Below are 45,010 nucleotides of genomic sequence, written 5' to 3'. Positions count from 1 at the left end.
GGAGATACGCCGTCGTGCGCGCAGTTCTTCGGATGAACACCACCCGTTCAGCCGATCCTCACATGCGAAAAGCAGAAAACCGCCGATCCGCCGCCCCGGAGGATCGCCTCCGGGGCCCGCCGCCGTCCCGTACGAGCCGGCGGCTAGCGCCAGTCGAGCGCGCGCCTCGGCAGCCCTGAGGCGCCGGTCTCGGGCGTCCTGACCGCGAGGATCTGGTTGACGCCGATCTTGTTGCGCTCGAAGGACAGCGCGGACGCCGCCATGTAGAGCCGCCACACCCGGGCGCGGCCCGGCGAGGTGGCGCGCACCGCGTCCGCCCAGCGGGCCTCCAGGTTCGCCACCCAGCGGCGCAGCGTGAGCGCGTAGTGCTCGCGGATGGACTGCACGTCCCGCGCCTCGAAGCCGGCCTCCTCCAGCGTGGCGAGGGTCCGGCCGACGGGCGCGAGCTCCCCGTCGGGGAAGACGTACGCGTCGATGAACGCGTCGATCTCGTACGCCTCGTCGTGCGCCAGCGGCCTGCGCGCGATCTGGTGGTTGAGCAGCCGCCCGCCGGGCCTCAGCAGCGCGTACAGGTCGTCCGCGTACTCCCTGAACCGCACGGACCCGACGTGCTCCGCCATGCCGATCGACGAGATCGCGTCGTAGGGGCCGTCCTTGACGTCCCGGTAGTCCTGGACGCGGATGTCGACGCGGTCCGTGAGGCCCGCGTCGGCGACGCGCTTGCGGGCGTAGAGCGCCTGCTCGCGCGAGAGGGTGACGCCGGTGACGCGGGCGCCGTACTCGCGGGCGGCGTGCAGCGCCATGGAGCCCCAGCCGCAGCCCACGTCGAGCAGCCGGTCGCCCTCGGCGAGGCCGAGCTTGCGGCAGACCAGGTCGAGCTTGTCGCGCTGCGCGTCCTCCAGCGTGAAGCCGGGCGCGTCGTCCCAGTAGGCGCACGAGTAGACCATCGAGGGGCCGAGGACCATCTCGTAGAAGTCGTTGCCGACGTCGTAGTGGTGGCTGATGGCCTGCTTGTCGCGGCGCTTGGTGTGCGTGGTGCCCGAGCGGCCCCGCACCTCCTCGGGCGGCGGCGGGGGCGGCGGGAGCGGCCCCGCGAGCCGCAGGAACGCCTTGGCGGCCGCGCGCAGCCTCGGGTCGAGCACAAAGAGCCCCCGCTGCTGCGCGTCGGTGCGCTCCCAGATGTACGCAGCGAGCCTGTCGAGCACCTCGTAGAGGTCGCCCTCGACGTCGATGTCGCCCGCGACCCAGGCGCGCGCGAGGCCCAACTCGCCCGGCTTCCACATCACACGGCGCAGGGCGCGGCGGTTGCGGATCACCACGGTCGGGCCCTGTGCGGGGCCCGCGGTGCTGCCGTCCCAGGCACGGATGCGCACCGGCGGCGGCGCCCCGATCAGCTCCTCGGTCAGAGCGGACAGCCGCGACGCGGCGTCGGCCATGGCGCACACCTCCGTGTTCAGGTCCGGTTCTTCAACACCACGTAAACACCGCGCGGGGCCCCCTGCGATCCCCGCGTAGGGCAATGGGACGGCAAAATAGCTGTCCCTACCACCCACCTTGCCGCCGCGCCGGGCCCGGTGCCCGCGCCCGCTCCCGTACGGACGTGACGCTACCCGGACGGGGCGGCGTGCGGACATGAGAAGGCCGCCCGCACCACGGATGGCGGGCGGCCTTCTCGGTCTTCGAACGGTTTCCGGCGCGTCCTTGAGCCGGTCTGAGGACCCTCGGCCCGGGTGCGCCCCCTGCGGGGGGCCACCAGGACAGGGGCGGGTCAGCCGGCCTTGGCGGCCTCGGGCTCGGCGGGGACGGCGGCAGCGGGCTTCGGCGCCGGCTTCGCGGCCTCGTAGAACTCCTCGCGCGGCGTCTCCATCGCGCCGAGGGAGACGACCTCGCGCTTGAGGAACATGCCGAGGGTCCAGTCGGCGACGACGCGGATCTTGCGGTTGAACGTCGGCATCGCCATGCCGTGGTAGCCGCGGTGCATGTACCAGGCGAGCCGGCCGCGCAGCTTGATCTTGGTCTTGCCGAGGACGATCATCGCGACGCCCTTGTGCAGGCCGAGGCCGGCGACCGCGCCCTTGTTGGCGTGGCTGTACTCCCGCTGCGGGAAGCCCCGCATGCCGGAGACGACGTTGTCGCCGAGGACCTTCGCCTGGCGCAGCGCGTGCTGGGCGTTGGGCGGGCACCAGGCGTTGGGGTTGCCCGCCTTGCGGCCGACCATGTCGGGCACCTGGGCGTTGTCGCCCGCGGCCCAGATGTAGTCGGTGCCCTGCACCTGGAGCGTGGCGGCGGTGTCGACGTGGCCGCGGGGGCCGAGCGGCAGGCCGTAGCGCGCAAGCGCCGGGTTGGGCTTGACGCCCGCGGTCCACACGATGGTGCTCGCGTCGACCTCAAGGCCGTTGTTGAGCACCACGTGGCCGTCGACACAGGAGTCCATGCCGGTCTTGAGGTAGACCTCGACGCCGCGGCTCTCCAGGTGCTCCTTGCCGTAGGCGCCCAGCTTGGGGCCGACCTCGGGGAGGATCTTGTCGGCGACGTCGACGAGGACGAAGCGCATGTCCTCGCGCTTGACGTTGGTGTAGTACTTGGCCGCGTCGCGCGCCATGTCCTCCACCTCGCCGACCGTCTCGGCACCGGCGAAGCCGCCGCCGACGAAGACGAAGGTGAGCGCCTTGCGGCGGATCTCCTCGTCGGTCGTGGAGTCGGCCTTGTCGAGCTGCTCGAGCACGTGGTTGCGCAGGCCGATGGCCTCCTCGATGCCCTTCATGCCGATGCCCTGCTCGGCGAGGCCGGGGATCGGGAAGGTGCGGGAGACGGCGCCGAGCGCGATCACCAGGTAGTCGAAGGGCAGCTCGTAGGCCTCGCCGACGAGCGGCGCGACCGTGGCGACCTTGCGGTCCTGGTCGATGGTGGTGACGCGGCCTGTCAGTACCTCAGCCTTGGGCAGCACGCGTCGCAGCGGGACGACGACGTGCCGAGGCGAGATGTTCCCGGCCGCAGCTTCGGGAAGAAAGGGCTGGTACGTCATGTACGAGCGCGGGTCGACGACCGTGACGGTCGCCTCCCCGTAGCGCATCTTCTTCAGAATGCGACGAGCCGCGTACAAGCCAACGTACCCACCGCCTACAACGAGGATCCTGGGACGCTCCGTGGTGCTCATGGCATCGAGTATCCACCTGCCCCCAGGGGGGCACTCGTGAGCCCCTTCACAAGAACGGGTGCAGGGTGTGTTACCCTGCCCGGCACCTCAACCGAGGGCCCCGAACCCCCACATCCCTACCGGACGGTACGCGACCCTCCCGCACCCGCTCTGAGCTGCCACTTGACCCCGCGCCCCGCCGCCGGGACCCCGCGCGGCCCGCGCCCCCGCCACCCGCGCGCAGCGCTCGTTCGTGAAGCCCCCCGCTCCGGGGTGAGCACCTCCACCCCGTTGGCGTACACACCGGCCCCGTCAGCGCAGATTTCCTTGTGAAGAACTTCACGAACCTTTGCCGCGCCCCGGTCGCCACCCCGACCCCAGCCCCCTCATTCCCCCCTCAACCAGCGACGCTCCAGGCGATGCCGTCGAGGATGTCGTGTTCGCTGACGGTGACCTCGGGGGCGGCCGTGCGCTCCATGATCGTCTGGAGGATGAGGGCGCCCACGCCGATCACGTCGACGCGGCCCGGGTGGATGACGGGGTCGGCGGCGCGCTGCGCGTGGGTCGCCGTGAGCAGGTCCGCGGTGATCTGCTCGACCCGCCCGTAGGGCACGCGGGAGCGGTGGATCAGCGCCGAGTCGTACTCCGTCAGGCCGAGCGCGATCGCGCCGACCGTGGTGACCGAGCCCGCGAGGCCGACCAGGGTGGCCGCCTCGCGCAGCGGGACGGTCTCGGCCACCAGGTCGAGGGCGCGCTCGATGTCGGCGCGCACCGCGGCGACCTGCTCGGGCGTGGGCGGGTCGGTCAGCTCGCCGTCGCGCAGCAGGTGGCGCTCGGTGAGGCGGACGCAGCCGATGTCGACGGAGCGCGCCGCACGCACCCGCGTGTCGCCGAGCACGAACTCCGTGGAGCCGCCGCCGATGTCGACGACGAGCGCCGTCTCGGCCGCTGCCAGCTCCCGGGTGGCGCCGGTGAAGGAGAGCGCCGCCTCCTCGTCCCCGGTGATCACCTCCGGCTCCACGCCCAGGATGTCCACCACGCCGCGGACGAAGTCGTCCCTGTTGGAGGCGTCGCGCGAGGCCGAGGTGGCGACGAAGCGGGTGCGCGCGACCCCGTGCGCCGCGATGACCTCCGCGTACGCGCGGCACGCCGCGAAGGTGCGCTCCAGCGCCTCGGGCGCGAGCCGGCCCGTGCGGTCCACGCCCTGCCCGAGCCTGACGATGGTCATCCGCCGGTCCAGGTCGGTCAGCGAACCGGTCGCCTGGTCGACGTCCGCCACCAGCAGCCTGATCGAGTTGGTCCCGCAGTCGATCGCCGCGACCTTGGTCATGCGCCCTTCTCCGTCTCCGTCGTCGCTTCGCGCCCGCACCCGGCCGGTGCGCCGGGCACCGCCGCGCACGGCCCCTTGAGCCACCACTCGGGCAGCAGCGCGATCGCCTCGTCGCCCAGCGGGTTGACGCCGGGGCCCGCGGCGAGCGAGTGCGCCACCAGCACGTGCAGGCACTTGACCCGGTCGGGCATGCCGCCCGCGCTGGGGAAGCCCGCAAGCACCTCGATCGCGTCGCGCCGCGCCAGGTAGTCCTCGTGCGCGGCCCGGTAGGCGGCCGCCAACTCCGGGTCGGTGCCGAGGCGTTCGGTCATCTCCTTCATGACGCCGCCCGCTTCGAGGGTGCCGATGGCGGACGCGGCGCGCGGGCACGTCAGGTAGTACGTGGTCGGGAACGGCGTCCCGTCGGGCAGCCGCGGCGCGGTCTCGACCACGTCGGGCAGCCCGCAGGGGCAGCGGTGCGCGATCGCGCGCAGACCGCGCGGCGGGCGTCCGAGCTGCGCCTCGAAGGCGGCGGTGTCGTCCGCGGTGGGCGGCTCGGTGCGTTCGGTCTGCGGAGGAGGGGTGTCCATGACTGCTGTGTGCTGCCTTGCTGCTCGTGGTGGGGACCGCGCGGCGCGGGCCGGTGCGGCCTCAGTGTCCCGCGCCGCCGCTCGCCGCGCCGGTGCGGGGCCGGGGTGCGCCCGCCGCGTCCGCGTGGTCGACGTCGTCCAGCATGTTCGCGTACCAGGGCCTGTTGGCGGGCCCGACCGCCTGCTGCTCCTGCTTGACCGCGGTGGGGGCGTTCATCGTGTACCCCTTCTCCCCCGGCATGACGAAGTGCAGCCGCTCGCGCGCGAGCCGCTCGATGTACGCGTCGTCCTGGAGCCGCGCCTTCTCGTCCCGCAACTTCTCGACCTGCGCCTTGGCGTCGCGCGCGGTGCGCTGCTGGTCCGCGATGTCGCCCTGCTGCGACACGTACTGCCGCATCGGGTAGGCGAGCGCGACGACGAGGGTGCACAGCACGAGGGCGAGGAAGGCGGCGCGCCCTGTCAGCCGGGAGCGGTGCGCCTGCCTGCGGCTCTGCGAGCGGTAGACGCGCGCCGCGGTCTGCTCGCCGAGCACCCGGAGCCGGGTGGCCGTGGAGAAGCGCTCCTCGCCGCGGCCGCCGCGCTGCGGGCGTCCGCCGCCCGCCTGCGGGGTGGTGCGGCCGGGCGCGGGGCGGGGCTGCGCGGACGGCGCACGGCCGCCCGCCGCCGGTCCGCGGCCGCGCGGGACGCCCGCCGCACCGGCCGGTGCGCGGCCCGGTGCGCGGTCACGGGGGCGGCGGCCGCCTGCGCCGTCACGCGCTCCGTCCCGGTCTCCGGTCCGTGCCATGGCCACACTCCCCTGTCACCCGTCGTACGCCCGGTACACGCCCTGCGCACGTGCGCGTCCCCGGACACGGTACGGGACCGCGGCCGGGGACGGTGTGACACGGGCGGGTCTCAGCTCTCCGTGCCGCGGAAACGCGGGAAGGCGCTGCGGCCGGCGTACACGGCGGCGTCGTCGAGGATCTCCTCGATGCGCAGCAGCTGGTTGTACTTGGCGACGCGGTCCGAGCGGGCCGGGGCGCCGGTCTTGATCTGGCCGCAGTTCACCGCGACGGCGAGGTCGGCGATGGTGACGTCCTCGGTCTCACCCGAGCGGTGGGACATCATGCACTTGAAGCCGTTGCGCTGGGCCAGCTCGACGGCGTCGAGCGTCTCCGTGAGCGAGCCGATCTGGTTGACCTTGACCAGCAGGGCGTTGGCCGCGCCCTCCTCGATGCCGCGCGCGAGGCGCTCGGGGTTGGTGACGAACAGGTCGTCGCCGACGATCTGCACCTTGGCGCCGAGCTGGTCGGTGATGGTCTTCCAGCCGGCCCAGTCCTCCTCGTGCAGCGGGTCCTCGATGGAGACCAGCGGGTACGCGTCGACGAGCTCCGCGTAGTACGCCGTCATCTCCTCGGCGGAGCGGGTCTTGCCCTCGAACTCGTAGCTGCCGTCCTTGTAGAACTCGGAGGCGGCGACGTCGAGCGCGAGCGCGATGTCGCGGCCCGGCACGTAGCCGGCCTCGGTGACGGCCTCCAGGATGAGGTCGAGCGCGGCGCGGTTCGACTCCAGGCTCGGCGCGAAGCCGCCCTCGTCACCGAGGCCCGTGGACAGGCCCTTGTTCTTCAGGACCTTCTTCAGGGTGTGGTAGACCTCCGCGCCCCAGCGCAGGGCCTCGGAGAAGGACTCGGCGCCGATCGGCGCGATCATGAACTCCTGGATGTCGACGTTCGAGTCGGCGTGCGCGCCGCCGTTCAGGATGTTCATCATCGGCACCGGCAGGAGGTGCGCGTTGGGACCGCCGAGGTAGCGGAACAGCGGCAGGTCGGACGCCTCGGAGGCGGCGTGCGCCACGGCGAGCGACACGCCGAGGATGGCGTTGGCGCCGAGCGACGACTTGTCGGGGGTGGCGTCCAGGTCGAACATCGCCTGGTCGATGAGGCGCTGCTCGGTGGCGTCGTAGCCGACCAGCTCGGGGCCGATCTGCTCGATCACCGCGAGCACGGCCTTCTCCACGCCCTTGCCCTGGTAGCGGTTCTGGTCACCGTCCCGCAGCTCAAGGGCCTCGAAGGCGCCGGTGGAGGCGCCGGAGGGGACGGCCGCACGGCCGGTGCTGCCGTCGTCGAGGCCGACCTCGACCTCGACGGTGGGGTTGCCTCGGGAGTCGAGGATTTCCCGGGCTACGACGACGTCGATCGACGGCACGAGCATCTCCTTCTGGGAAGTGACGTGGGGAGCGCAGGGTCTGCGTCTGTAGTCCTTGCGCCAAGAGCCTAACCGGCGCGGGCGCCGCCGGGTGCTCCGGGCAGTCCCCACGCCGGGCGGCGGCGCGCGGCACGGCCGGACGAGTGGCCGCGGCCGGGCCCCGAGGCCGTGGGGGTGGCCCCGGGGCCCGGCCCCGCACGGCCGAGCGGCCCGTCCCCGTGGGGCCGGGCCGCTCGGGCCTGCCGGTGTCGGCAGGTGCGCCATGGTGCGTGCCGCTCCGCGTGCGCCGATCCTGCCGCAGGGCCGCCGGGAGGCCGGCCGGGGCCCGCTGCCGCGGGCCCGGCCGAGCGGCCCGCGCGGGGTCCGCGTGCGGGGCGCGCGGGCCGTCAGTGCAGGTGCAGCTGCTGGCCCGGGAAGATCACGTTCGCGTCCTTCACGATGTCCTTGTTCAGGTCGAACAGCTTCTTCCAGCCGCCCTTGACGTGGTGCGCCGAGGCGATCTTCGAGAGGGTGTCGCCGGACGCGACCTTGTACTCGCCGTCACCCTTCTTGATCACGGTGGGGCGGGCGGTGCCGCGGCTCGCGGGCTGCGAGGCGCTGTGCTGCTGCACGGGGCGCTGCTGCGCCTTCTGCTGCGCCGGGGCCTGCTGGGTCGAGCTGGAGTGGCTCGTCTCGGCCTGCGCCGCTCCGGAGCCGCCGGGGCCCGACAGGTTGACGCCGCAGGACGGCCAGGCGCCCTTGCCCTGGCTCGCGAGCACCTTCTCGGCGACCGCGATCTGCTGCGACTTGCTGGCCTGGTTGGCCTGCGAGGCGTAGGCGGTGCCGCCGTACGCGGCCCAGGTGGAGTTCGTGAACTGGAGGCCGCCGTAGAAGCCGTTGCCGGTGTTGATCGACCAGTTGCCGCCGGACTCGCACTGGGCGACCTGGTCCCACTCGGAGACCGAGGCGGCGGACGCCGACGTGGCGGAGAGCAGCGGCACCGCGACTGCGGCGCCGGTGACACCGGCGAGCGTGGCGTAACGGACGGCCTTGGACGGGCGGCGGTGCTTGTGGGCCTTGCTGGAACGCAGCATGGAGCATCTCCTCACCGACGCCTGCGAGGTCAGCTGTCGGGTTCGGGCGCAGTGAGTTGCCCGGTCGCGATGGACCACGTGGTGCGTGGTCCGTGCGGTGCGCACAGGCTGTGCGCGCCGCTCGCGGCTTAACCCCAAGCCGGGCCGCTGGGCCGTCCATCCACGGACGGCCTTCCCGGTCCGGCGGCGGAACCTTGGGTCCCCCGCTCCTGCCTTCGGCGCGTGACGCGACGACTGTTCCCGTCGACCGACGGCAGGATTCGGCGTTTCGGTCGACAGGGCCCGCGGTGCGAGCGGTGAAGACCGTAAACATACGACTGTCAGATCTTCAAAGACGGACATAAGGGCGGTAAAGCCCAAATCCTTCACCCGCATGGACCCATTTCCCCAGGTGAACCCCGAAACAGGCGAATCTGGCGGCCCATTTCGACCAAACACCCCGAAGAGATGCTTGTCTCACTTTCACAGAGTTGGACATACGGTGCCGAACTGACAGCGCACGGGGGCCACTTCATGGCCTCCCGTGCGCTGTGCCGCGATCTGCCCTTCGATATCAGCCGGCCCCGAGCTCCAGGGTCTGGCCAGGGACGATGTGGTTCGGGTCGGACCCGAGCGCCGCCTTGTTCGCCTCATAGACGGCGCGCCAGCCGCCCTTCACGCCCTGGCTCGCCGCGATCCCCGACAGGCTGTCGCCCGCGTGGACCGTGTAGCGGCGGGCTCCGGGGCCGTGCGCGGCGGCGGAGTCCGCTGACGCGGGGTCACCCGATGCGGCGTGCCGCCCGGATGGGGGCTTCTGCGCCGAGGTGCCCGACGCGTGCGCGGCGGGCTGCGTGCCGCGGTGCCTGCCGCCGGCCGCCGCCGCGCCGCCGGCCGCGGTGGCCGCGGGGCTCGCGGCGTCCGCCTGGCCCCCGGTGGCCCGGGCCGGGCCCTGGGCCGGGAGCTGCCAGAGAGACTGGGCGTCGCCGCCGGTGTACTGCGGCGCGAACGGGATGCGGATGACGTCCCGTACGACACCGGGCCTGTCGGCGTTGCCCACGGAGCCCGCGCCGCCGGTGGGCGCGAGCACCCCGCCGTCGTTGTCGCGGCTGACGCCCGACGGGAAGCCGCTGTCGTCGCTTGGCGTCGCGGGGGGCGTGGCGCGGTGCTTGCCACCGGACGGGGTGGCGTCCGACGGGGTGCCGCCGTGCGCCGGCGCGTCGGGGCTCGCACCGTCCGAGGGCGTGGCGGAGGGGTCGGGCGCGTCGTCGGACGCGGCGGGCGCGTCGCCGGGGTCCGTGCTCGCCGAGGGGTCGGGGGTGGCCGAGGAGCCCGTGGCGGGGCTGGCGGAGGGGTCGGGCGTCGCGGAGTCGTCGGAGCCGCCGAGCAGGCCGCCGACCACGTCGCCCAGGGTGTCGCCGTCGTCGTCGCCCGAAGGCGTCGTCTGCGGCAGGCCCGCGCTGTCGGCGCAGTCGGCCCACGTCTGGGAGCCCTGCCCCGCGAGGATCTTCTCGGCGACGGAGATCTGCTGCGCCTTGCTCGCCAGGTCGGGGCGGCTCGCGTACTGGCTGCCGCCGTACTGGTCCCAGGTGTCCTGGCTGATCTGGAGGCCGCCGAAGTAGCCGTTGCTGAGGTTGGCGTCCCACTGTCCGCCGCTCTCGCACGCGGCCACCTTGTCCCAGGTGGAGGCGTCCGCGGCGCTCGCGCTCGCGGAGGCGAGCAGCGGGATGGCGAGTGCGGAGCCGGTCACCCCGGCGGCCACGACGATCGCGGGCGCCTGGCGGGGTCGACGATGTCGGCCGTTCCCGGACATGCGATTACCTTCCGTGTACGTGGTCGCGCATGGAATGCGCGACGCGCGAGGTGATCCGCCGCCCTGGGGCTCAACGCGCCCACTGGGGCCGATGGGTCGCTCGGCAACGTAGCGTCAGTCGAACGCCTGTCACAAGTCGGTCCAGTGGAGATCACGCGAATATCACAGACTTGACACGACCTCAGTCACGCAGGGGCGTGAACCGGACCGGGAGCGTACGCAGACCGCGCATGATGAGTCCCCCGCGCCACCGCAGTTCGGCCGGTTCGGCGGCGAGGCGCAGCCCGGGCAGCCGGGTCAGCAGCGCGGTGAGCGCGGTCCGCCCTTCGAGGCGGGCGAGCGGGGCGCCGAGGCAGTAGTGGATCCCGTGGCCGTAGCCGAGGTGTTGATTGTCACGCCGTGCGAGGTCGAGGGTGTCGGGCGCGGCGAACCGCTCCGGGTCGCGGTCGGCCGCCGCGAGCACCACGAGCACCGGGTCCCCCACCGCGACGCAGCGCCCGCCGATCGTCAGCGGCTCGGTGGCGTAGCGCCAGGTGGCGAGCTCGACGGGCCCGTCGTAGCGGAGCAGTTCCTCGATGCCCGTGACGAGGAGCGAGTCGTCGCCCGCGCGCAGCGCGTCCTGCAGCCGCGCCCGCTCGGCGGGGTGGGTGAGCAGCGCGTACGTGCCGTTGCCGATCAGGTTGACCGTCGTCTCGAACCCGGCGAACAGCAGTACGAAGCACATCGCGGCCACCTCGTTCTCGGTGAGCTGCTCCGCGTGGTCGCTGGCGCGGATGAGGCCGGAGATGAGGTCGTCGCCGAGGTCGAGCCGCTTGCGGTGGATCAGGTCGGCGAGATAGGCGCGGATCTTCTTCACCGCGCGGGCGACGCCGCCGCGCGGGCCGCCGCCGTGCCGGATCATCATGCCCGCCCAGTCCCTGAAGTCGTCCTGGTCCTCGGCGGGCACGCCCAGCAGGTCGCAGATGGCGTAGATCGGCAGCGGGAAGGCGAACTCGTGGATGAGGTCGGCCGAGCCCGTGGCCGCGAACCGGTCGATGAGCCGGTCGGCGAGCTCCTGCACGCGGGGCGCGAACTCCGCGACCCGGCGCGGCGTGAACGCCTTCGACACGAGCCGGCGCAGCCGGGTGTGGTCGGGCGGGTCGATGTTGAGCAGATGCGTCATCAGGTCGGCGCCGCGCTCCCCCGGGATGCCGGTCTTGCCGCGGGCGTGCGCGGGTTCCGCGTGGTGCACCGGGTTCTTCGAGAGCCGCGGGTCGGCGAGCGCGGCGCGCGCGTCCGCGTACCGGGTGACGAGCCACGCCTCGACCCCGCTCGGCAGCCGGGTCCAGTGCACCGGCGCGTGCTCCCGCAGCCAGGCGTACGCCGGGTAAGGATCGGTGGCGAACTCCCAGGAGAAGAGGTCGGGGGACGGCGCGGCGGGATCGGGCATGCGCCCACCGTACGGCGCACCGCGCGCGCCCCCTCCACGAGGCGTCCCCCGCCTCGGCGTCCCCTTATACAAGGACGCCTCGTGCAGAGACGCTTCTTATAGAGGGGACACCTCCTCCCTGCGGGGGGCGGGGGCGGGGGCGGGGGCGCCCCCTCGACAGCCATCCCCCCTATATAGGGGGCGCCGGCTCGGCCGAGGGCCGCGCCAACTGACGTCATGCGCGCGGTACCTGACGGAAACAAACCCGTTCATATGCTTTTCCGGTACGGGACATTCCGCTCCTCTCGGGAGTTCGCCAGCATGCCCTCACCAGCCAGTCACACCCCGTCCGTCCACCACGGCCCCAGCCGCCGCACCGTCCTCGGCGGTGCCGCGGCCGTGACGGGCGCGGCCGCCCTGTCCGCCACGGCCGCCGCGCCCGCCACCGCCGCCCCGGCGCCGGGAGCGGCCGCGCCGGCCTTCCCCGAGGTGTCCGCGATACGCAAGAGACCGCGGCTCGTCGACTACGAGGTGGTCGAGCTCGCCGCCCTGCTGCGGGCCGGGCGCACCACCGCTCTCGCCGTCACCACGGCGTACCTGGACCGCATCGACCGCCTCAACGGCCCCTTCGAGACGTACGGCGACAACGGCCTCTACAACGCCTTCGTCCGCCTCGACAGGGACGGCGCGCTCGCCGCCGCGCGGGCGGCGGACGCGCGCTTCGCGCGGGCGCGCACCAAGAAGGAGAAGGACGCCCTGCCGCCGCTCCTCGGCATCCCGATGGGCATCAAGGACTCCGTGGCCGTCAAGGGACTCGAGGCCAAGGACGGCAGCCACGCCTTCGACGGCAACAAGGCGCTGCGCGACGCGACCGTCGTGGCGCGGCTGCGGGACGCGGGCGCGGTGATCCTCGGGCACACCGTGTGCTCGGCGTTCTCCGGCTCCATCACCGGGACGTTCGCGGGCAACGCCTGGGGCCTGCCGTACGTGCCGGGCGGATCGAGCCAGGGCAGCGGGGTCGCCGCGGTCGCGCGGCTCGCCGCCGCCTGCATCGGCGAGGAGACCGGCGGCTCGATCGTGATGCCGTCGGCGGCGAACGGCGCGAGCGGCATCAAGCCGTCGCTCGGCACCTCGTCCGTGGCGGGCCTGATGCCGCTGTCGCCCGGCTACGACGTGCTCGGCCCGATCGCCCGCTCGATGCGCGACGCCTCGCTGATCCTCTCCGTCATCCACGGCCCCGACCCGGCGAACGACCCGCTGACGCTCTCCGCACCGGACCCGTTCCCCGCCCTGCCGCTGACGGCGCGCAAGGGGAAGCGGCCGCTCGCCGGGGCCACCATCGGCATCCCGCAGACCGACTGGATGCGCACCGCCCAGGGCGTCCAGGTGGGCACGCCGCCGCAGCAGACCTACGACGCGGACCACCGCGCCGCCTTCGAGCGGCTGCGGCGCCAGCTCACCGCGCTCGGCGCGAAGGTCGTGGAGTTCGAGGGCCTCGATGTCACGAAGCCCGCGAACGATCCGTACTTCAGCAGCGGCGACGTCCTCGCCACGGTCGACGGCTCGGCGGTCTCGCCGTCGTCCGCCGTGCTCAGCCCCAACCGCTACGAGATCGCCTACTGGCAGGCGGTCGGGGAGTTCGCCGCGACCAGGCCCGCCGACCAGGCGGCCGCGCTGCTCGCCCAGTACGGCCGCAAGGGCCCGAACGACGCGGCGGCGTCCTTCGAGTCCGCGGCCCGGCTCGGCGGCGGCGTGCCCGCTTCCGCCCGGGTGGAGGGCGAGCGCCGCAGGCGCACCCTCCAGGCCAACTACCAGGCCGCGCTGGACGCTGCGGGCGTCGACTTCATGCTGGTGATGAGCCTCGGCGCGCAGATCGGCCTGCGCCAGGGCGGCGGCTTCCCCGTCTACCGCGCCTACTACCAGCTGCCCAACGCGCTGGCCTGGCCGATGGTCTCCTTCCCCGTCGGCTACGACTCGACCGCCGCGGGCCTGCCCATCACCGCGCAGTTCTGGGGCCCGCGCTTCAGCGAGCCCGAGATCGTCCAGGCGGCCGTCGACTACCAGGAGCACTACCCCGAGTACCACAACGCCGCACCGCCCGACCCGAAGCCGCGCACCGCGACGACCAGGCCGCACACCCTGGTCGCAGGGAAAGACCCGACACCGCCCGAGCTGTCCAACGACCCGCTGGTGGCGCAGGAGGCCCTCCGGTGAGCGCACCGTCCGCGCCCGCAGGGGCCTTCCTCACCGTGCCCTGGACGCCGCTCGTCAACGCGGGCCTGCCGCCGCAGCACCCGGGCGACGGCACCCGGCCCGTCGCCACGGTGGGCTGGCTGCCCAAGCTGGGCACCGAGTACTACCCCTACGAACCGGTCGCGCGGCCCGGCGGCCACTGACCCGGTGCGCGGCGCCCGTCCCCCCGCCGGGGAGGGGGGGACGGGCGCCCGGCCGTGCGGGCCCCGGTTCGTATGCTGGCCGGGCGGGGGCGGACCGGCGAGGAGAGGCGGGCAGGGGCCATGGGGACCGCAGTGCTGCGGGAGCGCGCGTACCGCAGGGTGCCGTGGAAGAACGGCGGCGGCACCACGCAGGAGGTCGCGGCGTGCCCCTCGGCGGGAGGGGACGGCTTCGACTGGCGGGTGAGCGTCGCCGACGTCGCGGCGGAGGGGCCGTTCTCCGCGTTCCCCGGCGTGGACCGGGTGATCACGCTGGTCGACGGCGCGGCCATGGTGCTGACCGTGGACGGCGCCGAGCACCGGCTCGCGCCCCTCGCGCCGTACGCGTTCCCCGGCGAGGCGGCCACGGACTGCCGGCTGCCGGGCGGCGCGGCGCGCGACCTCAATCTGATGACCCGCAGGGGCCGCGCCGCGGGCTCGGTGCGCGTCACCGAGGTCGCGGGCGCCCTCGACCTGGAGTGCGCCGCGGGCGCGGTGCTGCTCCTGCTCCCCGTCACCGGGGGCCTGTCCCTCGCGGGCGCCGGGGGCGGCGCGGAGCCGCTCGCCCGCCTCGACTGCGTACGCCACGACGGAGCGGGCAGCGTACGGCTGCGGGGCCGCGGCGGCGTCGCGGAGATCCGCGTCGCGCCCGTCCCGTGACACCGGAGGGCACGGAAGAGACGAGCCGGGGAGCGGTCATGGACGCCGTGGTGGAGTGGGTCGACGCGCGGGAGCGGCTGCCGAGGAGCGGCACACCGGTCGCCGCGGCGGTCACGGGCCGCCATCCGCCCGCGGCCCCCGGCGCGCCGGGCGAGGGGTACTGGCTTGTCCTGCCGGTGTACTTCACCGACCGCCACACCGCGCCCGACGGCACCGAGCACCGCGACTGCTTCGTCGACTCCGACCGCGTCGTGCGCTTTTCGTACGGCGGGCCGGGCACGCAGCACGTCACCCACTGGGCAGCGCTGCCCGCCCTGCCGGGCCTCGGCGTGCGCCAGGTGCTGGGGGACGCGGCGCGGGCCGCGCTCGACGACGCCCTGCGGTGAGGCGGCGGCCCGCCGCGCGCGCTCACTGCCCGCGGGCCGCCCGCTCCGTCGCGCGGATCGCGTCGCGGTAGGTGCGGGACGCGGCGCGCAGCGCGGTCTCCGGGTCGACGCCCTGCGACTCGGCCTCGGCGGCGAGGGCGAGCAGCGCGTAGCCCAGCGGGTTGTCGTCGGTGGGGAGCCGCACGTCGAGCCGGGCGGCGCGCGCCCGGCCCGTCAGCTTGGCGGCGAGCGCGAGCGCGGGCTGCCCGAGGGGGACGCCGTCGGTGACGGAGGTGCGGTGCCGCTTCTCCACCGCCTTGGTCCGCTCCCACAGGGCGTGCACGTCCTCGGCGGTGCGGGCCGTCTCGTCGCCGAAGACGTGCGGGTGGCGGTGGATGAGCTTCTCCACGATCGTCGCGGCCACGTCGTCGATGGAGAACGCGGCCGCCTCGTCCTCGGCGTCCTCCGCGATGCGCGCGTGGAAGACGACCTGGAGGAGCACGTCGCCGAGCTCCTCGCGCAGCTCGGCGGCGTCGCCGTCCTCGATCGCCTCGACCAGCTCGTACGCCTCCTCGATGCCGTACTTGGCGAGGCCCTTGTGGGTCTGCGTGGAGGTCCACGGGCACACGCGCCTGATCCGGTCCATGACCTGCACCAGGTCGAGCAGGCGCGCGCCCGGCAGGTCGTAGGAGCCGGGCAGCAGTTCGAGGTCGGGCATCTGGACGCGGCCCGAGCCCGCGAGGCGGGCGAGCCCGTCGGTGAGCGCCGAGTCGGTGTCGTCGGCGGTGGCCGGGATCACCACGAGTGTCGTGCCCGGCGGGCAGGCGTCCACCAGCTGCTCGGCGGTGGGCGCCGCGGTCTCCACCTCGACGCCCGCCTCCCGTATGTACGGCAGCTGCGGATGGTGCGGGTCGGGACAGAACACGCGGTCGGCGCCGCGCAGGGTGTCCCACGCCTGCCAGGACAGCAGCCCTGGCGCGACCCGGTGGCTCACCGTGAGCAGGACGATCCGGCCGGCGGCGGACTGGGGGGTGGTCTTCTCCGTCACCCTTCCGAACTTACCCGGCGCGCGCCCGCGACCTCGCACGGACGGCGGATCACGCGTCCGAGGGCTCCTGCGGCTGCGCCTCTCCCGACACCTGCTTGATCCAGTCGACCTTGGTGCTGCCGAGCGCGACCTTCGTGTTGTCCCACGAGCCGTAGCGCGGGTTGACGTCGACGTGCATCGCCTTCGACGTCCTCGTCAGCACGGCGAGCACCTTCTGCTGCCCCGCGGGCGTCGCCGTGTCGCCGCCGACCGCCTTCGCCAGCTTCGACATGAGGACGTCGCGGCGCACGGCGTCGTCGATCTGCGCGGGCGTGAGGGCGCCCTGCTGGAGCAGCGTCGCCTCCAGCTGCTTCTCGCCGCCCGGCTGCGCCGCCGCGGCCTGCCGCCTCGCGGTCTGCACCTCGTGGCGGGAGGCGGAGACACCGGCGTCGTCGGCGGCGCGCTCCAGGATGCGGTCGAAGATCATGCCGTTCAGCTTGGCCTGGCTGAGCTGCGCGCTGCCGCCGATCAGCTGCGCGGACTGGGGGGACGCCTGCTGCGCCGTGCGGACGGCGTTCACCTGGTCCTGGAGCGACGACACCGGGATGCGCTGCCCGCCGACGACGGCGGCCGCCCCCGGGTGGGCCGCGCTGCCGCACGCGGCGAGCAGCGGAACACCCGCCAGCACGGCGGCGGTGAGCGAAAGCACGGAGCGGCGGCGGGTGTTGGGGCGCTTCAGGCGGTTCAAGGGGGCCTCCCGAGAGATTGTGCTTCGATGCACAAGCCATGCAGAGATCGATGGTAGGCAGTCGGCGTGGCGCAGGCCACTGCCAGGACCAACGATTCGGCGGTGCAGCGGGTGCGGCGGCGCGCCCGCGCGCACCCTTCGCGCTTCCCGCGCAGGTGGCGCCGGTGTTCCCGTACTCGTGGGCGACGCGACGTCTGCCCGCTGTCCGCGGGTCACGAAGCCTTCATCCGCCCACCATCCGCGCTTGGTTCGCACGGGCGAGCGCCTGACGTACGTTCCGCTCGTGTTCGCTCTGACGAAGAATCCACTGACCCGGCGGGTCCTGCGTCCCGCCGCCGCACTGGTCGACCGCCGCGTGGCACGGCACACGAAGGCGCTCAGGCCCGAGATCGACGCGCTGAGGAAGGAGGTGGCGGCGCTGCGCGGGGAGCACAGCTCCCTCTCGCTGCTCGTCGACGGCACGGCGCGCAGCGGGCCGCGCACGCCCACGCCCGCCCAGCTGGACACGCTGGTGCGCCAGGTGGCGCAGGTGACGGGCGCGTCCCCGGCCCAGGCCCGGCGCAATGTCGTCATCGCCTTCCGCAATGTGATCGCGCTGGAGATGCTGGCGGTCGGCCGGCTCGCGGGCTCCACGCAGAACATCTGCGGCAAGCTCGCGGCGACCCCGCTGCTCGCGCCGGCCGGCCGCAGCGACGTGCTGGAGATCGGCACGCTCTACGGGCTGTTCTCCGCGTCCCTGCTGCGCATGCTGCACCGCGCGGGCATCGAGCCGAGCCTGACCATCGTGGACCCGCTGGCCGGCAGCCAGTTGCAGCCGGGCACCCCGGAGGGCGCCGACCCGACCGGCACGCCGGTGCGCATGGACGTGGTGCGCGCCAACCTCGCCTTCGGCGGCGCCGCGGGCAGCGGGGCGCGGATCGTCCGCGGCTTCTCCGGCGACGAGGAGGTGCGCGCGCAGGTCTCCGACCGCGCGTACGGGGTGATCGTGGTGGACGGCGACCACTCGGCCGAGGGCGTGCGCGCCGACCTGGAGTGGGCCGAGAGGATCGCGGCGCCCGGCGGCGTCGTCGTGGTGGACGACTACGGGGACGCGCGCTGGCGGCACGTCAAGCGCGCGGCCGACGCGCATCTGGAGCGCCCCGGCAGCCGCTTCGAGCTGCTCGGCACGGTCTCCACGTCGGCGTTCCTGCGCGCGGGCGCCTGAGGCCGCGGGCCCGCACCCGGCGCGGACGGCGGGGCGGGCCCCGGCCCGCCCCGCGTCACCGGGCCGCGAGCGGCGCCGCGCCCCGCGTCACCCGCCGCACTGCCGGGCCATCGCGTCCTTGTCCGCGCCGGTGACCGGCAGGTGGTACTTGAGGGACACCTGCGCCACGCGCACCGCGTACGAGCAGCGGATCGCCTTGTTCGGCGGGAGCCAGGACGCCGGGCCCGAGTCGCTCTTGGAGCCGTTGACCGAGCCGTCGACCGGCAGCAGGTTGAGCGGGTCGTTGGCGATCTGCTCGCGCTTGTCCTTGGTCCAGTGGGCCGCGCCCATCTGCCAGTCGTAGGAGAGCGGCATGACGTGGTCGATCTGCACGGCGGTCGCCTTGGTCTTGCGCCAGTCGATGGTCTTGCCGGTGTACGGGTCGTGCAGGGTCATCGACGCGAGGACGCAGTCGGAGCCCGAGCGGTAGGCGACGTCCTCGCCGTCGCGCTTGAGGACGTCGTTGCGGGTGTCGCAGCCGTTGTGCGCGTACGGCACGCCGCCTGCGGAATCCATCCACGCGTAGCCGAACTCGTCGCGGTCGTACCCCGTCTTGGGGCCGCGGCCCTTGGTGGCGACCTTGTCGATGAGGGTCAGCGCGCTCTTGCGGTCGGCGGCCGAGGTGAGGGGCGCGAGGCCGCGCTTCGTGCCGTCCGGGTTGGTGAGCGGGCTGACCCCGAAGTCTCCGCCCGCCGAGGACCCCTGGGGCGCCGCGGCGCCCGAGGGGGCGGCGGAGGCGCCCGCCCCGTCCGTGACGTCGACCCGGCAGCCGCCGAGCAGCAGCCCGCCCGCCACCGCGACGGCCGCGATCCCGGCGCCGTGCGCGCGCCACCCTGCCTGTCGTGCCGTCATCCGGCCCTCCCCATACGCTCCTGGTGGGCGGTCCGCGGGCCGGCCGCCCTTCCGGGACAGCTACCCCGCGGTGCCGCGCGTCACCGCTTGGCACACCTGCGCGGCACCCCACCCCTGAGGAGGGCGGGTCGCCGCCTCCCCATGATCCCCCACCGGGTGCGGAGCTCAGGACCCCAGGATCGTCGCGAGGAACTCGCCTGTCCACGACAGCAGTTCGCGGCCGACCACCGGCTTCCCGCCGATCGTGCCGGTCGTCGGGCGCGGCACGAGGATCTGCTTCGCCGGGGCCTTGATCACCGTGCGCGGGTGCAGCCGCTTCAGCCTCAGCTCCTGCGACTCCCTCAACTCCACTGGCGCGAAGCGGATGTTGCCGCCCTGGAGGACGATCTCGCCGACCCCGCAGGCGCGGGCCAGCATCCGCAGGCCCGCGACCAGCAGCAGGTTCTCCACCGGCTCCGGCAACTTGCCGTACCGGTCGGCGAGTTCCTCGCGGACCGCCGTGATGTCCTCCTCCGAGGACGCGGAGGCGATCGCGCGGTACGCCTGGAGGCGCAGCCGCTCGCCGGGCGCGTAGTCGTGCGGGACGTGCGCGTCGACCGGCAGCTCGATCTTGACCTCCAGCGGCGGTTCCTCCTCCACGCCGCCGTCCACGGCCGCCCGGTAGTCGGCGACGGCCTCGCCGACCATCCGCACGTACAGGTCGAAGCCGACGCCCGCGATGTGCCCCGACTGCTCGCCGCCGAGGAGGTTGCCCGCGCCGCGGATCTCCAGGTCCTTCATGGCGACGTACATGCCCGCGCCCATCTCGGTGTGCTGGGCGATGGTGGCGAGGCGCTCGTGCGCGGTCTCCGTGAGCGGCTTCTCCGGCGGGTACAGGAAGTACGCGTAGCCGCGCTCCCTGCCCCGGCCGACGCGCCCGCGCAGCTGGTGCAGCTGGGAGAGGCCGAAGTTGTCGCCGCGCTCGACGATGAGGGTGTTGGCGTTGGAGATGTCGATGCCTGACTCCACGATCGTGGTGGAGACCAGCACGTCGAACTTCTTCTCCCAGAAGTCCACCACGACCTGTTCGAGCGCCTGTTCCGACATCTGGCCGTGCGCCGTCGCGATCCGCGCCTCGGGCACGATCTCGCGCAGCTTCGCGGCCGCCCTGTCGATCGACTCGACGCGGTTGTGGATGTAGAACACCTGGCCCTCGCGCAGCAGTTCGCGCCGGATGGCGGCGCCGATCTGCTTGTTCTCGTACGGGCCGACGAAGGTGAGGACCGGGTGGCGCTCCTCGGGCGGCGTGGTGATCGTGGACATCTCGCGGATGCCGGTGACGGCCATCTCCAGGGTGCGCGGGATCGGCGTCGCCGACATCGTCAGCACGTCGACGTTGGCGCGCAGCTTCTTCAGCTGCTCCTTGTGCTCGACGCCGAAGCGCTGCTCCTCGTCGACGATGACGAGGCCCAGGTCCTTGAACGTGGTCTGTGAGGAGAACAGCCGGTGGGTGCCGATGACGATGTCGACCGCGCCCTCGCGCAGCCCCTGGAGGGTGGCCCTGGCCTCGGTGTCGGACTGGAAGCGGGAGAGCGCCTTCACGGAGACGGGGAACTGCCCGTAGCGCTCGCCGAAGGTCGCGTAGTGCTGCTGCACCAGCAGCGTCGTCGGCACCAGGACCGCGACCTGCTTGCCGTCCTGCACGGCCTTGAAGGCGGCGCGCACCGCGATCTCCGTCTTGCCGTAGCCGACGTCGCCGCAGATCAGCCGGTCCATCGGGACCGTCTTCTCCATGTCGTCCTTGACCTCGGCGATGGTGGAGAGCTGGTCGGGCGTCTCCGCGTAGGGGAAGGCGTCCTCCAGCTCGCGCTGCCACGGGGTGTCGGGGCCGAAGGCGTGGCCAGGCGCGGCCATCCGCGCCGAGTACAGCTTGATCAGGTCGGCGGCGATCTCCTTGACGGCCTTCTTCGCGCGGGCCTTCGTCTTCGTCCAGTCGGCGCCGCCGAGCCGGTGCAGGGTGGGCGCCTCGCCGCCGACGTACTTGGTGACCTGCTCCAGCTGGTCGGTCGGGATGTAGAGCCGGTCGCCCGGCTGGCCGCGCTTGGCGGGGGCGTACTCGACGAGCAGGTACTCGCGGGTGGCGCCCTGCACGGTGCGCTGCACCATCTCGACGTACCGGCCGACGCCGTGCTGCTCGTGGACGATGTAGTCCCCGGCCTCAAGGGTCAGCGGGTCGATGGTCTTGCGGCGCCGCGTCGGCATCCGCACGCCGTCCTTGCCCGCGGTGCGCCGGCCCGAGAGGTCGGTCTCGGTCAGGACGGCGAGCCTGAGGTCGGCGTCGACGAAGCCGTGCTCGACCGAGCCGCACGCCACGTGCACGACGGACGGCGCGAGGTCGGCGAGGCCGCCGCCCTCGGGGCTGTCGAGCCGCGCGGCGATGCCCTCGCCGCCCAGCACCTCCACGGTGCGGGCCGCGGTGCCGTGGCCCTCCGTGACGTACACCGTGCGCCAGCCCTCGGCGAGCCACCCCTTGGTGTCGGCGAGGGCGCGCGCGGTGTCGCCGCGGTACGTCTCGGGGGCGCGCATCCCGAGGGTGAGCGTGTCGTCGCCGTCGTCGCCCGGCGCGTCCAGCGCGAACGGCGACACCGACCACCACATCATGCCCAGCTCGCGCGCCCGGTCGCGGACGTCGGCGATCGACCACAGCGAGGCCGCGCCCACGTCGATGGGGGCCTTGGCGCCCTCGGCCGGCAGGGCATCGCCCGTGCTCCCCGCCATCGCGGTCGCGGCCCAGGAGGCCTGGAGGAACTCCTGGCTGGTGGCGACGAGGTCGGCGGCCCTGGTCCGTACCCGCTCCGGGTCGCAGACCACGGCCATCGACCCGGCGGGCAGCACGTCGAGCAGCAGCTCCATCTCGTCCACGAGGACCGGGGCGAGCGACTCCATGCCCTCGACCGCGATGCCCTCCGCGATCTTGCCGAGGAGCTCGCCGAGCTCGGGGTGGTCCTCGGCGAGCGCGGCGGCCCGCGCCCGTACCTGCGCGGTCAGCAGCAGCTCGCGGCAGGGCGGCGCCCACAGGCCGTGCTCGGCGACCTCCAGGGAGCGCTGGTCGGCGATCTTGAAGTAGCGGATCTCCTCGATGTCGTCGCCCCAGAACTCCACCCGCAGGGGGTGCTCCTCGGTAGGCGGGAACACGTCGAGGATGCCGCCGCGCACCGCGAACTCGCCGCGCTTCTCCACCAGCTCGACCCGGGAGTACGCGGCGGCGGCCAGCGCCTCCGTGACCTCGCCGAGGTCGGCGGAGCGCCCGGTCCTCAGCTCCACGGGCTCCAGGTCGCCGAGCCCCTTGACCTGCGGCTGGAGCACGGAGCGTACGGGCGCGACCACGATGGAGACCGGCCCGGTCGCCGGGTCGTCCGCGGCCGGGTGCGCGAGGCGCCGCAGCACGGCGAGGCGGCGGCCCACGGTGTCGGAGCGCGGCGAGAGCCGCTCGTGCGGCAGGGTCTCCCAGGACGGGAACTCCACCACGCCGTCCTCGTCCACCAGCGAGCGCAGCGCCGCCGCCAGGTCCTCGGCCTCGCGCCCGGTCGCCGTCACGGCGAGCACCGGCCGCTTCGCCTCCCGCGCGAGCGCCGCCACGGCGAGCGGCCGGGCCGCGGGCGGCCCGACCAGGTCGACCTGCGGGCGGTTCCCGTCGGCAGCGGCCCTCACCGCCTCCGCGAGCGCGGGGTCGCGCACAACGGCATCGAGCAGACCGTGCAGGCTCATGAAGGTCTTCCGTCCGGGTCCGGGGGCAACGCGAAGGGCCCGACACGTCACACGGGCCGGGGTCTTCCAGAGTACGACGCCCTGCCGGGCCTGGCCGGGCGGCACCGGGAAGCGGGCGGCCAGGGGCGCGGCTCCGGGGCCCTGCCCCCCGGCAGGGCCCCGGAGGGCGCGGTGTGCGGGCGCGCCGCCTTCACTCCGTGGCGATCGCCTCCAGCACGTTCATCCGGCCCGCGCGGAAGGCGGGGAAGAGGGCGGCGAGGAGGCCGACGAAGGCCGAGGCCACGAAGACGCCCGCGATGGTGGGCCAGGGGATGCTGAGGATGTCCAGGCCCTCCAGGGCGAGGAGCTTCTGCGCCGCGGTGCCCCAGCCCATGCCGAGCCCGAGGCCGATCAGGGCGCCGAAGAGGGCGATGACCACGGACTCCAGGCGGATCATGCGGCGCAGCTGGCGGCGGGAGAGGCCGATGGCGCGCATCAGGCCGATCTCGCGGGTGCGTTCCACGACGGAGAGCGCCAGGGTGTTGACGACGCCGAGGACGGCCACCACGATCGCCAGGGCCAGCAGGCCGTAGACCAGGTCGAGGAGCCGGCCGATCTGGTCCTTGAGCGACTGCTTGTAGTCGGACCTGTCCTGGACGGTGTACTGGGGGTACGGCTCAAGGGACTTCTTGAGCGCGGTGTACGCCTGCCCCGCCTGGCCGTCCCTGGCAGCGGCGAACATCATCAGGCTCTCCGGCAGGCGGTCGGCGGGCAGGTAGCGCCGTGCGGTCGCGGTGCTGGTGTACATCACGCCCGAGTCGATGGCGCCCTCGTCCGAGGTGACAGCGGCGACCCGCAGGTGCGCGGTGCGGCCGCCGGCGAAGGCGACGGTGAGCGTGTCGCCCGCCCGTACGTGGTGGGCCTTCGCGTACTTCTCGCCGACCGACATGGCGTTCGTGCCGTACGCGTCGGTCAGCGTGCCCTGGGTGGTGTCGCGGCGCAGGTCGGCCGCGTACGAGGGGTCGGCCGCGACCAGCGGCGCGTGCCGGGACACGGAGCCGTCGGGCGCGGTGACCGCCGCCTCGACGTCCCGGTAGCGGGTGACGTGGTCGAGCCCTGGCGTCCCGGCGATCGCGGCCTGGGCCTGCGGCACGATCGGCTGGCCCGTGCCGGACTGGACGATGAAGTCCGCGCCGACTGACCGGTCGAGCTGGTCGGTGGCCGAGGCCACCATGGAGGAGCCCACGACGGACAGGCAGGCGACGAGCGCGAGGCCGATCATCAGGGCGGCGCCGGTCGCGCCGGTGCGCCGCGGGTTGCGCAGGGCGTTGCGCTCGGCGAGCCGGCCGACCGGGCCGAAGACGCGCAGGACCACGGCGCTGATCAGCCGTACGAGGGCGCCGGCGAGCAGCGGCCCGACGACGACGAACCCGACGAGGGTGCACACGATGCCGAGGCCGAGGAGGGGGCTCGCCTCCCCGGCGCGCGCGGCCTGCGTCGAGGCGTACAGCGCGAGGCCGCCCGCGAGTGTCAGCAGGGTGCCGACGGTGCCGCGCACCCGGCCCGCGCGGCCGTCCGCCGGAGTGCCCGCGTCCCGCAGCGCCGCCATCGGCGAGATCTTCCCGCCGCGCCGTGCGGGCACGTACGCGGCGACGACGGTGACGACGATGCCGAGCAGCAGCCCGACGGCCGGGGTGCGCCAGGTCACCGTCAGGTCCTGCGTGGACAGGTCCATCCCGGCCGCGCCCATGACCTTCATCAGGACGACGGCGAGCCCGACGCCCGCCGCGACCCCGGCCACCGAGCCGACGACGCCGAGCAGGACGGCCTCCGTCAGCACGGACCTGTTGACCTGCCTGCGGCTCGATCCGAGGGCCCGCATCAGCCCGATCTCGCGGGTGCGCTGCGCCACCAGCATCGAGAAGGTGTTGACGATGAGGAAGATGCCGACGAGGAAGGCGATCCCGGCGAAGCCGAGCATGGCGTACTTGACGACGTCGAGGAAGGAGCCGATGTCCTTCTTGTTCGCGTCGGCGGACTCCTTCTTGGTCTGGAGCTTGTACGCGGCCGCGGTGTGGCCGGCGCCGTCGAGGGCGCGCGCCACGTCGCGCTTGAGGGCGGTGTCGCTCACGCCGGCCGCCGCGGTCACGTTGATGCTGGTGAACCGGTCGGTGGCGCCGAGGAGTTCACGCTGCGCGGAGCGTGTGTCGAGGTAGACGACGGAGGCGCCGGGGTTGGTGACGCGGAAGGTGGCGATGCCGGTGACGCGCCCGGCGAAGTCGCCGTTGGCCGTGATGGCGCGCAGTGTGTCGCCGAGGCGCAGGTGGTGCTTCTTCGCGGTGTCCGCGTCGATCATCAACTCGCCCGCGCGGGCGGGCCTGCGGCCGGAGGTGATGTCCATGGACCGGGTGTCGGTGCTGGTCCAGTTGCCCGCGATGGTGGGGGCGCCGCTGGTCGCGCCGACGTTCTTGTCCCGCGCGTCGACGAGGGTGACGCTCTGGCTGCTGACGCCGCCCTCGACCGAGCGCACGCCCCGCGCCCTGCCGACCTGCGCCAGGGTGGCGGCGGGCAGCGAGACGGGCTTGCCGGTCGCGGGGTTGTCTGCGCCGTCCGCCGCACCCTTCGCGCTGACGGTGACGTCGGAGGCGGTCACCGCGAAGATCTTGTCGAAGGTGGTGTTCATGGTGTCGGTGAAGACGAGTGTCCCGGAGACGAACGCCACGGAGAGCAGCACGGCGACGGCGGACAGCGCCATCCGCCCCTTGTGCGCGAGGAAGTTGCGCAGCGCGGTTCTGAAGAGGGTCATGACGTGCGCCCCCTGGCCTCGAAGTGCTTCATCCGGTCGAGCACCGAGTCGGCCGTGGGCCGGTACATCTCGTCGACGATCCTGCCGTCGGCGAGGTACAGCACCCGGTCCGCGTACGAGGCGGCGACCGGGTCGTGGGTCACCATCACGATGGTCTGGCCCAGTTCGTCCACGGAGGTCCGCAGGAAGCCCAGCACCTCGGCGCCCGCGCGGGAGTCGAGGTTGCCGGTGGGCTCGTCGCCGAAGATGATCTCCGGTCGGGCGGCGAGGGCCCGCGCCACGGCGACGCGCTGCTGCTGACCGCCGGAGAGCTGCGTCGGCCGGTGCTTCAGCCGCTCGCCGAGGCCGACGGTCTCCACGACGCGCCGCAGCCACTGCGGTTCTGGCCTGCGGCCCGCGATGTCCATGGGCAGGGTGATGTTCTCGATCGCGTTGAGCGTCGGCAGCAGGTTGAACGCCTGGAAGATGAAGCCGATCCGGTCCCTGCGCAGCTGCGTCAGCCGCTTGTCCTTGAGCCGGGTGATCTCGGTGTCGTCGAGGAAGATCTCCCCCGACGTCACGGTGTCGAGGCCCGCGAGGCAGTGCATCAGCGTCGACTTGCCGGACCCCGAGGGGCCCATGATCGCGGTGAACTGCCCCTTCGCGATGTCCACGTCGACGTGGTCGAGCGCGACGACGCGGGTCTCCCCCGCCCCGTACGCCTTGACGACCTGGCGCGCTCGCGCCGCGACCGCCGTACGCCCTCCAGTACCCCCGTGCCTGGGTGTGCTCACAGCAGTGGTCACGGTGTGTCTCCTATGCCGCTCTCGTCGATGGCCCGTTGCGCCGGTTCCCGCCGGCGTCCGCCGTACCGTGTGCGGCACGCGAGGCGGCGGCCCGTACGCCGCCGCCAGTCTTCTGCGTGCGGGGGCCCCGGCGCGCTGGTGCGCAGCGCAGTCCCGCGGTCGGGTTTTCCCCACCCCCGCCGCTGGGGCCCCCGCCCCGGCGTCCGTAAGAACAAGCTAAGGAACACACCCCCGCCGCCACCTCATCCGGCGGGACGAACAGCCCCCGGGCAGCAGTAAGGAGACGCCCCTAGGGGTTCTCCACCCCCGGGCTGAGACCTGGGGTGGAGAACGGCACGTGGCACACCGCCCACGAGCCCGGCACCTTGGCGGCCGGTGCCGGGCCCGGGTGATCCTCACGGTGCGGTGCCGGCCTGCTCCACCGCGGCGGGGGCGGCTTGTGCCGTGGGGGCAGGGGTTCGCCAACCGCTGAGGTTCATCAGCGCGGCGGCTGGTTCGCGTCCACGTCTGCCAGGATCGTGAACAGCCCGTACCCGGCGGCCATGGCGGCGAGGCCGACAACGAGCAGGCGTTGGGTGCCGAACCGGTCGACCACGGCGCCGATCCGGAACGAGGCGGAGGCCACGATGCGCCCTGCGGGCAGGAACATGAGGGCCGTGACCAGCGGGGACCAGCCAAGCAGCGACTGCATGTAGAGGGTGGCGAGGAACTGGAAGCTCATGTACGAGCCCATGCAGGCCACTCCGCTGAGCTGCGCGCACAGTTGGCTTCCCGGGCGGAGAGCGGCGAACCGCATGAGCGGCACTCGCGAGCGCCGCTCGACCAGGACGAAGGCAGCCAGCAGGGTGGCGATCGCCGCGAAGGAGGCGATGGTGCGCGACGACGCCCAGCCCGCCTCGGGAGCCTCGACGACGGTGAAGACGAGCAGCAGCATCGAGCCGGTCCCCAGAGCCGCACCCGGGATGTCATAGCCACCGCCGCGCTCGCGGCTGCTCCTGGGCAGCAGCCCAAGCCCGGCGAGGACCGCGAGGGCGATCAGGAACACCTGACGACGCCCGAGCAGGTCGGCGGCGCGACCGCCCAGAAGCAGGAAGCCCCCGAAGCCCAGAATGTAGGCACTGACTATCCGCTGGAGTCCGGCGGTGGACGTGTGGAGGTCGTCGCCGATCGCGGGCAGCGCGACGCCGACCATCGACATGTCGAGCACCAGCGCGTCGCGCTCGGGAAAAGAGAATTCCGGCGCGCGAACCAGTCTGTGCGCGATCCGCCGACACACCCAGGCCGCGTCTGCACCCATGGTCCCGGATCCTATGAATTTCCGTGCCACCCTGCACCGTCCCACTGCCGTCTCGCGAGTATCGAGCCGCTGCGGCCAGAAATGGGCAAGGCGCGTGCGCAGGGCGGAAATTCGACGGGGGAAGTGGGTGGCAAAGACCGTACCACCCTCCTTTGCCCGATCGGTGGCAGACTTGGCCAGTGCCGCGATCCGCTGAATTCTCCGACGGATATGCGCGTCATATCGACGTCTCCACGCCTTCGAATCGAAAGGGCTCACCGTCATGCCCCCACTACTCACCGGGACGCCCCTGTCAGGCCGCGTCGCCGTGCTTTCCGGCGCCTCCAGCGGCATGGGGGCCGCCGCCGCGGAACGCTTTGCCGTACTCGGCGCCTCGGTGGTCGTGCTCGCCCGGCGCAAGGAGAGGCTCGACGATGTCGTGAGACGTGTCGAAGAGGCCGGGGGAAAGGCCCTGGCGATCGCGGTCGACGTCACCGACCGCGCCGCCGTGCAGGTCGCCGCGGACCGGGTCGCCGAGCGCTTCGGTAAGAGCGATCTCGTGTTCAACAATGCCGGCGTCCAGATCGTCTCCGGAATCGAGGAGCTGAAGATCGACGACTGGCAGCGGCAGATCGATCTCAATATCTCCGGTCTGATGAATGTCATCGGCGCTTTCCTGCCGCATCTGACCGACTCCGCGGCCGAGGGCAAGCCGGCCGACCTGATCAATACCTCCTCGGTAGCGGCCACGCGCATCCTGCCGAGACTGTCGGTCTACTCCGGCACCAAGGCGTACATCAGCCAGCTGACCCGGCTCCTGCGCGTCGAGCTCGGCCCGAAGATGGTCCGCGTCGCCACCATAGAACCCGGCATGGTCGACACGGAACTGCCCGATCATGTGGGCAACGCCGACACCTCCCGATACATCGCCGCCCTGCTCAACGACATCGATGTGCTCCAGGGCGCCGACATCGCCGAGACCGTGGCATTCATGGCCGCACTTCCCCGGCACGTCAACCTGTCCGAGATCACCGTCTTCCCGACCGCGCAGGCCCTGTGACCCAGGCCCTCCCGCAACCCTTCTGACCGCCGCCTTCCGCGGCACCACCACTTGGAGAGATTCTTATGCCGAAGACCTGGTTCGTCACCGGGGCGGGGCGCGGCCTCGGCCTGCAGGTCGCCCGGGCCGCGCTCGCCGCGGGCGACCGTGTCGTCGCTGCCGCGCGGCGGCCGGAACAGGCGGCCGACGCGCTGGCGGGAAACGAGGACCGGGTGCTGCCGGTCGCGCTCGACGTGACCGGCAGCGAGTCCGTCGCCGCGGCCGTCCGGGCGGCCGTCGACCGCTTCGGCGGCATCGACGTCCTCGTCAACAACGCCGGCTACGGGCAGCTCGGCGCCTTCGAGGAGCTGTCGGAGGCCGCCGTCGAGCGGCAGTTCCGGACGAATGTGTTCGGCGCGTTCAACGTGACCCGCGCCGTGCTCCCGTTCATGCGGGCCCAGCGCTCCGGGCATGTCATCACGGTCTCGTCGCTGACGGGGGTCATCGGCATCGACGGCTCCTCGGTCTACTGCGCGGCGAAGTTCGCGGTGGCGGGCTGGTCGGAGTCCCTGAGCCGCGAGCTCGCCGGGTTCGGCATCAAGGCGACGTGCGTGCACCCGGGCATGTTCCGCACGGACTTCCTCGACGCGTCGTCCGTCAGCCACGGCGACATCGAGATCGACGACTACCGGGAGGTCGCACGGGCCCGTCGCCAGTCGCTGGACGCGAGCAACCACCACCAGCAGGGCGACCCGGAGAGGTTCGGCCCTGTCGTCGTCGCCCTGGCGGCGGCCGCCGACCCGCCCGCGCGGTTCGCGGCGGGCACCGACGCGATCGACGCGTTCGAGCAGCGCGCGGGAGAGCTGACCGGCAGCGTCACCGAGTGGCGTGCACTCTCGGAGTCCACCGACTTCCGCTGAGACCACCAGCGGTGGCCCCTGCGTCGCCGAGGTGACCCGTACAGCGCGGGTGTACGGGCGGGAGTCGGCGCACTCCGACGGTCCCGACTCAGCCGGGGATGCGGCATTCGCGCAGCCGAAGCAGCAGCGAGGGGTCTCCACCCCGGGGCCGCGCCCTGGGGAGAGAGCGACACGGGGCGGCGGTCAGCCGCCGTAGCCGCCGCCCACGGAGCGGCTGGAGAGGTACGAGCCCCGCAGCGCCTTGGCGAGGCCGGGGACGACGGTGTCGACGCGGTCGGCGAGCGCGGCGCGGACGTCGCGATGCGCGTGCCGCTCCTTCGCGCTGAGCACGCTGCCCACCTCCACCTCGGCGGAGAGCACGGCCATGGCCGCCTCCTCCATCGGGGCCGTGGCCGGGTCGCCGCCGCCGAGCACGGTGGCGCGCACCCCCTCCTGGAGGGCGCGCACCGCCTCCGGGTCCTCGACGGTGATCCGCTCCGTGCCGTGCGGCCGGAACCGGCCGCCGGACTCGACCGTCAGCAAACCCGCCTCCGCGAGCTGGTCGCGTACGGGGCGCTCGGCGGCGGCGGCCTTGTTGTGCACGAGGGACAGCCACCCGTGGGGCTTGTCCGCGGGCACGTCCTGCCACACGCCGGCGAGAAAGGCGTCCCACGGGCGCGCCTCCGGGAGCCGCAGCGCCTTGCCGTCCTCGGCGCGGATCTGCTCCGCGAGCGCCAGCTCGGTCAGCGCCCCGGCGCGCAGCAACTGCCCGCGCCCCTGGATGTCGACGAGGTGGAACTTCTCCTTGTCCACGGTGTAGCAGAGCAGGTACAGGCGCTGGGGCAGGGTGAGTTTCATCGTCTCTCCTCGGGTCGTCGTGCAGTGTTTCCCGGCGGCGGGCGGTCGTCCCCGCTTTCCCGCGGCTGCCCGCCGGGCCCGCGGGGTCAGGCCGGTTCCGCGGGCCCGCGCTCCTGCGCCCGGGCCCTGAGCCGCTTCGCCGAGCGGCGGCCCGCCCACAGCACGACGAGGAGCGCGGCGGCGAAGAGGGGCCAGCCCATCGCGATGCGGGCGGCCGCGAGCCAGCCCGCGCGGTCCGCGTCGTAGAGCCACTGCCAGACGGCGAACCGGGCCGCGAAGACACCGACGAACGCGAGCGTGGCGATGTCGTACGCGCGCCGGGACGCCTTGTCCTGCAACCAGCCGGTGCCACTGCCGTCGAGCGCACCCCACACGATCCCCGCGAGCGGGCGGCGTACGAGGACGGAGAGCAGGAACACCACGCCGAGCACCAGGCTGCTCCAGATGCCGGTGAGGAAGAAGCCCTTGGCCGAGCCCGTCTTCCAGGCGACGAACGCGGCGACGGCGACCCCGAAGAGGCCGGAGAACGCGGGCTGGAGCGGCTGCCCGCGCACCAGCCGCAGCACGCAGGAGGCGAGGGCCACCCCGACGGCCGTGCAGACGGCGGCCGTCAGGCCGAAGACCGAGTCGGCGACGATGAAGGCCAGCACGGGCAGCGCCGTGTGGACGAGTCCGGTCACGCCGCCCATCTGTTCCAGCGGCGTCTGCTTCGGCCGCTTCTGGCCGGCCTTGCGCGCGGGCGTGTGGTCGGGTTCGTTCGTCATGCGGGTTCACCTCGTCGTCAGACGTGCGCGTACGGGAACGGTGTGCGAAGTGCGGGTCGCCGGGCGCCCGTTCAAGGCCGGCCCGGGTCGTCGGCCGCGCGCCCGCCCAGGTGGCGGGCGAGGAAGCGGTCGGCGGCGCGGTAGGCGTCGACGGCGTTCTCGGGGTTGACGAGGCCGTGCCCCTCGTCGTCCTTGACCAGGTACTCGACCTCGACGCCGCGGGCCCGCAGCGCGTCGACGAGCTGGTCGGACTCGGCCTTGACGACGCGGACGTCGCCTGCGCCCTGCACCACGAGCAGCGGCGTGCGGATGGCGTCGACGCGGCTGAGGGGCGAGCGCGCCCACAGGTCGGCCTCCTGCTCGGGATCGGCCGGGTCGCCCGCGTACAGGTACCAGTTGTTGGCCAGTTGCGGCTTCACGAACTCCGGCACGGACCGCAGGAAGGTGACCAGGTTCGAGACGCCGTAGAAGTCGACGGCGGCGGCGAAGACGCCCGGCGTGTGCGATGCGCCGAGCAGGGCCGCGTAACCGCCGTACGAGCCGCCGAAGACGGCGACGCGGTCGCGGTCCGCGTAGCCGCGCGCCACGGCCCAGTCGACGGCGTCGACGAGGTCGTCGTGCATCCGGCCCGCGAGCTCGCCGATGCCTGCGGCGAGGAATTTCTTGCCGTAGCCGGTGGAGCCGCGGAAGTTGACCTGGAGCACCGCGTAGCCCCGGTTGGCGAGCAGTTGGGCGAGCGGGTCGAAGCGCCAGCTGTCGCGGGACCACGGCCCGCCGTGCACCAGCAGCACCATCGGCAGTCCTGCGGGCTCCACGCCCACCGGCAGGGTCAGATAGGCGGGCAGCGCGAGCCCGTCGCGCGCGGTGACCGTCACAGGACGCATCGGGGCGAGGGTCCTCGGGTCCAGGTGCGGGTACGGCCGGAACAGCAGCCTGGCGCGCCCGGTGGTGTGGTCGTAGAGGTAGGTGGCGCCGGGGTCGCGGTCATGGGTGAAGCTCACGACCCAGCGCCGGCCGCTCTCGTCGCACGACACGGCGCCCAGGTCGCCGTCCGACAGCCTCTCCAGCGCGTCGAGCACCTCGGCGAAGTGCGGGTCGACGGGCCGGATCACCTGCCGCTCGCCGAGGTAGCGCACGCCGAGCAGCTCCCCCGTGCGGCGGTGGCGGATGAGCGGCGAGGGCAGCTGCGGGAAGACGGTGGAGCGCGTGTCGAGGTCGAGTTCGGGGTGGCTGTCGACCTCGGTCTCCTCGCCGCTCGCCAGGTCGAGCCGCGCGAGGCGGGTCCTGTCCGTGCCCCGGTTGGTGCCGATCCACACGCCCGAGCCGTCCGGTGTGAGCTGCGCGGGGCTGACGCCGAGCGGGTGGTCGGCGCCGGGGAAGACGGCGATCCTGCGCGGCCCTTCTGCGCTCCACCGGGACAGCTCGATGTCGCCTTCGGCCGTCTGGGTCTGCGCGTACAGCTCGCCGTCCGGCGTGTACAACCACCCGGCCACCTGCCCGGGGTTCTGCGCGAGGACCGTCAACGCCCCGGTGGCGATGTCCACTTCGCACAGGTCGAACTCGGCGGGGTCGCGGTGGTTCAGGTGCAGGAGCGCCTTGCCCGGCCGGGAGGCGGGCAGTTCGAGCCCCATGACGCGGGCGCCGGGGAAGGGCGTGAGGTCGACGGCGGGGGCGTCCGGGTCCTCCAGGTCGACGCGGTGAACGTGCCAGTTCTCGTCGCCGCCCGTGTCCTGCTCGTACAGCAGCAGGCCCGGGTCGTCGGTCCAGTGGTACGTGTGCACACTGCGCGTCTCGTCCGCGGTGACGCAGCGCGCGTCCCCGGGGTCGTCGAGGCTCTCCACCCACACGTTCAACCGCCCGTGCCACGGGGCGAGACAGGCGATCCGCGTGCCGTCGGGCGAGATCGAGGCCCCGGCACGCACGGGCGACCCGAAAAGCGCTTCGACGCTGAGGTACGGAACGGCGTCGGCCCCGGCGGGCACGCTGGCGGACATGCGGCTTTCCCTTCGCTGGTGCTGTGTACGGACGGATACGGCGGCGCGGGCCGCGGGCACGGCGGGCCCGGCCGGCGCGGGCCGCGGGCGCGGCGGGCCCGCGGTCCGGGCGGGCCGCAGGCGCGGCGGGCCCGCTGTCCGGGCGGGCGCCCGCGGGCCGCGGGCGCCTCAGGCGACCGGGTCGCCGACGAGGCCGCCGGTCGCCGTGCGGATCGCGCGGGCCACCCGGTCGGCCACGGATCTCGCGTCGGCGAACTCCGTGAGGTCGGCGCCGCCGAGGATGGCCGCGCCGATGTGCTCGTCGAGCACCCGCACGACCGCGGCGGCCGCGGCCGCGGCCATCCGCACCTCCAGGTCGTCGTCCGGGCGCCCGAGACGCTCGCCGATGATCGCGCAGAGTTGGTGCTCCGTCTGGTCGCAGGCCATCAACCACGCGGTGCGCAGGGCGGGTTCGGTGTCGGCGAGCCGGATCATCTTCATCGCGAGCATTTCGTCGGTGAAGTCGACCGGCGCGTTCTCGCGGGTGAGGCCGCCCAGTTCGGCGGCAAGATGATCCTCCAGCGAGATCTCGCGCGGCCAGCCGCGCAGCGCCCGCATCAGGGTGACGACCCCCTGCATGACGACGGGCTCGGCACACGCCTCCTTGCTGCGGAAGTGGCGCCAGATGGTGCGCGTGGAGAGCCCGACCGCCTCGGCGATCTGATCGCCGCTCGTGGCGGCCACCCCCTGCTCCCAGAACAGCCGCGCCGCCTCCCGCGAGATTTCGAGCCGCAGCCGCAGCCGCCGCTGCTCGCTCATTCCCCCCGCGCCGCGCTGCTTCGCCTCCATGGCGTGCTCCTCACCCTCTCCACCCTGTCACTGAAAGACAGGATGTCACTTAGTGACAAGAAACGGAAGGGCCGCGCCGGAACCCGTCACAAAGACGCCGGTCAGAGAGACGCCGAAGGGCGCGGCCGCCGTCGCCGGCGGCGGGCGCACTCCCGCTGGTGGGCGGCGGATGAGACGCTGTGCGGCGGACACCACCGCCGTACGGGCGCCACGGCGCCGCGCCTCCCGTGCGGCCGGCGCGCCCGCCGCACGGGCACGTCTGTCGACCGGGCGGTGCCGTTCCCCCCGTACGGGCGGGTGGCACGGCACCGCGCACGGCGGCCGCCGCGTACGAGAAGGGAAGCCCACCGGTGAACGGGGAGACCGACCCGGCCGAAGAGACCGACGACGACCGGCGGGCGGCCGGCACCCGCGCCCGCGCCACGACCCCCGGCAGCCACCGCGGCCTCGAAGGTCCCGCCACCCCGGACAGACCCGGAAGGACGGACCCGCCCCGACTGCCGGGCGGCCCCCGGCGCGCCGGGCGGGCGCAGGCGGGAGGCGGGCGGGCGCAGGCAGGAGGCGGGCGGCCCGCGGACACCGCAGCGGCGGCACCGGCAGCCGTACCGGCGCCCAAGGGCCGCGGTTGGCTGGTCGCCGCGCTCATGGTGTCGACGGCGCTCGCCGCGCTCGACAGCACCATCGTCTCCACCGCGGTCCCGCAGATCGTCGGCGACCTCGGCGGATTCCCCCTCTTCTCCTGGCTGTTCTCCGGCTATCTGCTCGCCGTCACCGTCACACTGCCCGTCTACGGCAAGCTCTCCGACACCTTCGGCCGCAAGCCGGTGCTCCTCGCGGGCATCGCCCTCTTCGTCGTCGGCTCCCTGCTGTGCGCGACCGCGTGGAACATGCCGTCGCTGATCGCGTTCCGCATCGTGCAGGGCCTCGGCGGCGGCGCGCTCACCGGCACCGTGCAGACCGTCGCGGCCGACGTGTACGCGCTGAAGGACCGGCCCAAGATCCAGGCGAAGCTGTCCACCGTGTGGGCGACGTCGTCCGTCGCGGGACCCACCGTCGGCGGCCTCTTCGCCGGTTACGTGGACTGGCGCTGGATCTTCCTCGTCAACCTGCCGATCGGCGTCGTCGCGCTCGTGCTCATCGCCCGCCACCTGCACGAACCCTCGGCCACGCGCACCGCGCACCCCGGCCGCGCCCTCGCCGGGATCGACTGGTCCGGCGCCGTGCTGATCTTCGCCACCGGCAGCGCGCTGCTCACCGCGCTCGTCCAGGGCGGCGTGGCCTGGCCGTGGCTGTCGGGACCGAGCCTCGGCTTCTTCGGCGCGGCCGCCGCGCTCGGCGCCGCGACGATCGCCGTGGAGCGGCGCGCCGCCGAGCCCATCATCCCCGGCTGGGTCTGGCGCCGGCGCTCCATCGTGGCGGTCAACCTCGCGCTCGGCGCGCTCGGCCTGCTGATGGTCGCGCCGACGGTGTTCGTGCCCACGTACGCGCAGTCGGTACTCGGACTCGGCCCGATCCCCGCCGGGTTCGTGCTGTCGGCGATGAGCCTCGCCTGGCCGATCGCGGGCGCGCTCTCCAGCCGCGTGTACACCCGCGTCGGGTTCAAGGGCAGCGGTGTGATCGGGATGTCGATGGCGCTCGCCGCGCTGCTGATGTTCCCGTTCCTGCCGTTCCCCGGCGCGCCCTGGCAGCCGGTGCTCGTCCTGCTACTGCTCGGCGCCGGGCTCGGCCTGTTCCAGCTGCCGCAGATCATCAGCGTGCAGTCGTCGGTCAGTTGGGCCGAGCGCGGCACGGCGACCGCGTCCATACTCTTCTGCCGCCAGATCGGGCAGAGCGTCGGCGCCGCGCTGTTCGGCGCGGTCGCCAACAGCGTGCTCGCCTCACGCCTCGCGCACGCGCCGACGCCCGGGCTCCACGACCTCAACTCCGTGTCCCAGGCGCTCGACAACCCCGGGAGCCTGACCGCGGCGGGCGCCGACTACCTGCGCCGCGCGGTGGACGCCGCCACCGGCCACGTCTTCCTCTTCGCCGCCTGCGCCGCCGCGCTCTCCCTGCTGGTCCTCCTCCTCGTCGCGCCCCGCAGGACGGTCGTCCTCCTGGAGGACGACGCCGGCTGACGGTTCAGGCGGCCGTGAGGGTCCAGGCGTCGCCGCCGTCCTCATCGAGCCACACCAGCCGTACGCCGCAGCGGTCCTCCTCGGGCTGGAAGTAGCGCACCGCGCGCTCGGGGGAGGCGAGCCGGAACGCCCGCGCGCTGTCCACCGCGAAGACGTCGGCCCGCCCCTGCCTGGCCAGCCCCCACGCCACCACGCGGGCGTCCTCGCCGGGCCCGCCGACGTCGTACGTCGCGACGACGGCGAACACCCGCGGTGCGTTCCAGCACACGAGTTCGTGCAGCTCCCGTTCGAAGTCGTACGGCTCCTGGCCGGTTTCCTGCGGCGGTACGTTCGGCATGGATCTCCCCTGGTCCAGAAAGGCGCGGTGCCGGACGCGTCCGGGCACGGCGAAGCAGAACCGCCTTCTCGGCGGGGCCGGTTGGAGCGGCCTCAGGGATACGCTAACCCCGATGAGGGGATGCATGCCATAGAATCGTGGACAGCCGTCATGATGAGTGAAGGGGAGCCAACGTGAGCCCGCACAAGATGCCGCCCTCGATGCGGCAGAGACGACTCGGCGCCGAGCTGCGCAGACTCCGCGAACTCGCGGACCTCTCCGTCACCGAGGCGGCAGCCCTGGAGGGTTCGACGCAGCCACGGCTCAGCAGCATCGAGGCGGGCCGGTACGCGGTGGGCGCCGACCGCGTGCGCGCCATGGCCCGCAACTACGGCTGCATGGACGAGGCGTACATCGAGGCCCTGGCGGAGATGACCGGCGGGCGCGTGCGCGGCTGGTGGGACGAGTACCGGGAGCGGCTGCCCGCCGACGCGCTCGAACTCGCGGAGGCAGAGCACCACACCGCAGCTTTCCGCTACGCGACCATGGCGCACATTCCCGGGCTCCTCCAGACCCGTGCGCACGCCCATGCCGTCATTGCCGACGCGGTTCCACCCTTTCACCCACCGGCGATCGAGCACCGCGTGTCGTTCCGCATCAAGCGGCAGGAGGTCCTCTATCAGGAGAACCCTGCGCCTCTGACCGCGATCCTGCACGAGACCGGCCTGCGCATGGGGTTCGGCGGCCCCGAAACGTCGCGCGCCCAGTTGGAGCACCTGCTCCAGGTGAGCGAGATGCCGCATGTCACCATTCGCGTCATCCCTTTCGGTGGAGGCAGTTACCCCAGCTCCGGAGCCGGGGTCACCTACCTGGCAGGACGGGTACCCGAGCTGGATACCGTCCAGCTCGATACGGATCATGGCCCGGCATTTCTGGACACCCGGCCCCAGCTGGCCAAATACCGGATCGTGCTGGACAGCATGGAAGCTTGTAGTCTCACTCCGGCGAAATCACGCGACCTGATCCACCAGGTCCGCAGAGAGTTGTGAAACGGAGCGTCCATGCCCGGCCTCGACTGGCAGAAGTCCACCCACAGCGCCGAAGCCAACAGCTGCATCTACCTGGCGAGCGCGCCCGACGGCACCGTCAAACTCCGCGAGAGCGACGAGCCCGACACCATCGTCACCACCACCCCCGCCAAACTCCGCGCCTTCATCCTCGGCGTCAAGGCGGGCGAGTTCGACCACTTCGTGGACGACACGCACAGGGGCTGATACCTCTCCCAGCTCAGGAGGAGCACCATGCCGGACCTCAACTGGCAGAAGTCCAGCTTCAGCGCCGAAGCCGCGAGCTGCATCTACCTGGCCACCGCGCCCGACGGGACCGTCAAACTCCGCGAGAGCGACGACCCCACCACCATCGTCACCACCACCCCCGCCAAACTCCGCGCCTTCATCCTCGGCGTCAAGGCGGGCGAGTTCGACCACTTCGTGGACGACGGCGCGGCTCAGGGCTGACGCCGTACAGAACACACCGGTACGAGCCCTGTAGGCGCACCGGCAGTATGCGAAGCCCGCTAGAGTCTCCTACTGGAACAGTAGCGCAGTAGCTACATCTACGTGCGAGAGAGGCCGGGCCGCATGCCCTCAAGAACACTCCCCGCCGCCTCGGTGCGGCAGCGCCGACTCGGCTCGGAACTCCGCAGGCTGCGCCGGTCGGCCGGGCTGACCGCGGGCCAGGCAGGGGCGCTCGACGGCTCCTCCCAGCCCCGCATCAGCAGCATCGAGTCCGGCAGGTACGGGGTGAGCGCCGAGCGCGTACGCGCGCTGACCCGCATCTACGGCTGCCTGGACGAGGCGTACGTCGAGGCGCTGGCCGAGATGACCGGCGGGCGCACCCGCGGCTGGTGGGACGCGTACCGCGACCTGCTCGCGCCCGACGCGCTCGACCTGGCGGAACTGGAGCACCACGCCCCGGCGATGCGCACCGCGTCGGCCGTCCACTTACCCGGGCTGCTCCAGACGAGAGCACACGCCTACGCGGTGATCAGCGATGCGGTGCCGTCCCTCGCCCCCTACGAGGTCGAGCACCGGGTCTCGTTCCGCATCAAGCGGCAGGCCGTGCTGTACGGCGCCGCCTCCGCGCGGCTGACGGCGATCGTGCACGAGACCGCGCTGCGCCTGGACCTCGGCGGCCCGGCCGTCGCGCGCGAACAGCTGCGGTTCCTCCTGGACATGGGCGCCCGGGACAACGTCACGGTGCGCGTCCTGCCGTTCGGCACCGGCACCTCCCCCGGCGCGGGCGGCGGCATCTGCTATCTGAGCGGCGCGGTCCCCGCGCTCGACACCGTCCAACTCGACGCCGAGCACGGCTCGATGCTCCTCGACAGCCCCGCGCACCTGGCCGGGTACCGCACGGTGCTCGACCGCCTGGAGGCCCGCAGCCTGGACGAGGCGGCGTCGCGCGAGCTGATCCGGCGGATCGCCGCGCGGCTGTAGGCGGGCCGGCGCGCGGCGCGGCCGCGCGGGGGCCCTCGTGCGCGGGGAGTTGCCAGGGCCACGCGGCCCGATCAGGATGAGGTCACCGACCCACCTCCCGGCCGCCCGGTCGGCGGCCGGCGACGGAGGCGTCACATGGCGAGAACCGCGAAACCGGACCCCCGCGTCCCGAAGCCCGCACGGCCGGCGCAGCGCCAGGGCCAGAAGAAGAAGGGGCAGGGGCAGGCGAACCGGGGGCCCGGGCAGGCAACGGCGCGGGGGCGGGTCAGGGCACAACCGCCCGGCCTGCGGCGCCTGGTGGGGAAGGCCGCAGGGGTGACCGCAGTGCTCCTGCTGTTCCTCGGGCTGTTCGGACTGGGGGTGCAGCGGCTGGTGTACGCGGCGGGCTGGGCCGGGGACGCCGGCACGATCCGGGTCGCCTCCTGCCACGACGAGGGCAGTTCCGACTCGCCGTCGTGGGTGTGCTCGGGCACCTACCGTTCGGGCGACGGGCACACCACCGATCCGGACGCCGTGGTGAAGCCCTCCGGCGACGAGGAGGGCCGCACGATCGACGTGCGCCGCAGGTCCGGGCATGCCTATTCCGCCACAGGCGGCGGCGAGTTGGTGACCCCGCTCGTCCTGATCTGCTGGGGCGGTCTCCCGCCGCTCGGCGCGCTGTGGGGCGGGAGGGCGGCCCTGCGCCGCTGGCTCGACGACGTGCGGGCGGCGCGCCGAAGGGGCAGGGCCCGCCAGGGGAGTTGAGTGCCGCGGCGGTTCCCGGACACGGCCGGGGACCGCCGCGGCCCACGGGTCAGGGGATGGCGTGGCCCAGGGCGAGCAGGACCGCGGGGGTCAGGAAGGTGTAGAGCGCGGTGACGGTGAGCACCCCGCCGAGGACCCGCCCGGGGAGCCTGCCGTACGTGGTGGCGGCCACGCTCAGGAAGGCCACCGCCCACACCGCCAGGATCGACTGGAACATCCAGGTGCCGTCGAAGAACGACCACCAGAACAGCGGCACCAGGGCCACCGCGACCGCGAGGTTCCCCACGGGCCTGAGGTCGAGGCCCTTGACCAGGGTGAGGCCGAGCGTCGTGAAGAACGTCGCGTAGAACACGACGAGACCGGCGAGCGGTATCCCGGTGGCCGGGGGGACGGCCGCGAGGAGGTACACGGCCTCGGCGAAGTCGACGACGCCCGCGACCAGCGTCACCCACCCGACCGAGACGAGGGGGTCAGGCGTCCCTTCCGCTTTCTTGGCGCCCACTCCGAGGAATGCGAGCCCGTTGAGCCAGACCGCAAGGCCGGACACCACAAATATGACCGTGATAGGCGGCATGTCACCTAAGCCTTTCCGCTGTTTTGCGCGGGCCTCTCGGACCCGCCTGCGTGCGAAGAGAGCGGCAATGGCCATAAGCGGCGGCATGGTAAAATCGAAACCGCTGTGGCCACGCCTGTGCCGGGATGCCGACCTCTGGAGTGGGACGCATCACGGCAGCTGTATGCGGGTGCTGCGGCGTGCAGGAGCTGCCGCTCGGGCGCGATGGATCAGATCGCGCCCGGGCCGCGGTCCCGCGAGGAGCGGCACAGACGCCCTCCACCCCTCGCCGGCCTTCACGCCGTGTTCGAATAACGGTTGTTCTTTTTCGCGGCCGGACGGCACCCGCGCGCAGGTGCCCGCACCGGAAGCAGCACCAACTCACCGCTGGGCGCGGAACTCCGCACAGACGTCGCAGCCGACCAGAAAGCATTTCATCGACGGCGCATTACCGATCCGCGGCATCCGGAAGTACAGTGCGTTACGTGAATCGGCTCAGGTAAATCGGCCGTGTCCGTGGAGCCGATGAGGGCGGAAATACACCGGGGAACGCCGCTTGATCGCACCTGCGCGGTTCGCGGCGAGTGTCGGGCGCCGGCCCCGACTGCGAGCCGGGGGCGCCCGCGCCGACGCCCCCATTGACAGCGCCCCTCGGCGCGGCATGCAATATATTACATGCCGGTACCGCAGGGCCGAGGGCTCGTCTCCCGATCACTCCTCCGCGACCGCGCCTACGCGGCGCTCAGGGACGCCATCGTCGCGGGCACCCTCGCACCCGGCGAGCGGCTCAACGACACCGATCTCGTCGCGTGGTTGGGCGTCAGCCGCACCCCCGTCAGGGAGGCGCTCGCGCGGCTCGAACAGGCCGGGCTCGTACGGACGAAACCCGGGCGGCACACCATCGTCAGCCCCCTCGACGAACGGGCCGCGCGCGGCGCCCAGTCGGTCACGGCCGCCCTGCACGAACTCGCCGTACGCGAGGCCGTGCCGCGCCTGTCCGCGGCCGAACTCGACACCATGCGCCGGGCCAACGCCCGGTTCGCCGCCGCGCTGCGCCGGGCCGACGCCGAGGCGGCGCTCGCCGCCGACGACGACTTCCACCAGGTCGCCGTGGTCGCCTCGGCCAACGAAGCGGTCCGCACCGTCCTCGAACAGTTCACCCCCGTGCTGCGCCGCGTGGAGCGCCTGCGCTTCTCCTCGCTGAGCGGTCGCGCCTCGGTCGCCCAGCACGACCGCATCGTCGACCTGTGCGCCGCGGGCGACGTGGAGGGCGCCGTGGCCGCGACCCGCGCCAACTGGGGGACCCTGCTGCCGCTCCTCGACACCGCGCCCGCCCGCGACGACCCCGCGTCCGCATCCTCCGCGGACGATTCTGCGCCCCCGGACTGACCGCCGCGGACGCGCCCGCACCCCACCGGGGGCCCACCCGCACTCCACCCGCGTCCCGCCCACTCCACCCGCGTCCCGCCCACTCCACCCGCGTCCCGCCCACGCCCCGGCAAAGGAGCACCCATGCCCCTCAGCGACTTCCCGCGCCACCCCCTCCTCTTCGGCCCGAGCCCCGTACACCCCCTCGACCGGCTCAGCGACCACCTCGGCGGCGCCCGCGTCTGGGCCAAGCGGGAGGACTGCAACGCGGGCCTCGCGTTCGGCGGCAACAAGACGCGGAAGCTGGAGTACCTGGTCCCCGAGGCGCTGCGGCAGGGCGCCGACACCCTCGTCACCATCGGCGGCGTGCAGTCCAACCACACCCGGCAGGTCGCCGCGGTCGCCGCGCACCTCGGCCTCAAGGCCGTGCTCGTGCAGGAGAGTTGGGTCGACTGGCCCGACTCGGTCAACGACCGCGTCGGCAACATCCTGCTGTCCCGCCTGATGGGCGCGGACGTACGGCTCGTCGACGCCGGGTTCGGCATCGGCGAGAAGGACAGCTGGCACCGCGCCCTCGACGACGTACGGGCCGCGGGCGGCACCCCGTACGCGATCCCCGCCGGCGCCTCCGACCACCCGCTCGGCGGCCTCGGCTTCGCCAACTGGGCCGAGGAAGTACGGCAGCAGGAAAGCGTGTTGGGCGTCTTCTTCGACACGATCGTGGTGTGCAGTGTCACCGGCAGCACCCAAGCAGGCATGATCGCGGGCTTCGCGGGCCAGGACCGCCCGCGCCGCGTCCTCGGCATCGACGCCTCCGCCAAGGCGGCCGAGACCCGCGCCCAGGTCGCCAGGATCGCCCGCGCCACCGCCGGACTCATCGGCCTCGAACGGGACCTGGCCGACGACGAGATCACCCTCCTGCCGGACTGGGCGGGCGACGCCTACGGCATCCCCGCCCCCTCCACCCTCGACGCCATCCGCCTCACCGGCCGCCTCGAAGGCGTCATCCTCGACCCCGTCTACGAGGGCAAGTCCATGGCAGCCCTGATCGACCTCGTACGCGACGGCACCATCCCCAAGGACTCCACCGTCCTCTACGCCCACCTGGGCGGCCAACCCGCCCTCAACGCCTACACCGGCGCCTTCCACTGAACCCCGCGCCCGCAAAGAACTTCGCGCTACGGCGTCCCTGCGGCGCGGTCGGGCGGTGCCGGCCGCTCAGCAGCGGCCCGACCGGGCTTGCAGCTCCTCCAGCGTGGCGGCCTCGCCGGTGGTGTCGGACAGCACCGTCTGCGTCTCCGGCTCCCTCGGCAGGTGCCGGAGCCGTGCGATCGCGGACATCGGACTCAGACCGGCCGTCCTGGCTTCCCGCAGGCGCAGCAGCCAGGGCACGGCCACCTGGAGTGCCCGGTCGCCCGCGGCATTGCGCGGCTCGTAACCGGCGGCATCGTCGCCGAGCGACACCCACAGATAGCCGAGTGTGCAGCCGTCGTCGTCGTGGACCTCCGAGAACCGCACCGGATGACGCGTCTCGTTCTCGTAGTCGTCACCGCGGACCGGGAGCTTCTCTCGCAGGGCCGTGGTGCGCACAGGAATCTCGAAGGCAGTCCAGGAATCCGGGTACTTGTCGTCGTCCGGCTGGTCCTCGAAGCCCGTTTCGTCGGGCGCGGCGTGTGGGGTGGGGTCACCGGGATACAGCGGGGCACCGAGCCGTGCGGACAGAGCCCGAAGTCCTGCCGCGAGACGCGGGGCGTGCGTGGCGTGCACGAGCGGCTGACGGTTCTTGAGCAGGTCAAGAGTGAGCCAGACGTCCGTATAGGTGGCCACGGTCAAGACCGCGGTCCCACCCGTCCACACCCCCGCGTCCACGGTGAAGACCTTTTCCGCCTGACGATCACCACTGTCGCAGCAGGGGCCGGGGCAGGACGCGGTGACGTTGGCCAGAAGCCCCTCCGGGACGTCTTCCAGCGCCTTCGGAGTCAGTACCGCCCCAGCGCCCTCGGGCAGGGAGAGCAGCGGGCATTCACCCCGGTCCAAGAGCCGCAGATCCGCCCCATTGCGATAGAGCGACCAGTCGAGATGCCCACCGCCGTGAACCAGTCCGCACGCGCGAAGCGTGTCGACGGCGTTTTTGACGACTCCGAGCGCCAGCGACTGAGCATTCTCCGTGCGCGGGCTCAACGCGAGATCCCACGACCACTCGCCGACAGGTGTTGATGTGATCACAGTATGCCCTTGGGGTCCGTTCTGCTTCCGGGCGGGATGACGATGGTGCCGTCGTCCAGGCGCACCACAAAAGTAACCCCGGTCCCCTTCCCGTTCGATCCGCCGTTGTGGATGTCCATGAGTTCATCGGGAATCCCGCGTTCTTGCCAGTCGGCTACGGTCCCCTGACCGTCCACGAGCATGATGCGGTGGTCTGCGTCGGCAAGTCTGATCTGCCTCAGGTACTTGGCGCGGGTGATTTCGTTGAAGGGCTCCTTGGGGTTGTTCAAATGCTTCATCTGGTAGGCGTACGTCCCGCTCTCATCCCGAACATGCACATCGACGTCGGCGCCACTGGGTGAGCTCTGCTCGAACGAGATCTGATCCGCGGGTATCCCGCTCTTGTGCAGCTCGTCCGCAAAGATGATCTGGTCGGTCGCCGGTACGTAATGCCCTTGGATTCCCGATCCGAGGCTTGAAACCAACTGCCCCCACCGATCACTTCCGTTGAAACGCCCGGACGCGATGATATCGGCGACCTGCCGGCCTCGCGGATCGTGGGAGAGTCTCTCGATCGCCACGTCAATGGCCTTCTGCTTGGGCCTGAGATTCCCGGGGATGTGCTTGACGGCGTCGCGCAGGCGAGTCTCCGTCTCACTACCGACGAGGAGAGGGCGCCCTTCGCCGGGGATCTCCGCCCCCTCGTGGCCTGTTCGGGGCGGTTCGTGACCGGCCGACGTCGTGGGTGCCGCCTCGTGAGAAGCCCCAGACTCCTGGTGTCCGCTGCCGTGCCCATGGCTTGAGGTTCCGTGGTGCTCCGCGCCACTGCCGCTTTCGCGAGCGGGAGGGCTGTGGTGGTCGTGCGGTCCGGTGGCGCCGCCTGGGTGCCCGCCGGTGGGGGTGTGGTCTGTGGGGGTGTGGTCTGCCGGCGGTTGGTGGCCGCGGGTGGGTGGGGTGTGGGCTGCGGTGGGGGTGTGGGGCGGGGTGTGGGTGCCTTGGGGGAGGTGGTCGGCCGTGCCGCCCGGGGCGTGCGTGGTGTGGGGTGCGCCAGTGAGGGCGGGTTCGGGGGTGGGGGTGTCGGGGGGTGTGATCTGGGCGCCGTCGGCGCGTTCGGCCGCGGTGGGTTCCTTGGGGGCGGGCAGCTCGTGGCCGTCGGGGCCGTAGAGCCTGCCGGTTTCGGGGTCGAGGACCGCCGACCTGCCGCCCCCGGCGTCCGGGAGATGGATCGGCGCACCCGCGGATGCGGGGAGGCGGACGGCGGTGTCGGGGAGGTGGGTGGGGGTGTCGATGGGGATTTTGACCGTGCCGTCCGGCAGGGCCACCGAACCGGCGGGCAGGGTGATCCGCCCGCCGGCGCCCCTGAGGCCCTTGAAGACGTCGGCGACCTTGACCACGGTGAACCTGCCCGCCTTGCCGACATA

The 45,010-nt window shown here is 72.9% G+C and carries 37 protein-coding genes, 2 pseudogenes and 1 riboswitch; of the genes and pseudogenes, 15 read left to right on the top strand and 24 right to left on the bottom strand.

Features of this window, described 5'->3' with window-relative positions:
- Positions 1–143 precede the first annotated feature (143 nt).
- From AB0910_RS29730 to AB0910_RS29690, 9 genes are all read right to left on the bottom strand, one after another.
- The gene (locus AB0910_RS29730; RefSeq protein WP_366747759.1) at positions 144–1,436 is read right to left on the bottom strand and encodes a cyclopropane-fatty-acyl-phospholipid synthase family protein; all 1,293 of its coding nucleotides are present in this window, start codon (positions 1,434–1,436) and stop codon (positions 144–146) included.
- Between the two features lie 332 nt (positions 1,437–1,768).
- Positions 1,769–3,157, bottom strand: a complete 1,389-nt coding sequence (locus AB0910_RS29725) for an NAD(P)/FAD-dependent oxidoreductase (protein ID WP_366747758.1) — start codon at positions 3,155–3,157, stop codon at positions 1,769–1,771.
- 376 nt (positions 3,158–3,533) lie between these two features.
- Positions 3,534–4,466, bottom strand: a complete 933-nt coding sequence (locus AB0910_RS29720) for a Ppx/GppA phosphatase family protein (RefSeq protein ID WP_366747757.1) — start codon at positions 4,464–4,466, stop codon at positions 3,534–3,536.
- Positions 4,463–5,035, bottom strand: a complete 573-nt coding sequence (locus AB0910_RS29715; protein WP_366747756.1) for a DUF501 domain-containing protein — start codon at positions 5,033–5,035, stop codon at positions 4,463–4,465. The genes AB0910_RS29720 and AB0910_RS29715 overlap by 4 nt, the downstream gene beginning before the upstream one ends.
- Before the next feature lie 61 nt (positions 5,036–5,096).
- Positions 5,097–5,567, bottom strand: coding sequence for a septum formation initiator family protein (locus tag AB0910_RS29710; protein ID WP_366747760.1), 471 nt, complete (start codon positions 5,565–5,567; stop codon positions 5,097–5,099).
- A 362-nt stretch (positions 5,568–5,929) separates the two neighbouring features.
- Positions 5,930–7,225: a phosphopyruvate hydratase gene (gene eno / locus AB0910_RS29705; protein ID WP_366747755.1), complete on the bottom strand. Its 1,296-nt coding sequence runs from the start codon at positions 7,223–7,225 to the stop codon at positions 5,930–5,932.
- A gap of 380 nt (positions 7,226–7,605) precedes the next feature.
- Positions 7,606–8,292, bottom strand: coding sequence for a transglycosylase family protein (locus AB0910_RS29700; protein ID WP_366747754.1), 687 nt, complete (start codon positions 8,290–8,292; stop codon positions 7,606–7,608).
- A gap of 3 nt (positions 8,293–8,295) precedes the next feature.
- A riboswitch (cyclic di-AMP (ydaO/yuaA leader) is annotated at positions 8,296–8,523 on the bottom strand.
- Positions 8,524–8,845: 322 nt separating this feature from the next.
- Complete coding sequence (locus tag AB0910_RS29695; RefSeq protein WP_366747753.1) at positions 8,846–10,081, bottom strand: transglycosylase family protein; 1,236 nt, start codon at positions 10,079–10,081, stop codon at positions 8,846–8,848.
- 181 nt (positions 10,082–10,262) lie between these two features.
- A complete protein-coding gene (locus AB0910_RS29690; protein WP_366747752.1) occupies positions 10,263–11,510 on the bottom strand; it encodes a cytochrome P450 in 1,248 nt (415 codons plus the stop codon).
- Positions 11,511–11,810: 300 nt separating this feature from the next.
- Here AB0910_RS29690 and AB0910_RS29685 point away from each other — a divergent pair, with 300 nt between their 5' ends.
- The 4 genes from AB0910_RS29685 (at position 11,811) to AB0910_RS29670 (ending at position 14,967) form a co-directional block, all read left to right on the top strand.
- Positions 11,811–13,703, top strand: coding sequence for an amidase (locus AB0910_RS29685; protein ID WP_366747751.1), 1,893 nt, complete (start codon positions 11,811–11,813; stop codon positions 13,701–13,703).
- A complete protein-coding gene (locus tag AB0910_RS29680; protein ID WP_366747750.1) occupies positions 13,700–13,885 on the top strand; it encodes a hypothetical protein in 186 nt (61 codons plus the stop codon). Before AB0910_RS29685 ends, AB0910_RS29680 begins: the two co-directional genes overlap by 4 nt.
- 120 nt (positions 13,886–14,005) lie before the next feature.
- On the top strand, positions 14,006–14,581 hold the full coding sequence (locus tag AB0910_RS29675; RefSeq protein ID WP_366747749.1) for a HutD family protein: 576 nt from the start codon (positions 14,006–14,008) through the stop codon (positions 14,579–14,581).
- Between the two features lie 38 nt (positions 14,582–14,619).
- Positions 14,620–14,967, top strand: a complete 348-nt coding sequence (locus AB0910_RS29670) for an AQJ64_40280 family protein (protein WP_366747748.1) — start codon at positions 14,620–14,622, stop codon at positions 14,965–14,967.
- Positions 14,968–14,989: 22 nt separating this feature from the next.
- On the opposite strand, the gene AB0910_RS29665 is transcribed toward AB0910_RS29670, so the two are convergent.
- Both AB0910_RS29665 and AB0910_RS29660 read right to left on the bottom strand, forming a co-directional pair.
- Positions 14,990–15,994 carry a nucleoside triphosphate pyrophosphohydrolase gene (locus AB0910_RS29665; protein ID WP_366747747.1) on the bottom strand — a complete coding sequence of 335 codons (1,005 nt, stop codon included), beginning with the start codon at positions 15,992–15,994 and terminating at the stop codon, positions 14,990–14,992.
- A 49-nt stretch (positions 15,995–16,043) separates the two neighbouring features.
- The gene (locus AB0910_RS29660) at positions 16,044–16,721 is read right to left on the bottom strand and encodes a SurA N-terminal domain-containing protein (protein WP_366747746.1); all 678 of its coding nucleotides are present in this window, start codon (positions 16,719–16,721) and stop codon (positions 16,044–16,046) included.
- Positions 16,722–17,004: 283 nt separating this feature from the next.
- Between AB0910_RS29660 and AB0910_RS29655 the strand changes: the two genes are divergently transcribed.
- Positions 17,005–17,925 carry a class I SAM-dependent methyltransferase gene (locus AB0910_RS29655; protein ID WP_366747745.1) on the top strand — a complete coding sequence of 307 codons (921 nt, stop codon included), beginning with the start codon at positions 17,005–17,007 and terminating at the stop codon, positions 17,923–17,925.
- Between the two features lie 87 nt (positions 17,926–18,012).
- On the opposite strand, the gene AB0910_RS29650 is transcribed toward AB0910_RS29655, so the two are convergent.
- From AB0910_RS29650 to AB0910_RS29630, 5 genes and pseudogenes are all read right to left on the bottom strand, one after another.
- Positions 18,013–18,816, bottom strand: a complete 804-nt coding sequence (locus AB0910_RS29650) for an HNH endonuclease family protein (protein ID WP_366747744.1) — start codon at positions 18,814–18,816, stop codon at positions 18,013–18,015.
- Between the two features lie 165 nt (positions 18,817–18,981).
- Complete coding sequence (gene mfd / locus AB0910_RS29645; protein WP_366747743.1) at positions 18,982–22,563, bottom strand: transcription-repair coupling factor; 3,582 nt, start codon at positions 22,561–22,563, stop codon at positions 18,982–18,984.
- Between the two features lie 190 nt (positions 22,564–22,753).
- Positions 22,754–25,348 (bottom strand): FtsX-like permease family protein, encoded by a 2,595-nt coding sequence (locus tag AB0910_RS29640; RefSeq protein ID WP_366747742.1) that lies wholly within the window; start codon positions 25,346–25,348, stop codon positions 22,754–22,756.
- The gene (locus tag AB0910_RS29635; protein WP_366747741.1) at positions 25,345–26,133 is read right to left on the bottom strand and encodes an ABC transporter ATP-binding protein; all 789 of its coding nucleotides are present in this window, start codon (positions 26,131–26,133) and stop codon (positions 25,345–25,347) included. The genes AB0910_RS29640 and AB0910_RS29635 overlap by 4 nt, the downstream gene beginning before the upstream one ends.
- 520 nt (positions 26,134–26,653) lie before the next feature.
- Positions 26,654–27,349 (bottom strand): annotated as a pseudogene (locus tag AB0910_RS29630) (MFS transporter); the annotation flags it as partial.
- A gap of 343 nt (positions 27,350–27,692) precedes the next feature.
- On the opposite strand from AB0910_RS29630, the gene AB0910_RS29625 reads away from it, so the two are divergent.
- Positions 27,693–28,469 carry an SDR family oxidoreductase gene (locus AB0910_RS29625; RefSeq protein WP_366747740.1) on the top strand — a complete coding sequence of 259 codons (777 nt, stop codon included), beginning with the start codon at positions 27,693–27,695 and terminating at the stop codon, positions 28,467–28,469.
- Positions 28,470–28,534: 65 nt separating this feature from the next.
- Complete coding sequence (locus AB0910_RS29620; RefSeq protein WP_366747739.1) at positions 28,535–29,368, top strand: oxidoreductase; 834 nt, start codon at positions 28,535–28,537, stop codon at positions 29,366–29,368.
- Positions 29,369–29,551: 183 nt separating this feature from the next.
- On the opposite strand, the gene AB0910_RS29615 is transcribed toward AB0910_RS29620, so the two are convergent.
- From AB0910_RS29615 to AB0910_RS29600, 4 genes are all read right to left on the bottom strand, one after another.
- On the bottom strand, positions 29,552–30,205 hold the full coding sequence (locus AB0910_RS29615) for a GPP34 family phosphoprotein (RefSeq protein WP_366747738.1): 654 nt from the start codon (positions 30,203–30,205) through the stop codon (positions 29,552–29,554).
- An 86-nt stretch (positions 30,206–30,291) separates the two neighbouring features.
- Positions 30,292–30,969: a DUF3159 domain-containing protein gene (locus AB0910_RS29610; RefSeq protein WP_366747737.1), complete on the bottom strand. Its 678-nt coding sequence runs from the start codon at positions 30,967–30,969 to the stop codon at positions 30,292–30,294.
- A 71-nt stretch (positions 30,970–31,040) separates the two neighbouring features.
- Positions 31,041–32,963: a S9 family peptidase gene (locus tag AB0910_RS29605; RefSeq protein WP_366747736.1), complete on the bottom strand. Its 1,923-nt coding sequence runs from the start codon at positions 32,961–32,963 to the stop codon at positions 31,041–31,043.
- Between the two features lie 168 nt (positions 32,964–33,131).
- Positions 33,132–33,791 (bottom strand): helix-turn-helix domain-containing protein, encoded by a 660-nt coding sequence (locus AB0910_RS29600; protein ID WP_366747735.1) that lies wholly within the window; start codon positions 33,789–33,791, stop codon positions 33,132–33,134.
- 350 nt (positions 33,792–34,141) lie between these two features.
- On the opposite strand from AB0910_RS29600, the gene AB0910_RS29595 reads away from it, so the two are divergent.
- Entirely contained in the window at positions 34,142–35,905 is a 1,764-nt protein-coding gene (locus AB0910_RS29595) for an MFS transporter (protein WP_366747734.1), read from the top strand.
- Positions 35,906–35,909: 4 nt separating this feature from the next.
- On the opposite strand, the gene AB0910_RS29590 is transcribed toward AB0910_RS29595, so the two are convergent.
- Complete coding sequence (locus tag AB0910_RS29590) at positions 35,910–36,242, bottom strand: hypothetical protein (RefSeq protein ID WP_366747733.1); 333 nt, start codon at positions 36,240–36,242, stop codon at positions 35,910–35,912.
- A 173-nt stretch (positions 36,243–36,415) separates the two neighbouring features.
- Here AB0910_RS29590 and AB0910_RS29585 point away from each other — a divergent pair, with 173 nt between their 5' ends.
- The 5 genes from AB0910_RS29585 (at position 36,416) to AB0910_RS29565 (ending at position 39,463) form a co-directional block, all read left to right on the top strand.
- Positions 36,416–37,270, top strand: coding sequence for a helix-turn-helix transcriptional regulator (locus AB0910_RS29585; RefSeq protein ID WP_366747732.1), 855 nt, complete (start codon positions 36,416–36,418; stop codon positions 37,268–37,270).
- A gap of 12 nt (positions 37,271–37,282) precedes the next feature.
- Positions 37,283–37,495, top strand: a complete 213-nt coding sequence (locus AB0910_RS29580; RefSeq protein WP_366747731.1) for a DUF397 domain-containing protein — start codon at positions 37,283–37,285, stop codon at positions 37,493–37,495.
- Between the two features lie 27 nt (positions 37,496–37,522).
- On the top strand, positions 37,523–37,738 hold the full coding sequence (locus AB0910_RS29575) for a DUF397 domain-containing protein (RefSeq protein ID WP_366747730.1): 216 nt from the start codon (positions 37,523–37,525) through the stop codon (positions 37,736–37,738).
- A gap of 123 nt (positions 37,739–37,861) precedes the next feature.
- Positions 37,862–38,719 (top strand): helix-turn-helix transcriptional regulator, encoded by an 858-nt coding sequence (locus AB0910_RS29570; protein WP_366747729.1) that lies wholly within the window; start codon positions 37,862–37,864, stop codon positions 38,717–38,719.
- Between the two features lie 315 nt (positions 38,720–39,034).
- Positions 39,035–39,463, top strand: a complete 429-nt coding sequence (locus AB0910_RS29565; RefSeq protein ID WP_366747728.1) for a hypothetical protein — start codon at positions 39,035–39,037, stop codon at positions 39,461–39,463.
- Positions 39,464–39,512: 49 nt separating this feature from the next.
- Here AB0910_RS29565 and AB0910_RS29560 read toward each other — a convergent pair whose 3' ends face one another.
- The gene (locus AB0910_RS29560) at positions 39,513–40,037 is read right to left on the bottom strand and encodes a hypothetical protein (RefSeq protein ID WP_366747727.1); all 525 of its coding nucleotides are present in this window, start codon (positions 40,035–40,037) and stop codon (positions 39,513–39,515) included.
- Between the two features lie 654 nt (positions 40,038–40,691).
- On the opposite strand from AB0910_RS29560, the gene AB0910_RS29555 reads away from it, so the two are divergent.
- On the top strand, positions 40,692–41,405 hold the full coding sequence (locus AB0910_RS29555) for a GntR family transcriptional regulator (RefSeq protein WP_366747726.1): 714 nt from the start codon (positions 40,692–40,694) through the stop codon (positions 41,403–41,405).
- Between the two features lie 123 nt (positions 41,406–41,528).
- Positions 41,529–42,536, top strand: a complete 1,008-nt coding sequence (locus AB0910_RS29550) for a 1-aminocyclopropane-1-carboxylate deaminase (protein ID WP_366747725.1) — start codon at positions 41,529–41,531, stop codon at positions 42,534–42,536.
- A gap of 66 nt (positions 42,537–42,602) precedes the next feature.
- Here the strand turns inward: AB0910_RS29550 and AB0910_RS29545 are convergent, their stop codons facing one another.
- Both AB0910_RS29545 and AB0910_RS29540 read right to left on the bottom strand, forming a co-directional pair.
- Entirely contained in the window at positions 42,603–43,610 is a 1,008-nt protein-coding gene (locus AB0910_RS29545; RefSeq protein WP_366747724.1) for a hypothetical protein, read from the bottom strand.
- A pseudogene (locus tag AB0910_RS29540) lies at positions 43,607–45,010 on the bottom strand (hypothetical protein); the annotation flags it as partial. The gene AB0910_RS29545 and the pseudogene AB0910_RS29540, both read right to left, overlap by 4 nt.

The sequence above is a fragment of the Streptomyces sp. NPDC047002 genome (assembly GCF_040704505.1).
In the GTDB taxonomy this organism is placed as follows: domain Bacteria; phylum Actinomycetota; class Actinomycetes; order Streptomycetales; family Streptomycetaceae; genus Streptomyces.
This window is presented reverse-complemented; position numbering and strand designations above follow the sequence as displayed.

Bases quoted from the DNA above. Each gene is read 5' to 3' on its own strand.
- AB0910_RS29730 (WP_366747759.1), bottom strand. From the start codon at position 1,436: ATGGCCGACGCCGCGTCGCGGCTGTCCGCTCTGACCGAGGAGCTGATC.
- AB0910_RS29725 (WP_366747758.1), bottom strand. From the start codon at position 3,157: ATGAGCACCACGGAGCGTCCCAGGATCCTCGTTGTAGGCGGTGGGTAC.
- AB0910_RS29720 (WP_366747757.1), bottom strand. From the start codon at position 4,466: ATGACCAAGGTCGCGGCGATCGACTGCGGGACCAACTCGATCAGGCTG.
- AB0910_RS29715 (WP_366747756.1), bottom strand. From the start codon at position 5,035: ATGGACACCCCTCCTCCGCAGACCGAACGCACCGAGCCGCCCACCGCG.
- eno (WP_366747755.1), bottom strand. From the start codon at position 7,225: ATGCTCGTGCCGTCGATCGACGTCGTCGTAGCCCGGGAAATCCTCGAC.
- AB0910_RS29700 (WP_366747754.1), bottom strand. From the start codon at position 8,292: ATGCTGCGTTCCAGCAAGGCCCACAAGCACCGCCGCCCGTCCAAGGCC.
- AB0910_RS29695 (WP_366747753.1), bottom strand. From the start codon at position 10,081: ATGTCCGGGAACGGCCGACATCGTCGACCCCGCCAGGCGCCCGCGATC.
- AB0910_RS29690 (WP_366747752.1), bottom strand. From the start codon at position 11,510: ATGCCCGATCCCGCCGCGCCGTCCCCCGACCTCTTCTCCTGGGAGTTC.
- AB0910_RS29685 (WP_366747751.1), top strand. From the start codon at position 11,811: ATGCCCTCACCAGCCAGTCACACCCCGTCCGTCCACCACGGCCCCAGC.
- AB0910_RS29675 (WP_366747749.1), top strand. From the start codon at position 14,006: ATGGGGACCGCAGTGCTGCGGGAGCGCGCGTACCGCAGGGTGCCGTGG.
- AB0910_RS29670 (WP_366747748.1), top strand. From the start codon at position 14,620: ATGGACGCCGTGGTGGAGTGGGTCGACGCGCGGGAGCGGCTGCCGAGG.
- AB0910_RS29650 (WP_366747744.1), bottom strand. From the start codon at position 18,816: ATGACGGCACGACAGGCAGGGTGGCGCGCGCACGGCGCCGGGATCGCG.
- mfd (WP_366747743.1), bottom strand. From the start codon at position 22,563: ATGAGCCTGCACGGTCTGCTCGATGCCGTTGTGCGCGACCCCGCGCTC.
- AB0910_RS29640 (WP_366747742.1), bottom strand. From the start codon at position 25,348: ATGACCCTCTTCAGAACCGCGCTGCGCAACTTCCTCGCGCACAAGGGG.
- AB0910_RS29625 (WP_366747740.1), top strand. From the start codon at position 27,693: ATGCCCCCACTACTCACCGGGACGCCCCTGTCAGGCCGCGTCGCCGTG.
- AB0910_RS29620 (WP_366747739.1), top strand. From the start codon at position 28,535: ATGCCGAAGACCTGGTTCGTCACCGGGGCGGGGCGCGGCCTCGGCCTG.
- AB0910_RS29615 (WP_366747738.1), bottom strand. From the start codon at position 30,205: ATGAAACTCACCCTGCCCCAGCGCCTGTACCTGCTCTGCTACACCGTG.
- AB0910_RS29610 (WP_366747737.1), bottom strand. From the start codon at position 30,969: ATGACGAACGAACCCGACCACACGCCCGCGCGCAAGGCCGGCCAGAAG.
- AB0910_RS29605 (WP_366747736.1), bottom strand. From the start codon at position 32,963: ATGTCCGCCAGCGTGCCCGCCGGGGCCGACGCCGTTCCGTACCTCAGC.
- AB0910_RS29600 (WP_366747735.1), bottom strand. From the start codon at position 33,791: ATGGAGGCGAAGCAGCGCGGCGCGGGGGGAATGAGCGAGCAGCGGCGG.
- AB0910_RS29590 (WP_366747733.1), bottom strand. From the start codon at position 36,242: ATGCCGAACGTACCGCCGCAGGAAACCGGCCAGGAGCCGTACGACTTC.
- AB0910_RS29580 (WP_366747731.1), top strand. From the start codon at position 37,283: ATGCCCGGCCTCGACTGGCAGAAGTCCACCCACAGCGCCGAAGCCAAC.
- AB0910_RS29575 (WP_366747730.1), top strand. From the start codon at position 37,523: ATGCCGGACCTCAACTGGCAGAAGTCCAGCTTCAGCGCCGAAGCCGCG.
- AB0910_RS29570 (WP_366747729.1), top strand. From the start codon at position 37,862: ATGCCCTCAAGAACACTCCCCGCCGCCTCGGTGCGGCAGCGCCGACTC.
- AB0910_RS29560 (WP_366747727.1), bottom strand. From the start codon at position 40,037: ATGCCGCCTATCACGGTCATATTTGTGGTGTCCGGCCTTGCGGTCTGG.
- AB0910_RS29555 (WP_366747726.1), top strand. From the start codon at position 40,692: ATGCCGGTACCGCAGGGCCGAGGGCTCGTCTCCCGATCACTCCTCCGC.
- AB0910_RS29550 (WP_366747725.1), top strand. From the start codon at position 41,529: ATGCCCCTCAGCGACTTCCCGCGCCACCCCCTCCTCTTCGGCCCGAGC.